Raw genomic sequence first — 55961 nt, forward strand, 5'->3', positions numbered from 1 at the left:
TTGGGCCGGCAGATTTTCAACGCGCCCATATGACGTCATCGGGGATGGTGATGCCTGCTGTACGGGCAAGGTCGCCCGAGGGCACATCGCCACGAACGACGGTATCCACCGTGGACATTGCGTCGGACTCCTGCTGCCCGGAACTGGTTCCACGGACGACGTCGCCCTGATCAGTTCGCGGAACACCGACCGCCACGACCTCGACCAGGAGCCGCTGACATCCCTACCGACGGGTGTCCGACGCCAGCCCACACGATCTCGATCGCGTGGCCCAGCGGGGCGCGCTCCGCCCCGGGTCGCCGCGTTCGTCCGCACCGCGATCGAGGTGACCGCCGACGCCCGCATGCCGGAGGACGGCCTCGACGCCACGGCCTGACCAGGCACCGAGCGTTTCCGGAAACACCAGTCACTGCGCGAAATGGCCGTCGTATCCCAGTTCACGTGACAACACCGCCCCCACGCGGTCATGCGCTCGATCCAGGCCACCGCCGAACGCCGGTTTCGACGAATCGGTGATAACCGGCAGAATCGGCGTCGATTCAGACAGTCACCACGAAGGACAGATAACCCATGCCTCACCAGCGCACCCGACTGACCGGTTCGATCTTCGGCCTGTGCACGGCCGCAGCACTCCTCACCGGCTGTGGCGGTGGCCAGGCCCCCGCCCCCGGCCAGCAGAGCCCGCAGCCGCCGGCTTCCCAGGAGCACGGCCAGCACGCCGCGGCCAGGCAGACCTCGGCGACCTTCGAGCCCTACAAGGAGGGCGCCACGGCGATCACCTACGACCCCGCGCAGGTGCCGCCGGGGTCCCGCATCGACCTGTCCTCGGAGCGCGTCAACGGCCACACCAAGATCACCGTCAAGACCGAAGGCCTGCAGCCGAACCGCGACTACGGCGCCCACGTGCACACCAAGCCCTGCGGCCCCAAGGGCGACGACGCGGGCCCGCACTTCCAGGAGAAGGCCGACCCGGTCAAGCCGTCGGTCGACCCGGCCTACGCGAACCCGCAGAACGAGGTGTGGCTGGACTTCCACACCGACGCCCAGGGCAACGGCACGGCCAAAGCTGAGGGCAACTGGTCGTTCGACTCCCGGCAAGACGCGAAGTCCTTCGTGATCCACTCGATGCACACGCACACCGAGCCCGGCAAGGCGGGCACGGCGGGTGACCGCCTCGCCTGCACCAACGCCACGTTCTGACCAACCCCGAAGGGCGCCTCCGACCGCACGGACCCGGGGGCGCCCTTCATGCTGCGCGATTCTGATCACGCAGGCGGCCGCGAAGCTGTTGGCGGAACGCGGCTCGAGAACACCTCAGCAGCGGAGATCGCGAAAGCCGCCGGCCTCGGCTCGGGCAGCGTCTTCTGCTACTTCGCCGACAAGCGAGCGCTGTTCCGCTCGGTCTTCGAGCGCGACCTGCCGATCACCCGCGGGACGAGCCCCCAACGCCCCGCCGCGGCGTGGCAGCCCGCAACAACCGGAGGACTGCGAGAGCCCGTTCGCCTCGCTTCCCCGGAATCAGCACCGCGACGACCCCGGCGAGCAGGAAGACCAGCGCCGACGGCCCCCTGGTTCCGGCCACCGAGTCAGGAACAGACGATCTTGGACGACGACAGTCTGGCACCGGGAGACCAACCACGCCTATACGCCGTCCGGAGCACAGCAGCGGGAAAGTCCGCGATGCGGGGCAGCCGTTCGATCGCTCCGCCAGTCCCGCCGGATTCAGTTCTGTTGGCCGGTGCCATCAAAATTGAACTCGACCCTGTTCTCCGCAAGGTCGAGCATCCCGAGCAACGGCGCCTGCGCCCCGATCTTTCGCCCGGCGCTGTGCAGCGCCTCGCGGACGAAGGGGTACAGGGCGATGAAGGCAGCCCGATTGACAAACTCCTCAAGCGCGGCTGGCTCGATCTTCAGCGACTCGTCGAAGTCGTAGAAGATGGCGGCGTCGACCACATAGTTCGCATCCGGTGCCCCGACATCGAGTCGGCATCGCACCCCAAGATCAGTTTCCCGCAACTGGAGCTGCAAATCCCACTTCTGGGGTCCTTCCGTCGCTGCGCCCGTGTCGTCACCGCCGTCAGCGAACCCTGCGTTGAGCCGAGCGTGGATCTCGTAGAACTGCACCTCGCGGAGGCGAACCCGATCCAGGAGGTCACGAGCCGAGGCGACGTTCTTCATGCCCTCCCCCGGCAAGATTCGACACCACGGGTGCCCCGCCATTCACGAGGTCCCCCGGACGTTCGAGCACCAGTCAGCAGATGATCTTATGCGATGGGGGTCACAGTTCTTCGGCGCCCGGATCGGCGCCCGCAACGCAGGTCACGGCCGACCGGGACCCAGCGTCGGGGACAATGGGCGGCGATGACCGCGCTCGATTCGCCTCCCGCCTCGGCCTCCACGGCCGCGCCCTCGCTGAAGATCGGCCCCTACGCCGTCGATCCGCCGGTGGTGCTCGCGCCGATGGCCGGGATCACCAACGTCGCCTTCCGGCGGCTCTGCCGGGAGTACGGCGCCGGGTTGTACGTCTGCGAGATGATCACCAGCCGGGCCCTGGTCGAGCGGCACCCGAAGACGCTGGAGATGATCACTTTCGACGCGGACGAGCACCCGCGCTCGATGCAGCTCTACGGCGTCGACCCCGTGACCATGGGCAAGGCCGTGCAGATGATCGTCGACGAGAACCTCGCCGACCACGTCGACATGAACTTCGGCTGCCCGGTCCCCAAGGTGACCCGCAAGGGCGGCGGTTCCGCGCTGCCGTACAAGCGGCGGCTGTTCGCCGACATCGTCTCGGCCGCCGTCCGCGCCGCCGAGCCGGCGGGCATCCCGGTCACCGTGAAGTTCCGCATCGGCATCGACGACGACCACATCACCTACCTCGACGCGGGCCGCCTCGCCGAGGAGAACGGCGCCGCGGCGGTCGCGCTGCACGGCCGCACCGCCGCCCAGCGCTACTCGGGCACCGCGGACTGGTCCGCCATCACCCGGCTCAAGGAGCACGTCCGCACCATCCCAGTGCTCGGCAACGGCGACATCTTCAGCGCCGACGACGCGCTGCGGATGATGGCCGAGACGGGCTGCGACGGCGTCGTTGTGGGCCGCGGCTGCCTCGGCCGCCCGTGGCTGTTCCGCGACCTGCAGGCCGCCTTCGCCGGTGAGCCCATCCCCGCCGGACCGGCGCTGGGCGAGGTCGCCGCGGTGCTGCGGCGGCACGCGGAGCTGCTGGCCGACCACATGGGCGAGGAGAAGGGGCTGCGCGACCTGCGCAAACACATGGCGCAGTACCTGCGCGGCTTCCCCGTCGGCTCCGACCTGCGCCACCAGTTCGGCCTGGTGTCCAGCCTGGCCCAGCTCGACGACCTGCTGGCCCAACTCGACCCCGACGTGCCGTTCCCGGCGGACGGCGAGGGCCCGCGCGGACGCCAGGGCTCGGCCGGTCGGGTCGTGCTGCCGGAGGGCTGGCTGGACGACCCGGACGACGTCACGGTGCCCGCCGGCGCGGAGATCGACAGCAGCGGCGGCTGAGTGACCGCGAGACCGCAACCCGTTGCGACGGGCCGAATTCGCCACCGCCCGGCCGTCCTCATCGGCGTGTCGGCGGTGCTGTTCGCGGCCGGATGTGCCGCGTCGGCAACCGAATCCGAGCCACTGCGACTGTCCAAGCAGTACTTCGCGGATAACAACACCGCTGCTGCACAAGGACCTCAGGCGCAACAGGAGTTCTTCCGCCGCACGCAACATCCCGATTTCCTGGACGAGAACTGCGAACTCGGGGAGACGACCGTCGAAATCGATCCGGCAATGCCGACGCTACGGCCGGATCCGGAATTCGCCCCGGAGGGAATCCGGCCGCGCGGCGAGATCTGGGCCATCGGAGTGGAAGTGACCACCCGAACGGCGGGCAGCGTCACAGGACATCAGATCGGTTCGCTACACCTGGTGCTGCTGGACGGTCGAATGCACGGTTTCGCGCCTTGCCCGACCAGATAACTTGCCCGACCAGATAACTTGCCCGACCAGATAACTCGCCCCACCAGATAACTGGTTGCGCGATCAAGGGCTCGTAACGCGAAGTGCGGGGAAACCGATAAAGTTGCGATGCGGTGATAAAAAACACACACTGGTTTGCTCGTCCGTGCGGGTGGGTCCGATCCGTTTCGCTTCCACATCCACCCCTCCGCCCGGTACACATCCTAGGCAGCTGAAGATTCGAGCGGCGCTCGTCAATTCAGACCAGGCCAGGGTCAGCCGGTTGAGCGAATTAGGGCGGCGCGCGAGTCAGACCAACTCAAGCGATCCGTCCCACCCGACGACACCACGGACGGGAGGTGAGTGCGATGACCGGACTGCGCAACGGTTTCGCCGGGCCGGAGCCACTGAGTGACGACGACCCGCCAACCGTGCTGCCGCCCGGCCGGCGCACCCGCCAGGATCTGGCCAACGGGACCGGAATGGCGGAGCTGCACGAGTCGATCGCGGGCCTGCTGGCGTCGCAGGGCCAGTGGCGGCAGGCGTACCACCACCTGCGGTCGGCTTTGAACCTGATGTCCACAACGGACACCCCGCGGGTGCCGGAGCAGCTGCGGCACGAGGTCAACCGGCTGCGCCGCGAGCACGCCGAGGCCCGCGAACAGAGCCTGCGGGACACGCTGACCGCCAGCTACAACCGCCGCTACCTCGACGAACGACTGGCCGACCTGCTGGCCGAGCACGCCGGAACGAACGACGGGCTGGCCGTGGCGCTGGTCGACCTGGACTGGTTCAAGCAGGTCAACGACACCTACGGGCACCTGCTCGGCGATCGGGTGCTGCAGCGCGTCGTCGACCTGCTGCAGGAGGCGCTGCCGACCGGCGCGTTCTGCGCCCGCTACGGCGGGGAGGAGTTCGTCCTGGTCCTGCCGAACATCGAGCCGGCGGCCGCGGTTGCGGTGTGCGAGACGGCCCGTTCCCGGGTGGAGCGGTTCCCGTGGGCGCAGATGGCACCGGGGTTGCGGGTGACGATCAGCGCCGGGGTCGCGCACGAGCACACCACGGCCGGTTCCGCGCCGGCCTCGGCCGAGCAGCAGTTGATCAGCGCGGATGCGCTGCTCTACGCCGCGAAGCAATCGGGGCGCAACGCGGTCGCGCATCGAACGGGGTCCGACGTCCGATTGGCCGGAATCGCGGCCGGGCGGCGCGGCACGATCCCGCGGACGGTCGCCGGTTACTAATCGCGATCGTCCAGGAGCACTGGGTGTATTTGAGTTCGTTTATGCCGGTCAACCGGCTTAGCACAGATGGTCGTATTGGACGAGACATCAGGTAGGATCGTGCACTGATTGTGAAGAAATTGTCGCTCACTATCGTCAATTCGGGCGATCGGCCGTACTATCTCGGAGGCGCCGACCGATACGCGTCGGGGGGTATCGAGCGCGTCGGCTTACTCGTAGACCGTTGGCTTTCGCAGGTGGGAGGGAAAACGCGTGCCGCAAGACCCCCGGCATGGTGAATTCGGGCACCGGCGTTCCCGCCCGGACGAGGACGCCGCCGATAGCGGCACCTCCGCATCGACCGGTCGGCGTCGGCGCGCGTTGAGCGACGACGGCACCGGCGGCACCCGCGTCATCGACCTGCTCTCCAAGCACGGCAAGGCCCCAAGCAGCGGCACCAGCCGCCGACGCGCCGCCGAACCGGAACCCCCGCAGGCCCCTCAGGCACCGCAGCCGCCCCAGGCGTCGCGGGCGTCGCGGGCGTCGCGGGCGTCGAAACCCCGCCGCGCCGCCGAACCGCCCAAGCACCCCGCCAGCCCGGCCGCCCGGCCCGAGCCGCCAGCTTCGCCGTCCGGCTGGACCGCGCCGGAGGGCGCTCCGCGCCGCTCCCGCTCCGCGCCGCCGAACCACCCAAGCAGCCCGCCGGACTGGGCGCCGCCTGCGGCGGGCCCTCCCTCCGCTCAGGCGCCGAACGGCAAGTCGCGGCAGGGCCGCCGCCGCGCTCTCCCCGACGGACCCGCACTGCCCGCCGACGCCCCCGCTGGCCGCGCCCGACCGAATCCCGGTGCCGCCGCGGCCTTCGCCGGTGGAGCCGCCGCGCGCAACGGCGCCCCTACCGAGCCGCCCATGCGCAACGGCGCTCCCGCCGAGCCGCCCCGCAACGGCGTCCCAGGCGAGCCGCCCCGCAACGGCGCGCTCCTCGAACCTCCTGCCCGCAACGGCGCCGAACCGGCAGCTGCCGAGGCGACCAGGATCACGCAGGCACTGACCGGTGAGCCCGCCCTGGCGAAGCCGCCGCACCGCGCGCCGCGACCGCCAGCGGCGCGCCAGGTGCCACCGGCCGTCGAAGCGGACCTGGAATCCACCACCCAGCATCCCGCCATCCCCGCCGAGCCGCCGAAGGCCGAGCAGACCGCGATGGTCGCGCGGCCGAAGCAGCCCGAGCAGACCGCGATCGTCGCGCGGCCCAAGCGCAAGCCCGCCGACGACGAGAAGACCACCTTTGCCAGGCCGGTGGCTCCGCCGATCGCGGACGCCGAAGCGACCGCCATCGTCGCGCCCGCGGTCTCCGGCGACGCCTACGACGAGTTCGAGCAATTCGACGAGTTCGAGGACGACGCCGATGAGGCCGAGGACGACGTCGAGGAGCGCAAGAACGACATAAAGGAGATCGACGCCACCCTGGCGCGGTTCTCCGCCGTTCACGACGAGATCGCCGCCGAGGAGGCGGCCCGGCGCAAGAAGTACGCCTGGCTGCTGGGCAAGCGCCGGGAGCCGGAGCTCGGCACCGACATCCCGTTCGACTTCGTCGAGGGCCGGGACGGCCAGTCCCGGATGGAGTGGAAGAAGAAGCAGCGCAAGCGCCGCACGAACCTGATCGTGATGGCCGTGGCGATGGCCGCCTCGCTTACCGTGTTCCTGACCCTCGGCATCGCCTGGGGCGCGACCACGATCTGGGGCCCGCCGTCCGTCCAGGCGCTGGACCCGAACTCGGACGCCATCAAGGACGTTGCCAAGCAGACCGGTGACCAGAACTTCCTGCTGGTCGGCTCGGACACCCGGGCCGGAGCCAGCGCGGAAGACGGCGTCGGCAGCGAGCAGGACGAGCCGGGGGCTCGCGCGGACACCACGATCATCGCGCACATCCCGGCCGACCGGAGCCGCGTGGTCCTGGTGTCGTTCCCGCGCGACCTCAAGGTCGACATGCCCGCCTGCGAGCGCTGGGACTCGACCACCGGCAAGTACACGGGCGAGCGGGTTCCGGCACGCAAGGACGCGCGGCTGAACTCGGCCTACGCCGTCGGCGGCCCGCTGTGCACGACGAAGGTCATCCAGCAGATCTCCGGGTTGCGCGTGAACAGCTTCCTGGGCATCGACTTCCAAGGCTTCAAGTCGATGGTGGACGCGGTGCAGGGCGTCGAGATCTGCACCGAAAAGCCGATCATCGACACCACCCTCGGCACCGTGCTGCCCCAGGCGGGTCGGCAGACCCTCACCGGCGAGCAGGCGCTGAACTACGTGCGCGCCCGGCACGTCAAGGGCGACCCCACCTCGGACTACGGCCGGATGCAGCGCCAGCAGCTGTTCCTCTCGGCGCTGCTGCGCAAGGCGATGTCCAGCCAGGTGCTGCTCGACCCGGGCAAGCTGGGCGACTTCGTCAAGGCGGTCAGCGCGAACACCTTCGGAGAGAACATCGGCGTGGACCGGCTGATGGACCTCGGCCAGCAGATGCAGGGCCTGGACGCCAGCCGCGTCACCTTCATCACCGTGCCGACCACCGGCTACGCCGACGAGAACGGCATGGAGATCCTGCGGGAAGCCGACACCAAGGCGCTGTTCCAGGCGATCCTCGACGAAGCCCCGATCATGTCGGGCAGCGGCGGACCTGCGGCCCTCACCACGCCCAGCGGTGGGGGTGCCGCGGCGACGATGAACGACGTTCGGCGGCAGCCTGCGGACCCGAACCAGCCGCCTGCCGTCCCGGACGGTCTGTCCACGGTGAACGCGGGAACCGACATCTGCGGCTGACCGGCGAGGGGCCGAACCGGTTCAGGACGGCGGCCGAACCGGTTCATAAGTGGCCGTTCACCTCTGGTTCACCATGGGTCATTCTGTCCGATTCCGGCTCGAAGTACCCTGGACGGCATGCGTGAGGTCTACCAGGAACAGCTCGGCAAGCTCGCCGATGAACTCGCTTCGATGTCGACCATGGTCGGCACGGCCATTGAGCGCGCCACGAAGGCTCTCCTGGAGACCGACCTGGAGCTCGCAGAGCAGGTCATCGAGGAAGACGTTCAGGTCGACGAGGCGCGCGCCCGGGCGGAGGAGCACGCCTTCGGGCTGCTGGCCCTGCAGGCGCCGGTGGCCGGCGACCTGCGCACGGTGATCTCCACCATCCACGCCGCCGAGGACCTGGAGCGGATGGGCGACCTGGCGCTGCACGTGGCCAAGACCGCGCGCCGCCGCCACCCGAACGCGGTGCTGCCGCAGGACGTGCAGCCGTACTTCGCCGAGATGGGCAGGATCGCCGTGAAGCTGGCCGGGCGGGTCCGCACCGTGATCCGCACGCAGGACGTAGAGACCGCGCGCGGGCTCGAAGAAGACGACGACGAGATGGACGACCTGCACCGGCACCTGTTCACCGTGCTGATGAGCCCGGATTGGTCGTACGGGGTGGCGGCCGCGGTGGACGTGACGCTGCTGGGCCGGTTCTACGAGCGGTTCGCCGACCACGCGGTCTCGGTGGCCCGCCGGGTCGTGTTCACCGTGACCGGAAAGATGCCGACCGGCTGAGCCGTTCTCGCAGGTGACGGGCGGTTCGACCGGCGAAGTACTAATACTCGGTCTCAGTACTCGATGTTGCGATCATGGTGTGCGATCCTCGTTTGGGTGAGAAGGTTCCGAACCGCGTCCGGCCGGGTGTGCGGTGCGTAAGAGTCCTACCGTGCATCGACGGCGGCTGGGCAGCGAGTTGCGGCGGCTGCGCGAATCCGCGGGCCACACGCACCGCGAAGTCGCCGCCCACCTGGACTGCTCCCAGGGCAAGATCAGCCAGATCGAACTCGGCCGGGTGCCGGTGCGCACCTCCGACGTGCGGTTGATGGCCGAGTTCTACGGCGCCACCAGCGACCAGCTCTCGGCGCTGGTGGACCTCGCGCAGGATTCCAAGCAGCGCGGCTGGTGGCAGAAGTACCCGAGCACCGCGCAGCGGCCCGGCCTGCAGACCTACCTCGGCCTGGAGACCTCGGCGAAGGCGGTGAGCTGCTACGGCGCGGATCCGCTGCCGGAGCTGCTGCAGACCGCCGAGTACAGCCGGGCGCTGCTGACCGCGGGCGCGCAGGTCTACGACCCGGACGAGCTGCAGGAGCGACTGACGGTGATCTCTACCCGGCAGCAGCGGCTGCTCGGGGAGAACCCGCTGGAGCTGTGGGCGGTGCTCGACGAGTCCGCGCTGCGGCGCGCGGTCGGCGGCCAAGGGGTGATGCGCCAGCAGCTTGAGCACCTGGTGCTGCTGGGCTACCGGCGCAACGTGACCATCCAGGTGCTGCCGTTCCGCGGCGGCGGGCACCCGCTGATGGGCGACCGGATCGCGGTGTTCTCGTTCCCGGACGACGCCGACCCGCAGGTCGTGCACCTGGGCGACTCGGCGAACTCCCGGTTCCTGGACAAGGCCGAGGACACGGCGGACTACCTCAAGTCCTTCGAAAAGGTCTGCACCCAGGCCCTGAACCCCAAGGACTCCAGCGCCTTCATCTCCGCCATCGCCGACGAATCCTCGGCATAGGTCCGGCGAATCCCCGGCGTATGTCCGACGTAGGTCCGCCGTAGGCCGGCCGTAGGTCCGCAATTTCAATGGAAATCGAAGGTCCGATTTCCATTGAAATTGAAGTCCCCTGTGGACAACTCGGCGGAACCTGTGGATGGTTCGTCCGGAAACGGTGTGCGGGTGCGGACGCAGTCCACTGTGGTCTGGTCTGCGGGGAAGAAGGATTCGATGTGTCGCTTGCCGACACATCGATGGCCGGTTCCGCGACCGTGACATCCAGCGGGGTGCCGAAGACCGCCGTCATGCTGAAGAACGACAGCTCCCGGTCACCGTGGCGGAAGCGCAGCGGCACCAACGCGTACCCGGCCGCGAGCAGGAGGTTGTTGCGCTGCCGCAGCGGAACGTCCAGGTGTTCGCTGAGCCGCAGGATCTTCACGTGCCCGTCGGCGGAGGACCGGCAGAAACAGGTGCAGGGCCCCTTCCGGCCAACTCGGCGAAAGGGGCCCTGCACACGCTTCGAACGATCAGCCGAAGCGGCCGGAGATGTAGTCCTCCGTCGCCTTCTGGGTCGGGTTGGAGAAGATCTTGCCCGTCTCGTCGATCTCCACCAGCTGGCCCGGCTCGCCGACCGCGCGCAGGTTGAAGAACGCCGTCTGGTCGCTCACCCGCGCCGCCTGCTGCATGTTGTGGGTGACGATGACGATCGTGTAGTCCTGCTTCAGCTGCGAGATCAGGTCCTCGATCGCCAGCGTCGAGATCGGGTCCAGCGCCGAGCACGGCTCGTCCATCAACAGCACGTCCGGGCGCACCGCGATCGCCCGCGCGATGCACAGGCGCTGCTGCTGACCGCCGGAGAGGCCGCCGCCGGGCTTGCCGAGCCGGTCCTTGACCTCGTCCCACAGGTTCGCGCCGCGCAGCGCCCGCTCGGCGATGTCGTCGAGCTTCTTCTTGTTCTTCTCGCCCGCCAGCTTCAGCCCGGCCACCACGTTGTCCCGGATGGACATCGTCGGGAACGGGTTGGCCCGCTGGAAGACCATGCCGATGGTCTTGCGGACCTGCACCGGGTCCACGTCGCCGGCGTAGACGTCCTCGCCGTCGAGCAGCACCTTGCCCTCGACCCGCGAGCCCGGGATGACCTCGTGCATGCGGTTCAGCGAGCGCAACACTGTCGACTTGCCGCAACCGGACGGGCCGATGAACGCGGTGACGCTTCGGGCTGGGACCTGCAGGGTCACGTCCTGCACGGCGTGGAACTTGCCGTAGAACAGGTTCAGGTCCTTGATGTCGAGACGCTTGGCCATAGGTTCGGTCCCTACTTGGTCTTGATCGCGAACAGCTTGGACAGCAGCGACGCGACAAGGTTGATCAGCATGATGACGAGCACGAGGGTCAGCGCGGCGCCCCACATCCGGTAGTCACCGGCCACGGTTCCGGTGCTGCGCTCCATGTAGATCGCCAGCGGCAGCGACGCCATCTCGCCGCCGAAGAGGTTGAAGCTGATGGAGCTGGAGTAACCCACCAGGATCAGCAGCGGCGCGGTCTCGCCCAGCACGCGGGCGAGACCTAGCATCACGCCGGTGAGGATGCCGGACAGCGCGGTCGGCAGCACGATGCGCACGATGGTCTTCCACTTGGGGACCCCGAGCGCGTAGGACGCCTCGCGCAGCTCATCCGGCACGATCAGCAGCATCGTCTCGGTGACTCGCACGACCACCGGCAGCATCAGCAGCATCAGCGCCAACGCCACCGCGAAGCCGCTGCGGCTGAAGCCGAAGGTGGTGATCCACAGCGCGTAGATGAACAGGCCGGCCACGATCGACGGCAACCCGCTGAGGATGTCGACCATGAAGGTGGCGATCCGGGCGAACCGGGACTCCCGGCCGTACTCGATCAGGTAGACGCCGACCATGATGCCCAGCGGCACCGCGATGACCGCGCACACCAGTCCCTGCAGCAGGGTGCCTATCAGGGCGTGGTAGATGCCGCCGCCGAAGTCGTTGGGGAGCAGCCCGTTGAAGGAGTGCGTCCACCAGTCGACGCTGAGCAGCGGCTTGAGGCCCCGCTCCAGCAGCGTCCACAGCACCCACAGCAGCGGGACCACCGCGATCACGAACGCCGCGGCGAACAGCGTGGTGGCCAGGTTGTTCTTGAACTTCCGCCCGAAGCTGATCCGCTGGAACGCCGGTGGGGTGGCGAGCTGCTCCACGTCAGCGGTGTCGGTCCTCATGCTTTCCCCTTACCGCTGGTGCTCTCGATCCAGCGGGCGATCGCGTTCACCGCGAAGGTGATGACGAACAGCACCAGGCCGGCCGAGATGTAGGCGCCGACCTGCAGGTTGTTGTTGAACTCCCCGGAGCCGAGCGCGATCTTGGAGGCGAAGGTGGCACCGGCGTCGAAGACGCTGTAGTTCGGCGGGGCGGTGCTCATGCTCAGGATGATCGTCAGCGCGACGGTTTCGCCGAGCGCGCGCCCCAGACCGAGCATGGAACCGCCGATGAAGCCGTTGCGGCCGAACGGGAACACCGTCGTGCGCACCACTTCCCACTGGGTGGCGCCGAGCGCCAGGGCGCCCTCGATCTGCATGGTGGGGGTCCGCGAGAAGACTTCGCGGCTTACCCCGGTGATGGTCGGCAGGATCATCACGGCCAGCACGATGCCGGCGGTGAAGACGTTGGCGCCGGAGTCGGTTGGCGCGTTGCCGTTGGCGAAGACCGGGATCCAGCCGAGGTTCTCGTTCAGCCACACCGCGACCGGCTTGAGCACCGGCCCCAGCACCAGGTAGCCCCACAGGCCGTAGATCACCGACGGCACCGCGGCCAGCAGGTCGACGATGTAGGCGAACGGGCGGGCCAGGGTGCGCGACGCGTACTGGGTGAGGAACAGCGCGATGCCGCAGGCCACCGGCATCGCGATGACCAGTGCGACGACCGAGCTGGCCACCGTGATCCAGGCCAGGTCGATGATGCCGAAGCTCAGGTGGCTCGGGTTCGCGGTGTTCCACTCCCGGCTGAACAGGAAGTTCACCTGGTTGACCTGCAGCGCCGGGACGGCACGGATCAGCAGGAACACGCCGATGGCGGCGATGAGTGCGACCACGAAGGCGCCGGAGGCGGTCGCGACCGAGGAGAAGACCCGGTCGCCGATGCGGACCTTCTTGCCCGCGAAGGTATCGGGAGCGGAAATGGGAGCCTCCGGTCCGGAACTGGGCGCCGAAGCGCCCCGCGGGGCACCGGGTTCGGTATCCGCGGGGCGCAGATCGGCTCTCGTCGAGTCGGTCACTGCTGTTTGCAGCCTCTCACTTCGTCCGTTCGACTCTTGGTTCGCCCTGGTTAGGTGCGAACGGGGTTACTCACGAGATGGCGTTGACGGCAGTCAGGACCTTGCTCTTGAAGGACTCCGGCAGCGGGACGTAACCGGCCTTCTCCAGCTCCTGCGGGTTGGCGTTGGCGGCGACGGTCAGGAACGCCTTGACGGCCTTCGCGGTCTCCGCGTCGTAGCCCTTGGAGCAGACGATCTCGTAGGTGTTCAGGACGATCGGGTAGACGCCCGGGGCCTTGTTGCCGTAGATCGAGTCGAGGTTGACGCGCAGGTCGTTGCCCTCGCCCTTGATCTCGGCGTTCTCGATGGCCTTGCCGACGTTGGCGGTGGTCAGCTCGACCGGGCCGGCGCCGCTGTCGATCTTGGCGATGCCCAGGCCGAGGTTCTTCGGGAAGGACCACTCGACGTAGGTGATGCTGCCCTCGGTGGCCTTCACCGACTGCGCGACCTGGTCGCTGCCGTCGCGGCCCTGGCCGACGCCCGCCCCGCCCTGGAACTGCTTGCCCTTGCCGGTCCAGGCGCCGCCGGTGGCGGTGGTCAGGTACTTCTGGAAGTTCTCGGTGGTGCCCGACTCGTCGGAGCGGAAGAACGGCACGATGTCCTTGGCGGGCAGCTGCGCGTTCGGGTTCAGCGCCTTGATCGCCGGGTCGTCCCACTTCTTGATCTGGCCCTGGTAGATCTTGCCGATCACGTCGGCGTTGAGGGTCAGGTCGGTGACGCCGGGCAGGTTGTAGGAGATCGCGACCGGGCCGAAGACCATCGGCAGGTTCCAGGCCGGGTTGCCCTGGCAACGCTCGGCGGCCTTGGCGACCTCGCCCTTCTCTTCGCTCAGCGGCGAGTCCGAACCACCGAAGTCGATCTGGCCGGCGGTGAAGGCGGCGACGCCCTTGCCGGAGCCGGACTTCGTGTAGTTGAGCTGCTGGCCCTGGCACTTCAGGCCGTAGTCGCGGGCGAAGACGTCCATCGCGTTCTTCTGGGCCGAGGAGCCTTCCGCGGAGACCGGCTTGGTGCCGCAATCGACCTGGACACCGCCGAGGGCGGGGTTGCCGCCGCCCTGGGGGGCGTTCTGGTCGGAGCCGCAGCCGGCGAGCACGAGCGCGCCCGCGGCGAGAACGGCGAATGCAGCGCTGTGCCGCTTGATCTTCACTTCGTTCCTCCAGTTGGAAACCCTGCGGTTGCGCGGCCGAGCCCCGCGCGGGCCCGTGCTGTTGCCGCTCGACAGGGACGCTAAGGAGTCGGGGTGGACGATCGCCGCCATCGAAGTGAACGACAGGTGAACAAGGCACGCTAAGTAAGCAGGACCACATTCCGACAGGGGAAGACTGGCCCGGTTCCTAGATGATCTGGTGAGTCACGACTACATTTGGTCAGCGCCCAAATTGCACGTCCGTGTCCCATTTCTCGAATCCCAACCGCTGGTAGACCCTGATGGCGGGCGCGTTGTCACCCTCGACGTAAAGCATCACCTGGTGACAACCAGTGTCGCTGAGATGGCGCAACCCGGCCACCGTGAGTGATCGACCCAATCCTCCGCCCTGCGCATCGGGGTCGACGCCGACGACGTAGACCTCGCCCATGCCGCCCGGGTGGACCTTGGTCCAGTGGAAGCCCAGCAGCTCGTCGTCGCTGTTCACGGCGAGGAGGAACCCGGCGGGGTCGAACCACTCCTCGCGCTCCTTCGCGCGCAGGTCCTGCTCGGTCATGGCGCCCTGCTCCGGATGCCAGGAGAAGGCCCGGTGGTTGACCTCGACCACGGCGGCCTCGTCGCGGCCAGGCCGGAAGGTGCGGATCCACACGCCTTCGGCGGTCGCCACCTCGGGCAGCTCCGGCTCGGCGAGCTCCCGCCCCATCCGCCACAGCTCGCGGGGGCGGCTGAGGCCGTAGCGCTCGGCGAGTCGCACCGCGCCCGGGTGCTCGCCGTGCGACCAGATCCGCAGGCGGCCCAGGTCGGGGGCGGGTTCCGGGGAGAGCTCGGCGCGGTCCAGCAGCGCCTCGACCAGGCGGCCGCCGGCGCCCTTGCGGCGGTGGTCAGGGTGCACCGCCAGCTCGGCGACGAGCTGCCCGGCGGTTTTCTCGTGCTCGGTGTCCAGGTGCGCGTATCCGATGAGGATGCTGCCGGCGTCGCGCACCACGAAGTGCTCGGAACGCACGTCGGCCTGCACCGGCTCGATCTGGTGGACGACGTCCCGGTGCGCCTTCAGCCGCAAGATCACGTGCTCGCCGACCGGGGCCACCCCGTCGGCCTGCTCGGTCTTGTCGAGCAGGGCCATGACCTCGGCCGCTTCACTGCTGTCCAGTCCATTTCGCCAAGTCAGCTGCACGCCCTCGACGTTACCCACGAACCTTGCGGTCGATGCGATCGGAACGCTAAGACTTGTCCTCGAACTCCGTCCTTGGCACCGGCAGCGCCGGTTGCGCACGTGGGCTTCGACAGCGGACATCTTCAGGAGCAACGCGTGACTGAACTTCGCCGGCGGCTGACCACCGCCGACGCGGTGGTGATCGGCCTCTCCGCCATGATCGGAGCGGGCCTGTTCAGCGCCTTCGCCCCGGCCGCCGAGGCGGCCGGACCGGCGCTGATCATCGGCCTGGGCGTCGCAGCGATCATCGCCTTCTGCAACGCAAGCAGCTCTGCGGCGCTCGCGGCGAAATACCCGGCGGCGGGCGGCACCTACGTCTACGGCCGCGAACGCCTCGGTCCGTTCTGGGGCTACCTCGCGGGCTGGGGCTTCGTGCTCGGAAAAACGGCCTCGTGCGCGGCGATGGCCCTGACCGCCGCCGAGTACCTCGCCCCCGCCGCCCCCAAGCCCGTCGCAGCGGCGTTCGCCGCGGCTCTGGGCGCGGTGAACTACGTCGGCGTCACCCGCACCGCCAAGCTCGCTCGCGTCCTGCTCGCGCTGACGCTCGCGGCGCTCGCGTGCACGCTGCTCGCGGTGTGGCTCGGTGGCGCCTCGGCCGCCGCCTCGGCGTCCCCGCCGCCTGTGCCGCTGGGCGTCCTGCAGTCCGCCGGGCTGCTGTTCTTCGCGTTCGCGGGCTACGCCCGCATCGCGACGCTCGGCGAAGAAGTCCGCGACCCGCAGCGCACGATCCCCCGCGCGATCCCGATCGCGCTCGGGATCGTGGTGTGCCTCTACGTCGTGGTGGCCGTCTCGCTGCTGGTGGCGCTCGGCCCGGCGGGCCTCGCGGCGTCGTCGGCTCCGCTGGCCGATGCGGTTCGGGCCGGCGGGTTGTCGCAGCTGGCGCCGGTTGCGGTGTTCGGTGCCGGCGTTGCTGCGCTGGGCGCGTTGCTCGCGCTGCTCGCCGGCGTGGGCCGGACGGCGTTGGCGATGGCCCGGGAGCGCGATCTGCCGGCCCCGTTGGCGGCGGTGCATCCGCGCTTCGCGACTCCGCACCGCGCGGAGCTGGTGGTCATCGTGGCGGTCGTGGCGCTGGTGCTCGTCACGGATCTGCGGGGAGCGATCGGGTTCTCGTCGTTCGGGGTGCTGGTGTACTACGCGATCGCCAACGCCTCGGCGTTCACCCTGCCCCGCGACCAGCGCTGGTTCCCGCGCGCGCTGCCGGTGCTCGGGTTCGTCGGTTGCGTGGTCCTCGCGTTCGCGCTGCCCTGGACCGCGGTGCTCAGCGGCATCGCATGCTTCGCCATCGGCGCCGCCGTCTGGGCCTGGCGCCACCGCTCCAAACCTTGACGCCGCGATCATCGACGCCCGGCACCGTCACCCGGGGCCGGCGCAATTTCGCGAGAAATTGACCGTCACCCGGGTGAACGTCGATTTCTCGCGAAATCGCGCCCTGGGCTGTGACGATCCCGGATGAGTCCCGAATTCACCCGAATCGGGAGTCCGACCACACGAAGATCGTTCGCCAATTTTCCGGGCAAGATCGGAAAAACTCTCACTTCAGACGAAGATCAACAATTCGCCGGGAATCTCCCGAAAGGCGCAAAGGCACCTCCGGCCGGGGTGGCCGGAGGTGCCTCGCGGGTGGATCAGTACGCGTCGGCCGTCTCGTATTCGGCGGCCTCGAACTCCGCCCCCTCCAGCTCGGCCTGCTCCGCGGCCACCCGGCCTCCGTGGCGGTTCGGGCGGACGAACTTGTAGCCGACGTTGCGGACCGTGCCGATCATCGAGTCGTGCTCCGGGCCGAGCTTCGCGCGCAGCCGCCGCACGTGGACGTCGACGGTGCGGGTGCCGCCGAAGAAGTCGTAACCCCACACCTCCTGCAGCAGCTGGGCCCGGGTGAACACCCGGCCCGCGTGCTGAGCGAGGTACTTGAGCAGCTCGAACTCCTTGTAGGTGAGCTCCAGTGCCCGCCCCTTCAGCCGCGCGGTGTAGGTCGCTTCCTCGATCACCAGGTCACCGACGCGCAGCGAACCGTCGCCGCTGGTACCGGAGCTGTTGCGGCGCGAGACCAGCAGCCGCAGGCGGGCGTCGATCTCGGCCGGTCCGGTGGTCGGCAGCAGGATGTCGTCGACCCCCCACTCGGCGCTGATCGTGACCAGCCCGCCCTCGTTGACCAGCGCGACCACCGGCACGTCCCCGGCCGCCAGCAAGCGGCACAGGTCGCGCGCACCGGCCAGGTCGTTGCGGGCGTCGACGACGATCACGTCGTGCGCGCCGCCGGAGAGGAGCGCGCCGGGGTCGGCGGGCAGGGTGCGGACCCGGTGCGGCAGCAGGGCCAGCGAGGGCAACACCGCCTCGCAGTCTTCTTCGCTGGTCAGCAGCAGCAGCTCGGAGCTCATCTTCAACGGCCTCCGTTTCCCAAGGCTAGAAACACCGACGACCGGTGGGAGAGTGGCCATCCGCACGGAAGCGGATGACTCGGCGTCGTTGCCTGTGGATGACAAGGAGAATAACCGAAATGCGGCGGAAAAACCCAGGTCCAACCGGCGGCATCACATTTATGAACGGCAGGCGACCATTTGTTACGGGCATGTGTCACGTGCGCCGGGTCGCACTCGCCGCCGCCGACGGCACGCCGCTGCGCGGGCTGCTCTACCCCGGCCCCGGGCTCCCCGCAGACCTCGGTTTCGTCGTGGGTCACGGCTTCACCAACCACGTCCGCAAGCCTTACGTGCGGCGGGTGCTGGAGCGGCTGGCCGCTCACGCCCCGGTGCTCGCGGTCGACTTCCGCGGCCACGGCCGTTCCGGTGGCCGCACCACCGTCGGCCCGGCGGAGGCGTTGGACATCGCCGCGGCCGTCGAGCGCCTCCGCGAGCTCGGCTGCCGCAAGATCGTCACCGTCGGGTTCTCGCTGGGCGGCTCGGTGGTGCTCCGCCACGCGGCACTGTCCGCACCGCCGGACGCGGTGATCTCGGTGAGCAGCCCGGCGCGCTGGTGGGTCCGCGACACGCCCGCGATGCGCAGGGTGCACTGGCTGCTCGAGCAGCCGCACGGCAGGTGGAGCGCCCGGCTGCTCGGCGTCCGCCTCGCCCCGCCGTGGCCGGACGTGCCGGTCTCGCCGATCGAGCTGGTTCCGCGCATCCAGGTTCCACTACTGATCGTGCACGGTGACGAGGATCACTACTTCCCGGTGGCCGACGCAGTCGCGCTCAGCGAGGCAGGAGGGGGCGCGTTGTGGCTGGAACCGGGCATGCGACACGCCGAGAGCGCGACCAGCCCCGAACTGGTGGACCGCATCGCCGGGTGGGCTGCCGATACAGTGGGGCAACCCGATCGTGGTGGTCGCTAGCGCTCCACGGATAACCGCCGGCCATCCTGCCCTGCCCTGCCCTGCCCCGACCAGAACGGACCGCTCGGTGAAGAAGCTCGCCATCGCCCTCGTGATCACCGTCGGCCTCCTGGTGGGTGCCGACTTCGGGGCCGCAGCGATTGCCGAGTACCAGGTGTCGAAGAAAGTCGCCGAGCAGCTCAAGCTGCGCGAGAACCCCGACGTGCGGATCAACGGCTTCCCGTTCCTCACCCAGGCCATCGCCGGGAACTACCGCGACGTGCAGCTGGCGGCCAACGCCGTGCAGGTCGGGAAGCTCAACGAGGTCGGCATCGAAGCGGACCTGCACGGCGCCCGGGTGTCCACCGCCGACGTGCTGTCCGGGACGGCTGACCACTTCACCGTCGACCAGCTGGTCGCCCGGGTGAAGCTGAAGGCCTCCGACATCGCCCGGCTGATCGGCATCCAGGATCTGACGATCGAGCCAGCGCAGAAGGACGCGCTGGCCGACGACGATGGCAACGTCAGCAGCGCGGACGAGCAGCTCACCGCGGGCACCGACGACACCAAGGCCGTGGTTCAGCTGGACGGCACCGTGAACATCGCCGGCTCCGACAACAAGGTGCGGGTGATCGCGGTGTTGTCGCTGGTCAACGGCAAGATGCAGATCGAGCCGCGGAAGCTGGACCTGAACAACAGCGCGCTGGGCCGGATCGAGCTGCCGAAGCTGTTCGAGCAGTCGGTGCTCAAACAGTTCAGCACCGCCCTCGACCCCGGCGTGCTGCCGTTCGAGATCAACCCGACCGCGGTGCGCGTCGAGCGGGGCGCGCTGGTCGTCGAGGGGACCGCTGAAAACGTGACCGTCAGCTCCAGCGGGGTGAGCACCGGGTGAACGCGGGCACCTGGGCACTGCTGATCGCCGTCGTCGTCGCCTTGGTTTTCGGCGTGGTGTGGCAGGCCCGGGAGGGCAAGGTACGTGCGACGACCGGGGAGGGGAACGTGTTGGACAAGCTTCCCGAGGGCCTGCGCCAGCGGCTCGCCGACGCCCCGGACGACGACGCGAAGGTGACGCTGCTGCAGCTGTCGACGACCTTCTGCGCGCCGTGCCGGCACACCCGCATCCTGCTGGCCGACTTTGTCCGGCGCACCGACGGCGTGCGCCACGTGGAGGTCGACCTCACGGATCACCCGGAGTGGTCGACGCCGCTGCGGGTGCACCGCACCCCTACGACGCTCGTGCTGGACGGCGCGGGCCGGGAGCTGTTCCGCGTCGGCGGCGTCCCGCGCCGCGACGAACTCGCCACCGCCCTCCAACCGCACCTGGCATGAGGGTTCGGGGCGAACGGACCGTTCGCCCCGATAGAAGAAGCAAACAGGCCGTTCGCACCACCCCACACCGCACATCCCCACCCCAGCGACATGAAGCGAACGGACCGTTCACGCCGATAGAGGAGGTGAGCAGTCCGTTCGCGCCACCTGCACCCCGACCGGCGTCTCACTTAGTGAACAACCTTCCCGCCGATCGGTCTAGCCGGTAACCTCCGAGCCGTGCATGTACTGCTGACCCGGAGGCGCGCGGTGGATCTTTGCCGCGTGGGTAGCAGCCTGTGTTGCGGGCACTGACCGGGCGGTAGTACGTCTTGCACCTTGCGCGGCTCATGCCCCGGTCTGGGTGCGTCCGAACCCGCCTGACGGACTCGGCAGTCGAAGTCCACTAGTCAGGAGGCCCCATGTCTGCCGCAACACTCGACCCGCGCGGTGTCCGCTTCACCGCCGCGATGACCAGCGCGATCCTCGCGCTCGGGCTGGTCACCACCAGCTGGCGGGTGCTCGCCACGCAGCTGGTGTTGTTCGGGATGTGCGCATTCATCGGAATGCGGCTCAACCCGTGGGGTTTCGTGTACCGGCAGGCAGTGCAACCGCGCCTCGCGCCGATCGACCGGGCCGAGTGGGAAGATCCGGCACCGGTCCGGTTCTCCCAGGGCGTCGGTTTCGCCTTCGCCCTGGTGGCCACCGTCGGCTACGCCGCGGAGTGGACTGCCCTGGGCATCGTCGCGAACACGCTCGCCCTAGTCGCGGCGCTGCTCAACGCGGTGTTCGGATACTGCCTCGGCTGCCAGATGTACCTGTTGCTCCGGCGCGCCGCCCCTGTCGGAGCGTCCACGTCAGACACCTGCTGAACCACCGAAGATCAACGAAGGAGTCGCTCGATGAGCCGCGCAGAGGTCCTGGTTTCCACCGAGTGGGCCGAACAGAACCTGAACACCGCCGGCGTGGTGTTCGCCGAGGTGGACGAGGACACCACCGCCTACGACGGCGGGCACATCCCGGGCGCCATCAAGCTGGACTGGAAGAACGAGCTCCAGGACCACGTCCGCCGCGACTTCGTCAACCGCGAGGGCTTCGAGAAGCTGCTGTCCGCCAAGGGGATCAGCAACGACGACACGGTGATCCTGTACGGCGGCAACAACAACTGGTTCGCCGCGTACGCCTACTGGTACTTCAAGCTGTACGGGCACGGCGACGTCAAGCTGCTCGACGGCGGCCGCAAGAAGTGGGAGCTCGACGGCCGCGAGCTCACCAAGGACGAGCCGAACAAGGCTGCCACCACCTACCAGGCTCAGGAGCCGGACACCTCGATCCGGGCGTTCCGGGACGAGGTCGTGGACGCGATCGGCAACAAGAACCTGGTCGACGTCCGCTCGCCCGACGAGTTCGCGGGCAAGCTGCTGGCCCCGGCGCACCTGCCGCAGGAGTCGGCGCAGCGCGCCGGCCACATCCCGTCGGCGATCAACGTGCCGTGGAGCAAGGCCGCGAACGAGGACGGCACCTTCAAGTCCGACGACGAACTCGCGGAGATCTACGGGGAAGCCGGGCTCGACACGGCGAAGGAAACCATCGCCTACTGCCGTATCGGCGAGCGTTCCTCGCACACCTGGTTCGTGCTCCGCGAACTGCTGGGCAACACCAACGTCAAGAACTACGACGGATCGTGGACCGAGTACGGCTCGCTGGTCGGCGTCCCGATCGCGAACCCGGCCGAAGAGGCCAAGAACTGACGAACCCGGTAGCTGGCAGGGACCGTGAGCGGTTTTCGGTGCTCTAGCGCCCGAAAACGCTCACGGGAACCGAACCGCAGTTGCAGGGACCGAAGAACGAGATCGAGGAGCGTTGAGCATGAGCGGATGCGGAGCGCCGCAACAGTCGGGCACGGCGGTCGCCGAGGACACCGACCAGGTCGTCGTGACGGGCAAGGTACGTGCCGGACACCAGCCGGTCGGCGGGGCTTTCGTCCGCCTGCTGGACTCCTCCGGCGAGTTCACCGCGGAGGTCGTGTCCTCCCCGGAGGGTGGCTTCACCTTCTACGCCGCCCCCGGCGCCTGGACGGTCCGAGCCCTCCACCGCGACGGCAAGGGCCAGGCAGACGTCACCACTTCCGGCCCAGGCGTCCACGCGGTGGACATCGCGGTCGCCTGACCAAACTGGATTTTCCGAGGTGAAGGGCACCTCTGGGCGACTTGCTCGCTGAAAGGCGACTTGCTCGCTCAGAGGTGCCCTTCGCGCTTCCGCGTGATCGGGATCGCTTCGGTCAGCTGGTGGTCTTGGCGCGAAGGAGAGCGAAGGCCCGCTCGTCGCGGTCCTGGGAGCGCGGGTCGGAATCCTCCCGGCAGCCGACCGTCGTGAAGTCCACGACTTCCCAGCCGGTGCGGTCGAACAGCCGCCGCAGGCCCGTCTCGCTGAAGATCCAGAAGTTCGTCGCGTCGTTGTTGGCCTCAGCCGGGTCCAGCAGGTACGCCACCGGCTGCTGCTGGATCCGGGTGCCGTCCGGCGCGACCTGCGCGATCCGGGTCGACACGAAGCACAGGTCGGCGTGCTTGGCCAGCTGCTCCAGCACGAAGAACGGGTTCTTCAGGTGGTAGAGCAGCCCGAGGAAGAACACCGCGCCGTAGCGCTCGGCGGGCATCCGGAACTGCGAGTCCAGGTCGATCTCGTGCACCTGCACGCCGGAGCCCAGTTCCTCGACGAGCCGCCGGGCGCCGCGCAGCCCGTTGAAGTTCGTCGGGCCGTTGTCGATCACGTCCACCTGGCAGCCCAGCTCGGCCTCCAGGAAGAACCCGAAGTCGCCGTCGGCCGCGCCGATGTCCGCGACGCGGGTGCCCGCGATCCGGTCGAACACCGACCGCTGCTCGCCGGTCAGCAGCGCGTCCAGGTGGAAGATGTTCGCCATCGTGTCGTACGGGTACCAACCGAAGTCGGCCGGCGCGATCTTGCCCTTGCGCGCCAGCAGGTCCTCGCGGAAGGTCAGCGCGCGCTCGCGCAACGTCTCGAAGTCCATGTGATTCCCGTCCCTGCTATCGGTTCGGCGCAGTTCGGCGCGGTACCCGCCGCAGATCATGCCCGACGCCACACTCCGCGCGGGCGTCGCGGTGGTTATCCTTTCCGCGTGGAACTTATCGACTTCCTGCACTACGGCCTCGTCACCCTCGTCGGGCTCGCCGCGGTCGCCACCGTCTGGTTCGCCGGCTACGTGGTGTACCGCCTGTACAGCGACTGATCCGGCGCGACCGGTAACCTCGACGCGATGACTGCTACGCCGAACGAACCACAGCGCGGCAGCGGCGATGCCGCAGTCGCCGCGGCTGCGGAGCGCGCCAAGCACACCCGGCACCGCAACGTGCCGGAGTTCAACGATCTGCCTGGGCCCGGCGACACCGCCAACCTGCGAATGGGCCCGTCGCTGAATGACGCCTGCCTCGCGCTGCTGCCGCTGGTCGGCGTGTGGCGCGGCGAGGGCGAGGCATCGCACCCTTCGCTCGACAAGCCGTACCGCTTCATCCAGCAGGTCACCCTCGCGCACGACGGCCGCCCGTTCCTGACCTACGAGAGCCGCGCGTGGTGCCTGGACGGCGAGGGCGGCAAGGTCGTCGCGCCCGCGTTCCGCGAGGTCGGCTTCTGGCGCCCGCAGGCGGACGACACGATCGAACTGCTGATCTTGCACGAGACCGGCGTCGCCGAGATGTTCTTCGGCAAGCCGCAGAGCCAGACCACCTGGCAGTTCGGCACCGACGCGGTGCTGCGCACGCCGACCAGCGAGGACGTCGCCGCGGCCAGCCGGCTGTACGGCGTCGTCGAGGGCTCGCTGGCCTACGTTGAAGAGCGCGCCACCTCGGAGCACGAGCTGCAGCCGCGCCTTTCCGCGAAGCTCGACCGCATCGTCGGCTGAGCCAGGCGCAGATCCGCCGTTCCTGTCAGACCCCCCGGTTAGATTTCGACGCAATCGAGCTACGAAACCTGAGGTGGGCGAAGCATGACCAGCACCCTGACCGACGAGCGCGCCGACATCCTGGAACTCCTGCAAGCGCACCGCGGCTTCCTGCGGCACACGGTGAAGGACCTGACCGACGAGCAGGCCCGCCTGCGGCCAACCGAGAGCGACCTGTGCCTCGGTGGGCTGATCAAGCACGTGACCGCGGTCGAGCTGAACTGGGCCGACTTCATCCGCAACGGCCGCGCGTTCGACGCCTACGACGAGGCGGCGTTCGCCAAGCAGGCGGCGACCTTCCACCCGACCGACGAGGAAACGCTGGACGTGCTGCTGGCGGAGTACGAGAAGGTGGCGGCGCGGACCGACGAGATCGTCGCGTCTTTGCCGGACCTGGACCTCTCCCACCAGCTGCCGGACGCCCCGTGGCAGGAGGAGAAGGGCAAGCGCTGGACGGTGCGGCGGGTGCTGCTGCACATCGCGGCGGAGACCGCGCAGCACGCGGGCCACGCCGACATCATCCGCGAGACCATCGACGGCCAGAAGACGATGGGCTGACCAGGGAAGTCAGGTTAGGGTCGGCGTCCGGGGTCCGGATAGGGGTCCGGGGCCCGGGTCGGGGGCCCGGGTCGGGGGCCCGGGTCGGGGGCCCGGGTCGGGGGCCGGGGCCCGGGTCGGGGGCCGAGGTCCGGGTCGGGGGCCGAGGTCCGGGTCGGGGGCCGAGGTCCGGGTCGGGGGCCGAGGTCCGGGTCGGGGGCCGAGGTCCGGGTCGGGGGCCGAGGTCCGGGTCGGGGGCCGAGGTCCGGGTCGGGGGCCGAGGTCCGGGTCGGGGGCCGAGGTCCGGGTCGGGGGCCGAGGTCCGGGTCGGGGGCCGAGGTCCGGGTCGGGGGCCGAGGTCCGGGTCGGGGGCCGAGGTCCGGGTCGGGGGCCGAGGTCCGGGTCGGGGGCCGAGGTCCGGGTCGGGGGCCGAGGTCCGGGTCGGGGGCCGAGGTCCGGGTCGGGGGCCGAGGTCCGGGTCGGGGGCCGAGGTCCGGGTCGGGGGCCGAGGTCCGGGTCGGGGGCCGAGGTCCGGGTCGGGGGCCGAGGTCCGGGTCGGGGGCCGAGGTCCGGGTCGGGGGCCGAGGTCCGGGTCGGGGGCCGAGGTCCGGGTCGGGGGCCGAGGTCCGGGTCGGGGGCCGAGGTCCGGGTCGGGGGCCGAGGTCCGGGTCGGGGGCCGAGGTCCGGGTCGGGGGCCGAGGTCCGGGTCGGGGGCCGAGGTCCGGGTCGGGGGCCGAGGTCCGAGGTCCGGGGTCCGCGATTTCAATGGAAATTGCGGAAGTTGTCCACAGCCTCCGGCGTGTCGAGGGTCGACACGCCGATCGGCCGCAATTTCCATTGAAATTGAAGGTCCGATTTCCATTGAAATTGCGGCCGGAGGCGGTAACGGTAACGGGTGATCAGTAGTTGGACTCGTAGAGGCGGTTGATCTCGGCGTGCAGGTCGGCGTCCGACTTGATCTCGGTGCCGTCGATGGTGTGCACCTGGCTGACCAACCGGACGCTCGAAGCCAGCCACACGCCGTCGCTCTCGAACAGCGCCGACGTCGGGAACTTCGCGACCTCGGTCTTCCAGCCCGCCTTCTCCGCGGCCCGGAACAGCGCCCCCTGGGTGGTGCCTTTGAGGATGCCCGAGCTGGGCGGCGTGGTCAGCAGCGTGCGCCCCTGCGCGATCACGACCGTCGAGGTCGGCCCCTCCAGCACCGAACCGTCGGTGGCGGTGAAGATCACCTCGTCGGCACCGCGCGCCTCGGCCTCCCGCATCGCGGCCATGTTCACCGCGTACGACAGGGTCTTCGCGGACAGCAGCAGCCAGGGTGCCCGCTCCATCAGGTCCGGGGCGTAGCCGCGCTCCAGCGTCACGGCCGAAACGCCCTCGTCGCGCTTGCGCAGGGTGTCGGCGCCGATCTGCATGCCCATCGCGAAGCCGTTCGGCGTGCCGTCGCCGCCGTCGACGCCGCGGGTGCACACGAGTTTCAGCGCCATCTGCGGGGCGGTGTCCCACGGCCAGTTGTCGATGACCGCCCGTGCGGCCCGCTCCCATGCGTCGCGCTCGGGCAACCGCATCTGCATCAGGCCGGCGGATTGCTCCAGCCGATCGAGGTGCGGCCCGAGTTCCCGCGGCTTCCGGTCGGCGACCAGGATCGTCTCGAAGATGCCATCTCCCCGCATCACACCGAGGTCGTCGGCGCGGAACAGCGGCGCCCGCGGATCAACGATCGTCCCGTCCAAGAGTGCCAGTACGCGCATGCCGGAAGCCTAGAACCTCGACCCCCGCAACCGCTGGTGGGCCGCGCATGACCGGCGCGTTCTCGCACGGAGTTACGATCGGAGTACCGACCTTCAAGCGCGCCGAGCACAGGAGCGGGCATTGACCGACCAGGGATCGCTGCGCAGCACCTTGCACCAACGGGGCATGCGGATGACACCGCAGCGCCAACTGGTGCTGGACGCGGTGCGCGAGCTGGAGCATGCGACGCCCGAGCAGGTCTGCCGCAAGGTGCAGGGCACCGCATCGACGGTCAACATCACGACGGTCTACCGCGCCCTCGACCTGCTCGAAGAGCTGGGCCTGGTGCGGCACACGCACCTGGGGCACGGCGCGCCGACCTACTCGGTCGAGGAGCACGAGCACGTCCACCTGGCGTGCCACCGCTGCGGCACGATCGACGAGGTCTCGACCGAACTGCTGGACGACCTGTCCCGCGAGCTGCTCGCGCGGTTCGGGTTCGCCCTGGACGCCACCCACCTGGCCCTGTCCGGCCTGTGCCGGAACTGCTGCCGCAACGCCGACGCCGTCGAGGAGCGCCGATGAGTTCACCCCTGTTGGATCTGCCGGGTGCGGTACCCGCACCGGAGGATGCAGTGGATGCGGGCGTGCCCTGGCACTTCGGCGACCCGTTCGCCGAGCAGCGGTCGGCGACCCGCTCGGCGGTGCTGGTGGACCGCTCACACCGGGAGGTCATCGCGGTGACCGGCGAGGAGCGCCTGAGCTGGTTGCACCTGGTGCTCTCGCAGCACATGACGGAGCTGCCGGACGGGCAGGGCACCGAGGCGCTCGTGCTGGACAGCCAGGGCCGCGTCGACTGCCACATGCTACTCGCGCACCACGAGGGCGTCGTCTACCTGGACACCGACGCGGGCGCGCAAGCCACCAGCGCGCTGCCGACGATGGGCGTGGACGGCAGGCAGTCGCTGCTGGAGTACCTCGACGCCATGCGATTCTGGTCCAAAGTGGAGACTCGGGACGCCACCTCGGAGTTCGCGGTGCTGACCGCGGTCGGCCCGGACGCGGGCGGCATCCTCGCCCGGTTCGCGCCGGTGCCGTCGAAGCCGTACGAGGTGAAGGCCCTGCCCGGCGGTGGATTCAGCCGGTTCGTACCGTTCCGCGCGCTGCCCACCATCGACCTCGTGGTGCCGCGGGCGTCGTTGGTGGAGTGGTGGACGAAGCTGACCGACGCGGGCATCCGCCCCTCTGGCACCCTCGCGTTCGAGGCGCTGCGGGTGGAGGCGCTGCGGCCCCGAGTCGGGTTGGAGACCGACGAGCGTGCGATCCCGCACGAACTCGGCTGGGTGCACGTGGCGGCGCACGTGGCCAAGGGCTGCTACCGCGGCCAGGAAACCGTCGCCAAGGTGCACAACGTGGGCAAGCCGCCGCGGCGCATGGTGCTGCTGCACCTGGACGGCTCGGCGGAGATCCTGCCGGAGACCGGCGATCCGGTTTGGCTCGGCGAGCGCAAGGTCGGCCGGGTGGGCAGCGTGGTGCAGCACCACGAGCTCGGGCCGGTGGCGCTCGCGCTGCTCAAGCGGTCGGCACCGGTGGACGGCGAGCTGGTCGCCGGCGACCCGGAGCAGGACCGCGCGGTGGCCGCGGCGGTGGACCCGGACTCGGTGCCGCCCGACACCGGCGAGCCGCCGGGACGGGTCGCGGCCCAGGGCCTGCGCGGCCGGTAGTCGACGAGGCGCGGGCATGCCGGTGTAGGCGTGCGCATCCGCCCCGTTCGCCGCGCGTGCCCCACTACTCCGGGAATACGAGCGGTTTCGCACCGTTGTTTAAAAACAACATCACCCGAACTGTTGGCGAGCTGTACCTGAGTGCCGGAGGATGGCCACGTGATCGAAGTCCGCCCGGGTGGACGGCGCCGCATCGACAGGGTCCTGTCCCCGGACTACACCAGTGGCATCGAAGACCGCACGCTCGGCGAGGTGCGGGAGTTGCGCGACGAGGCGGCGCAGGAGGAAACGGACCTCTCGTACCTGCGCCGCGTGCTGCACGCGCGGATCGACATCGTGCGAGCCGAGCAGCGGCGGCGCCGGGAGCGCGGGTCCGCGTCGGTCGTCGAGCAGCTGGTGAACATCCTGGCGGACAACGCCGTCGGTCCGGCGACCGGTTCCGGCCGGTACCAGACGACCGAGCCGTCACGGGCCGAGGCGCACCGCAGGCACGTCGAGGCGCTGGTCTCCGACGTCGATCTGTCGGACGTGATGTCGCTATCGGAGGCCAAGCTCGACCAGGCCCTCGCCGCCTACACCGGGGAAGAGGACTCGGTGTCGCAGCGCCGCCACGAGGTCCAGGACGTGGTGGACCGGCTGAACGCGGAGATCGCCCGCCGCTACCGCGAGGGCGCCGCATCGGTGGACGACCGCCTCGCGGAGGAACGCGACCGGCGGTGACCGGTTCCGCCCCGCTCGCCCGAATCATCCGAAGTGGACTCGGGTAGTGTCCGGCGCGGCACGTCGCCGCTCCACGCGCCCGCGCAATCGCCGCTGAAACCCGCGCAGGCGATCGGAAAGCTGCGAACCAACCTGGATGGAAACCGCCAACGCCCTATCTCGCCCGGCACAGGCCCCACACAGCGGCGAGGGCGTAGCGCGTCCCGTCGCGGCGCGGGCCGACCGCAGAGGCGCCGCGGTGCCCACTTCCATCCTCAGTGGACAATTTCATCGCGATCCCCGCGACCACCTCCCCTGCTCGAACGCCGGCGCCTTGCCTCGCACGCGCAGCTGCCAGAAGCCAGGCACCCGCGACTTCTCCATCGCATCAAATGCTTCCCAACAGCGAAATCTTCAGCGTATGCTCAAATATCGGTACCGATCTCCCATATTTTGAGACAGACGATATGATTGTGCAGCCGGGTATCTACACCCACGGACACCACGAGAGCGTGCTGCGATCGCACCGCTGGCGGACCGCCGAGAACTCCACCGCGTTCCCCGGTCCGCAGCCGATGTTGACGAACGCGGTGCCAGTCAGAGCCCGTGAGCGGTTTCGGGTGCTATAGCACCCGAAACCGCTCACGGGAACCGAACCAGCATCCGCCCAGGTCCGGGGCCAACGAGGCAACCCGGCTTCCGCTTCCCGCAGGACGAGGCCGGAGAGCCTCCGTTCAGTTGTGGCGTTCTCGGGCGGCGAATTCCGACCAGAAGTCGCGCAGGGTCTCGTAGCGGGTCGCGACCTCTTCCGCATCGTCGGCTTCCATGGCATCGACGATCGCGTGCACGTCCTCGGCCGAGGTGTCCGCGTCCAGGTCGCTGGACGTCATCAGCTGCACCAGGCCGCCGTAGTCCAGCTCCACCGCCGAATGCGGGTGGAAGCGCTCCAGCCAGCGGCCGGACTCCCGCAGGATCCGCGTCGGCCCTTCCTCGCCGATGGACTTGCGGCCGATCGCGTGCGCCCGGGCAACCCGGCGCCGCGCGTCGGCCATCGCCATCCGCCAGCACACCCGGCGCCGGCCCGGCTCGGTGAACACGCACCGCTCCTCCGGGTCGACCAGCACGAACCAGGGCAGCGGGACGGTCCAGGTGGAAGACAGAACGTGCACCGCGCCGCCCGCTAGCTCGCTGACCACCGCGCTCGCCCGCACCTTGGCCTTCTCCACCGGCACCTGCAGGGCCGCGGTCCGCAGCGGGATCTCCGCGTCCCCCAGGAAGCCGACAAGCGCAGCGGCGGCCCGCCCGCGCAGGTCCAGCGGGCACACCAGTGGGCCCGGCCCGACCGTGGCCGCCGGAGCGCTGGGCACGTCCGCCGGGTCGAGCACCAGCACGTCACCAACGCCCGTGACGGTGCCGTCGGCGGTCTCGCCGGGCAGCAGCCGGGGCGGCGCGGCGAGCTGGCTGCGCAACCAGACGTCCTGCTCTCGCAATCCGGCGTCGAACGGGTCGACCGGCCCGCGCTCGACGGCCGCTGCCAGTTCCTCGCGCAGCGGGGGGTCGAAGGACGACAAGGGCTCGTACACCCTCAGGTAGGCGACGAACGGCTCTGGCACAGCCAGCATGGTGTCATGCGGCCCGCGGGCATCTGCGGCTGCCTCGCCGAGCACCGAAAACCGCTGCCAGACGGGCCTTCGGCGGGGGAGAGTTCGACGTCACCCAAGACACGGCCACTCAGTCATGGCACCACGTCGCGTCCAACCGCCTCGACACGGTACGGTAGTTACAGGAAAAGTTGTCGAGATCATGCGGGGCCGACATTCCCCTGTCCGCCCCGCAACCCTGTGCGAGGGGGTCGAGCCATGGGGCGCGGCCGGGCTAAGGCCAAGCAGACGAAGGTGGCCCGCGAGCTTAAATACAGTTCCCCCGCCATGGACATCGAGGCGTTGCAGCGCGAGCTGTCCGTCTCGGAGTCCGGCGAGTGGTCCAGTGAGGACCGCGATGACTCGCGCGACGACGGGTACGACGACTACGACTACGACCGACGTTGAAGCACATCTCCACGAGGACGGCGGATGAACGCTGTTCGCTCGATGGTGAGGTGCGTCGGAGTCGTTTGTCTGACCCGATGTGCATGAGCGGGTGGGGTTGACGAGTTCGCAAGTCCCACATAGGAGGAGCACCGTGAGTGGCGTTGCCGGTGGACCGGCGACGCCACTCGCGTCTGTCTGCTGCCTCCGAAACGGCGCTGACCGAAGAAGAGTCCGGCGCGATCGCGCTGGACTCGCCGATAGCCGACGGGCAGCTGCGGCCCTGCGGGGTTGAAGAGTGGGATTGAGGAACGCTGGCGCGCGCGGGCCGCCTCTCGGCGGGTGGCACTGCAGGGCTCCAGCCGGACGGTATTCCCAGCAGGCGGTAGTTGGAGCCCGGGGGCACACGCGCACGCCAGCTATTGGTTCAACGACCGGGAACCCGTCAGGATTCCCGGTCGCGATCACAGATTTCACGTGCGCGGTTCGATCTTCGCCTTCGCCGCGGGGCAGCCGCTCGGCCCCACCCGCAACCGGCACCGCCGCGTGTTCTCGGGCCGTGCCTGCCCGACGGCTTCCCGGCGAGGCCGGTCCCCGACGTGGTGAATTGGCATTCATGACGTCGGGGATCCCGCAGCGAGACGGCGCCTGAGGTTGCAGCTACCCGCAGCGCCGCGCAAGACGAGTCTGCAACGCAGAGATCAGAAGCGCGGGTGGTTGCCGCGGAGGACCACACGGTCGTCCTCGCCGGCGCCTTCGACGGAAGGCTGCTTGGCGATCTCGCCGAGCACCCAGGCCGGCACGTGGCGAGCCGTGAGCACCGCGAGGGCGCGGTCCACGTCTTCGGCGGTCACCACGGCGACCATGCCGATGCCCATGTTGAAGGTGCGCTCCATCTCGTCGGCTTCGACCCGGCCGCGCTGGGCAATCAGCCCGAACACCGGCGCCGGCGCCCAGCTGCCCCGGTCCAGCACCGCCGTCAGCCCCGACGGGATCACCCGCGCCAGGTTCTGGGCCAGGCCACCGCCGGTGACGTGCGCGAACGTCCGCACGCCCGCCTCGGCGGCCAGCGCCAGGCAGTCCTTGGCGTAGACGCGGGTCGGCTCCAGCAGCTCCTCACCGAGGGTGCGGCCGAACTCCTCGACGTGGCCCTCCAGCGGCATCCGGGCGATGTCCAGCAGCACGTGCCGGGCCAGCGAGTAACCGTTGGAGTGCAGGCCGGAGGAGCCCATCGCGATCACCACATCGCCCGGGCGGACCTTGTCCGGGCCGAGCATCGCGTCCGCCTCGACGACCCCGACGCCGGTGGCCGAAATGTCGTACTCACCGGGCGCCATCATGCCTGGGTGCTCGGCGGTCTCCCCGCCGAGCAGCGCGCAGCCGGCCTGCACGCAGCCCTCCGAGATGCCCTTGACCAGGTCGGCGATCCGGTCCGGCACGACCTTGCCGACCGCGACGTAGTCCTGCAGGAACAGCGGCTCGGCGCCGCAGACCACCAGGTCGTCGACCACCATCGCGACCAGGTCGATGCCGACGGTGTCGTGCACGTCCAGCGCCTGCGCGACGGCGAGCTTGGTGCCGACCCCGTCCGTCGAGGACGCCAGCACCGGCGCCTTCCAGCGGTCGAGCTTGAGCTGAAACAGCCCTGCGAACCCGCCCAGGGAGCCGATCACCTCGGGCCGGGTCGCTCGCTGCGCCCACGGGCGCATCTTCTCGACCGCCTCGTCACCGGCCTCGATGCTCACGCCCGCTGCGGCGTAAGTGGCTTTCGGACTCTCGGTCTGGGCAGACCTTGCGAGCAGGTCTTCGGACACGACTGGCTCCACATCTTGGTGCGAGTTTGCGATTCGCCGGACGCGCATGTGTAGCACGTTCAACGCTACGCGCCGACGGCGAACCTCGGGGCAACAACGGTGCGGTCGTCAGGGCCGCTGCAGCGCGTCGGCCGCGCCGTAGCTGCTCGGCAGCACCGGTTCGGCCGGTCCCGCGACACCGCGTTCTGCCTGGTTGAGGCCCTCCAGCAGGTACTTGCCGATGCGGGCGTCCGCCGGCAGCGGGATCGGGTAGTCGCCGTCGAAGCAGGCCGCGCACAGCCTGGTGCGGGGCTGCTCGGTCGCGGCGACCAGGCTGTCCAGCGACACGTGGCCGAGGCTGTCCGCGCCGATCGAGCGGCGCACCCCGTCCATGTCCAGGCCGTTGGCGACCAGCTCGGCGCGGGAGGCGAAGTCGATGCCGTAGAAGCACGGCCACTTCACCGGCGGCGAGGCGATCCGGACGTGCACCTCGATCGCGCCTGCCTCGCGAAGCATCCGGACCAGGGCGCGCTGGGTGTTGCCGCGGACGATCGAGTCGTCCACCACGACCAGGCGCTTGCCGCGGATCACCTCGCGCAGCGGGTTCAGCTTCAGCCGGATGCCGAGCTGGCGGATTGTCTGCGAAGGCTGGATGAAGGTCCGGCCGACGTAGGAGTTCTTGACCAGGCCGTTGCCGTACGGGATGCCGGAGGCCTGGGCGTAGCCGATCGCGGCGGGCGTGCCCGATTCGGGAACGGGGATCACCAGGTCGGCGTCCACCGGGTGTTCCTTGGCCAGTCGGCGGCCGATCTCCACGCGGGTGCCGTGCACCGAGCGGCCCGAGATCGTCGTGTCCGGGCGGGCCAGGTAGACGTACTCGAAGATGCAGCCCTTCGGCTTCGGGCTGGCGAAGTGCTGGGAGCGCAGTCCGTCGCCGTCGATGGCCAGCAGCTCGCCGGGCTCGACCTCGCGGACGAACGACGCACCGACGATGTCCAGCGCGGCCGTCTCGCTGGCCACCACCCAGCCGCGTTCTAGCCGACCGAGCACCAGCGGGCGCACGCCGTGCGGGTCGCGCACCGCGTAGAGGGTCTGCTCGTCGCAGAAGACCATCGAGAAAGCGCCGCGCACCGTGGGGAACAGTTCCATCGCGGCCTGTTCGAGGCCCTTGTCGGCGGCGTGCGCCGCCAGCAGGCCGGTCACCAGGTCGGAGTCGCTGGTGGCGCGCTCGCAGCCGTTGGCAGGCGAAGACGCGTTGGCCGTGGTGTCGGCACCCTCCGCGGCGAGGCGGTCCAGCAGTTCCGCCGTGTTGACCAGGTTGCCGTTGTGGCCCAGGGCCACCACGCTGCCGGTGGCCGTGGTGCGGAACGTCGGCTGGGCGTTCTCCCAACTGCCGCCGCCGGTGGTCGAGTACCGGGCGTGCCCGACGGCGACGTGGCCGCGCAGCGACGCCAGGGTCTGCTCGGTGAACACCTGGCTGACCAGGCCTAAATCCTTGTAGACGAGCACCTGCGAGCCGTCGCCGACAGCGATGCCGGCGGCTTCCTGGCCGCGGTGCTGGAGGGCGAAGATGCCGTAGAAGCTCAGTTTCGCGACTTCCTCGCCGGGAGCCCAAACACCGAAGACGCCGCATTCCTCGCGGGGGATGTCGCGTTCGAGAGCAGGGCCGGAGAGGTCTGTAGGGGTACTTGCGTTAGCCGGTTGGGGCCGGTCGGTGACCACCGAGAACTCCCTGAAGGACGGAGCCGGAGTTACACCTCAGTGTAAGGCTCCCGTGTCCAAGATTTTTCTTCCGGTCAATTGAGCCTGGTCACAGCAGGCTCTCCAGGCCCGTGTCAGCGGAGGTGTGCGGCATGCGGCTCCGCCTTGCCTTTGCCGCCACCCGCCTGGACGCCCGGCTGCGAGATCTCCTGGACGATCCGGACGCCGACCGGGTGTGTTGAATTCGTTTGAACAGGCCGCCGGTAACACCGCCGCCGAGCTCTGCGACTTACAGGAGACCTAGCCCGCAGTACGCACGAAAGACCAGGTGAGCCCGTGTCCGAAGGGCTTCACTTCCGCCGCGTGCCTGGTCTCCGCGCGGTGGACCTCACCCTGAGCACCCGCACCGTGGACCTCGGCGGCGAACTGCTCGCCTACCCCGGGATGCTGATCACCCGCACCGTGAACGGCCGCCCGGTCGCCGAGGAGTGGCTACCCGTAGGCGACGACCCGACCGAGGCCGACGACGAACACGTCATACAGCGGCTTCACGCGGCCCTGTGCTGGCAGCACGGCACCGCCAACAACGCGACACGCCCCGGTGCCTGAGCGGCGCCGGGGCGCACACAGCCGTTCTCAGCGGCCGGAGTCGGGCGGCAGGGCGACGCTCTGCCGGTCCGGGGTGATGGTCCACTCCCACGCCGACAACGGCGGCTCGCCGCGTTCGACCCACCACCGGTAGGCCGCCTCGGCGGCATCCCACAACCGGCGCGGCCCGACTTGGCGGACCCGGAACCGCTCCCCCTCGGGGACCACGCTGGCCCACGACCCCGACGACGGATCGACCAGCCACGCCACCCCCGGCCGGTACTCGCTGGCCTTCCACACGTCGTAGCGGCAGCCCGGCAGCGCTACCGCGATCGGCCACCGGTGATCATCGGCCAGCAGCGGCACCCACGGGGCCAAGTCGGTCCACGACCGGTCCGCCGAGTCGTCATCCCACCGCATAGTCCCGAAATCGGCTGAACTCACGCGATGCGATCGCATGTCCATAAAGGACACTTTCAGCCATTCCACCGCGTGTCCGCGCGCCGTGCCGTCCTCGACGACGACGAACCGCACCAGTGGCCCGGTCGCCATGTCCGCCCGCATCGGGGCGACGATCATCCCGCCCGGGACAGTGCGCTCAACCCACGAGTACGGCAACTGTCCAAGATGGACACCAGCGGTGACGGGTTGGGCTGCTTGTCAGATGGTGTGGACACGTGCACCAGGATCTCCGATCCCGCCCTCGGTCAGGAACCCCGCACTCACACGAGGTGTCTCACATCAGTCTGGCAAAGAGGGGTCGGCGTGCGAGACACCAAGGACCGCGACGGCGGCACGCTCCTGTTCACCCCCGAGCAGTGGACATCGTTCAGTCGTGAGTGTGAAACCGTGCTGGAGCCCGGTTTCACACTCACGACCACCTGGTCACGCCCGGATGCGGAGGCGCGCCTAGCTCGAAGCTAGGCGATGGCGGCCGACGTATTCCTCGGTCGGCCACTCGATTGGTTCCGGTGGTTGGCGGGCAGGCGGCTCGGGATGCGGGGTTGCGACCGATATCGCATCGACGAGTTGCCACACCATAACCGCCCCGGGACCAGCATGGGCATGCTGACCATTCCCGCTGCGCAACGGCAGTAGTGCGGCCACCACGAACACCGCCGCGACAACGCCCAGAACAACCAGCAGGCTGCCCGGCTCATCCACCACGGCAAGGACGCTTGTCATCACTGCGCGCCTGCCTCTCGTGCCGCCGCATCGCGGCGAGCCCTGGCCTCGTCCCAACAAGCAGCGCAGGTCGGGGAGAGCCAGTCGATCGCGGTCGTCTTGACGACGGTCACCGTCGTGCCGCACAGGGTTTCCCGCTCCTGGCCGGGATACGGGAGTTCGACCGGCGACAACCCATGCCGAACACCGTCGACCGGCCGCCAGTACGCAACCAACCCCGCTGACTGAAACATGTCATGCATCGCTTCTCCTGACTGCCGAAGGGGAAGGCGGGTGGCCCCGGGTCGGGGAAAGGGGAGGTGCCGGGGCCACCTCCACGCGGTGACACACTGTGCTGCTAACGTCACCGACAGCAGCAACGCTAGAGGCTCCTGGGATATTTACCTAGCTCAATCATGCTGAAGAGTGATCGACACATGGGAGGCCAGACGTGGCGCCAAGCTCATCGACCGTCGCAAACTGGGCACTTGGCCTGCGGCTACGCGAAAAGCGGGAGGATGCCGGCCTCACCGGCGGCGAGGCTGCGAAGAAGATCGGTATCGCCGGTGCGTATCTGTCCGAAGTGGAGCACGGCAAGAAGAACCTATCCACGGACCGGCTCGATGCACTGATCAACGTGTACGGGTTCGCGGACGGCGAAGCCGAGGAACTGCGCAGGTTCCGTGAGCAAGCAACCGAACGAGGCTGGTGGACCAAGTACTCGACGCTGTTCACCAACCCGGACTTGATCCGCTTCTTCGGGCTGGAACACGGCGCGGAGCGCATCCATTCCTACGCGTGCAACATCGTTGCGGGAATGCTCCAGACAGACGAGTACGCGCGGGCAATCATCGAGTCCGGCAGCCCCAATCTTCGCCTTGCCGAGACGGACAGGCGGCTGCGCTGCCGCCTGTTCCGGCAGCGCCGTCTGACAGATGACGATCCGGTGCAGTTCTGCTCGATCATGAGCGAAGCAGTGATCAGGCAGCAGATCGGTGGGAAGCGCATCCTTAAAGGACAACTTGAGCACTTGGCGACACTCATCGACGAACGCCCCGAGACGATCGAGGTGCGAATCGTCCCGTTCGAAGCTGCCGCGTATGACGCCTTGGGCGGCTCAGCCTTCCTCCTGCTGGGATACCCCGATGAGCAACTGCCCAGCGTGCTCTGGCAGGAATCGATCACCTCAACCCTGCTCACCTCGGATGCCGTAACGATTCGCGAGTACTCCATCACACTCGCTGGCGCGACATCGGTCTCACTCAGTCGCGAAGAGTCGTTTGAGCTGATCAGAAAGGCTTCCAGCAAGCTGTAAACCCGGACTACAATCGCGCTCATGAGCAGCACCCAAGCGGCCGGACTACATAGAGCTGGGAACTGGCGGAAGTCAAGCCGCAGCGCAGATAACGCCCACTGTGTGGAGGTCGCGGTAGCGGCCGGTGCGGTCGGCGTGCGAGACACCAAGGACCGCGACGGCGGCACGCTCCTGTTCACCCCCGAGCAGTGGACATCGTTCACCACACGCCTGAAGCAGGGCTGAGAGGTCGTGAGTGTGAAACCGTGCTGGAGCCCGGTTTCACACTCACGACCACCTGGTCACGCCCCGGCAGGGAGACGCTCGGAAGACCTCGTGGGCGCGGGTCATGTCCTTCGCCCGGTCAACGCCGGTACAAGGCAGGATCTAGCGGCCGAGGTCGGCCTTGATGGTTCGATCACTAATACCCACTTCACGGAATCAATCATCTCGGTAGGAGTGGGGCTTGGTGCCGTGGCGGGACGGGAAGTCCGGCGGACGGCGTTCGGCGAAGGCGCTGAGACCTTCGCGGGCGTCGGGTGAGGTGAAGGCCTTCTGGCCGTAGAGGGCTTCGCTGTGAAAGGCCTGGTCCTGCGGGAGGTCGCCGAGGCGAAGGACGGCCTCCTTGATCGTCGCGAGCGCGGTACCGCTCTTGCCGACCAGCCGGTGAGCGCGGTCGAGCGCGGCATCGAGCAGCTGCGGCGCGGGGACGACATCGTTGAGCAGGCCGTACCGCAGAGCTTGGGTAGCCGGGATCCGGTCACCGTGAAGCATCAGCTCCATCGCCCAGACGTACGGGATCTGCCGCGTCAGCCTGGTGAGCGTGCCGCCGGCCGGCACGACGCCGACGCCGCTTTCGGGCAGCCCGAACTCGGCGGTGTCGGCACTAATGCGGATGTCGGTGGACAGCATGATCTCGAACCCACCGCCGAGGCACAGGCCGTTGATGGCGGCGATCACCGGCTTGAACAGCGTGGTGTGCTTCTGGTGGGCGGCATCCCATGCCGAGATGTCGAAACGGCCTTCGGACAGGGCGGGGATGGACTCGGTGAGGTCGGCGCCGACGCAGAAGGCGCGGTCCCCGCTGCCGGTGAGGATCGCGACGGCGAGTGAGTCGTCGTCGCGGACCTCATCGAAGGCCGCACCGAGTTCTTCGTACATCGCGAGTGTGAGCGCGTTGAGCTTGTCCGGACGGTTAAACCGGATGATCGCGACCGCGCCATCGCGGTCGAGGGCGATGCCGCTGATATCAGATCACCCCCTTCTCGCGCAGTTCGGCGATGCGCTCGTCGTCGAGATCGGCGAGTGCCCGCAGGACCGTGCCGGCGTGCTCACCGACCTTCGGCGCGAGCCCACGTGGCTGAGTGGGCGTGCCGGCAAGCTTGATGGGCGAGCCGAACATGCGCAGCTGCCCGAACTCGGGGTACTCGACGTCGACGATCATGTCGCGCGCGGCGATCTGCGGGTCCTCGACGACCTCACCGATGTTCTTGATCGCGCTCAACGGCACGGCGTCACCGACAATCTCCTCCAACTCGGTCTTTGTCTTGTCCTCGAACCACTTCTGCAGCAGCGTCCGGACCCGTCGTTCGTAGACCTCGGGTACGAATCGCTTCGCCATGGTGTCGATTTCGGGGTCGTCGGCGAGTTCGGGCTGTCCGAACAGGTGGCAAGACAGGCGCCAGAACTTGTCGGTATAGCCGCCGAAGAAGACGAACCCGTCCTTGCACGGGTAGAGCTCGTAGGGCTTGACGAAGGGATGTTCGTTGCCCAGCGGTCCGGAGACCTTGCCTTCGACGGTGTAGGACACGACAGCGTTCTCCGTGAGGCTGAGCACCGAGTCCTGTTGGGACACGTCGACCAGCTGTCCCTCGCCTGTCTTTTCGGCGTGCCGCAGTGCGGCCAGGGTGCCGATGACGGCGTACAGCGTCGCGGACAGGTCGCCAATGATGGTGCCGACGCGGGCGGGTGGCCGGTCCTGGAATCCGTTCATCGACCACAGGCCGCCGGTGGCCTGCGCGCTGTTGTCGTAGGCCGGCCGGCGCCGGTACGGTCCGGTCTGGCCGTAGCCGGAGATCGCCGTGTACACCAGGCGCGGGTTCTCGCCACGCAGCACGTCGTAGCCGACGCCGAGCTTGTCCATCGTGCCCGGCCGGAAGTTCTCGACCAGGACGTCGGCGCGCCGCACCAGCTTCTTGAGCAGGTCCTTACCGTCCTCAGTGGATAGATCGAGGGTGAGGCCGAACTTGTTCCGGTTGTACTGCGCGAAGAACGCGCTGAATTCCTCGTCCGGTCCGCCCGGCTCACCGGGCGAGGTCAGCTTCGGCGGGAAGTCCCGGGTGTAGTCCGGTTCCTTCGGGTTCTCGATCTTGATCACGGTCGCGCCGAGGTCGGCCAGCAGCATCGAGCAGAATGGGCCCGCCACGACCCGCGTGGTGTCCAGGACCACGATGCCGCGCAGCGCGCCCCGCGACAGCCCGCCAGGCAGCATGCCCACGATCGTGTCGTCATTGATGGTCATGTTCGCCCCTGATCCGTAGGTGACTCGTCAGCTCGCGGCCGCAGCCACCCGAACGCGGGCCTCCAGGAGGGTGCCGCACGAGGGACTGTAGAACTCGTCGATCAGCACGCGGCGGCCCTCGGTGCGCGGGCGGACGCGGACTCCGTACTCGGCCAACCGCTCGGCGGCGACGTAGGTGACCTTCCGCGCCTCGCCGCGCCAGTCTTCGCCGGTGCCCAGGCGGGCGCCGCTGGCGGGCACGTACCAGCCGTCGGCGTCGCGGCGTGGCGCGGAGGACCCGGCCGGCAACTTCGGCAGGACCTGGGCGGGGGTGCCGCCGAGGCGTTCCTGGCGCATCGCGGTGCGGGCTCGCCGGGTGGCGGCCTCGTCGACGGTGCCATCGGCGACGATCACGCCGTAGGTGCGCTGCGCGGTCTCGCCGGTCACGTAGCCGTCGCGGACGTCGGCGGCGACGAGCTGCGGGGCGCGCAGCAGCGGGTCGCCGTAGCCGCCTCCGCCGGCGATCCACTGCACGAACACGTCTCCGGCGCGGATCCTGACCGACTGCTGGTTGATCGCCAGCAACTCCCGGTCCGCCGCGCTCAGCGTGTCCGGGGCGGGCACCAGGCCATCGGCGAGCAGCCGGGCGACATCGGTCTGGCGCCAGACCTCGTGGCCGCTGCCGCCGCCGGGCAAGCCGCCGCCGAAACCGTCGGCGACGACCTGGGCGTTCGGGGCGAACACCGTCTGCGTGACCTCCCCGGCGCCGTGCAGCGTCCACGCGAAGCGCAGGCCCAGCCCGCCGCGGTGGGCGCCGTGCCCGGCGCTTTCGGTGTTGAGCTGCTTCCACAGGTAAAGCACCGGGTACAGCATCTCGTTCATCTCGACGTCGGGCAGCATGTTGTTGACCTGCGTCATCATCCCCGCGCAGTCGAGCCCGTCGCGGTCCGGCTGGGCGCCGGCCCCCATGCCACCGCCGTCCATGTTGAACAGCACGAAGTACTCGCCGTCATCGGTGGTGCCCGCGGAGATCCCGCCGGTCCACGAGTCGCCCCACACGCCCTGGGTCCGGTCGCGGATGGTGTCGTCGTCGCTGCCACGGCAGGCGTCGTTCATCAGCTTCGTGACGACGCGGCTGACCCGGGCTCCGGTGGTGAGGTGCCCGTTGCTGATCGGTGCCGGGGGCCGGGGATTCACGATCGACCCGGACTCGGCGACGATGTCGAACGCGGTCATGACGCCTTCGTTGAACGGGACGTCCCAGGCGAGGATCGGCACGATGGCGGTCGCCACGCTGCCGACCAGCGCACCGTAGCTGCAGTTGACGAAACCGTCGGTCTGCTCGCTGGAGCCGGTGAAGTCGAAGGTGATCTGGTCGTCGCGTTTGGTCATGGTGCACGCGACGCGGTACAGCTCGTCGACGTGTCCGTTGTGTTCGGTCCACTCCTCGGCGGTGTAGGTGCCGTCGGGGATGCGGGCAATCCGGTCGCGCACGACCTGCTCGGCCAGCTCGAACGACAGCCTCGTGTAGTCGCGGAACTGCTCGATCCCGAACTCCTCGATCGTGCTCAGCAGACGCCGGATGCCGGTGTTGTTGCTCGCCACCAGGCTGCGCACGTCGTTCCAGAACAGCGCGGGCACGCGGACGTTGTTGAGCAGGATCCGGCGCACCCACTCGACGGGCTCGCCCCGCTCGAAGATCTTGACGCCGGGCGGCAGCCGCAGCGCCTCGGCGTAGCAGTCGTGGGCGCCGGGCGCGAACCCGCCGGGCGTCATGCCACCGACGTCGACCAGGTGCGCTTGCGACTGAGCCCAGCCGATCAGCTCGTCGCCGTGGAAGATCGGCGAGATCACGTTGGTGTCCGGCGGGTGGCTCGCGCCCGCGGTGTGCGGGTCGTTGCAGATGAACGCGTCACCGGGCGCGAGCGGCTCCCCCTCGATCGCCTTGACCAGGTTCTGCACAGCGACGCTGCCGGAGCCGATGTGGAACTGGACATAGTCCGAGTAGGCGTAGATGCGGCCGGTGGGGTCGAACAGCGCGGTGTTGAAGTCACCGGCCTCGGTGATCACCGGGGAGCCCGACGAGCGGATCATCGCGATGCCCATCTCCTCCACGATGGAGTCCAGGCGCATGCGGATCACTTCGAGGGTAACGGGGTCGAACCCGGCGGGCAGCGTGCGCGGGGTGCTGGTCATGGTCGTCTCCTTTGACGGGCGGGGGTCAGCGGTCGGCGAGGCGCAGCAGGAAGTCGCCGCTGTCGGTGAGTTCGACGGTGGCGCCAGTGGGCACGTAGACCGTGGTGTCGGGCTCCTCCAGCAGGCACGGACCGGTCGCCCGGCCGAGCGCACCGAACCCGCGGTGCACGTCGATCTCGACGCGCTCGCCGGTGAGCGGCTCGATCACGTCGCGGCGAGTGAGCTCGTGGCGCTCCTCGCCGGTGCCGGCGGCCTGCTCCACCGTCTGCACGTCGCTGCGGCCGATGGCCCGGACCCGCGAGTTGACCAGCAGGATCTCGGCCTCGGTCCAGGCCGTGCCGGCGCCGAACTCTTCCTCGTAGTCGGCGATGAACTGGGCGCGCAGCGCGTCCTTGTCCGCCTCGCCGAAGGTGCCCGCCGCCAGGCGGGTGGTGACCTCGAAGATCTGGCCCACGAACTTCATGTCCGCCTCGCGGTGCAGCTCGCGCCGGCCCGCAGGGATCCCCTCGGCCTCGAACCATGCTTGTGCGCGTTCCTCGAGGGCGGCGAACTCCTTGTCGAGCGCCGCCGCGGGCTGGTCCATCGTCCACGGGCTCGTCTGCACCGCGGAGAACACCGAGTCGGCGTGCATGAGGCCGTGCGCTGAGAAAACCGCGGCGTCGCGCGGGATCACGACCTCGCGGACCCCGGCCTCGGCGGCGATGCTGGCCGCGAACAGCCCGCACGCGCCGCCGAAGCCGACGAGGGTGAATTCGCGCGGGTCGTGGCCGCGGTTCACGGTGATCTTGCGCAGCGCGTTGGACATCTGCGACGTCGCCAGCCGGTACATGCCTTCGGCCGCCGCGTCCTCGGTGATGCCCAGCGGCTCGGCCACGTGCTTGCGCAAGGCGGCCCGCGCCTGGTCCTCGTAGAGGGGGACGGCGCCGCCGAGGTAGTAGTCCGGGTTGATCAGCCCGAGCACGAGCGCGGCGTCGGTGACTGCGGGCCGGGTGCCGCCCTTTCCGTAACATGCCGGTCCCGGCACGGAGCCCGCGCTGTGCGGGCCGACGCGCAGCAGGTTCCGTCCGTCCACCCAGGCGAGGCTGCCGCCGCCGGCGCCGATGGTCTCGATGTCCACGGCGGTCAGGCTGGTCGGCAGGCCGCCGATCTCGGCGCGGGGCAGCAGCCGGAACTCGTCGTCGATGATGGCGGCCGCGTCGAGGCTCGTGCCGCCCATGTCCGCGGTCAGCACCCGCCGGCGGCCGAGCTGCTTGGCCAGCAGCCGCGCGCCGGTAACGCCGCCGACCGGACCGGAGTTGAACATCGAGATCGGGGCCTTGCCGGTCTCCTCCACCGACAGGAACCCGCCGTGCACCTGCATGATCTGCACCCGAGCCCGCAGCCCCCTGCTCCACAGCTCGTCGGCGAGGTGGTCGAAGTGCGACGCCACGATCGGCTTCACTGCGGCGTCCAGTGCGGTGGTGACCATGCGCTCGTACTCGCGGTAGACCGGCGTCAGCCTGCTGGAGAGCGTGTACGGGATGTCCGGGTGATGCCTGTCGAGGTATTCGCCGATCGCATTTTCGTGGGCGGCATTGCGGAACGACCACAGCAGGCAGACCGCGATGGCCTCGGCGCCGGTCGCCAGCACCGCGTCCACGGCCGTGGCGATCGCGTCCTCGGTGAGCGGGACGAGTACGGTGCCGTGCGCGTCGACCCGCTCGGCGACCTCGACGATGCGGCGACGCTCCACGATGTCTGGCGGCGCCGACATCTTGTGCGGGTCGCGCTCGTCTGTGCGAGCCGACCGGGCGATGCGCAGGGTGTCGCGGAAGCCCTGAGTGGTCAGCAGCCCTACGGCGGCGTACTTCTGCTCATCCACGGCGTTCGTGACGATGGTGTTGCCCAGGACGAATCGGTCGACCGCGGCGAAGAACTCGGCCTCGGTCATGCCCGCGCGCTCCCGCAGCACGCCCAGCGCGCCGAGGATCCCTGTGGTCACGTCCTTGGTCGAGAACGCCTTGCCACGTATCGCGTGCCCGTCGACGACCGCCACGGCGTCGGTGAACGTGCCACCGACGTCGATGCCCACGTGAAGCGTCATGCTCGCTGTCTCCTTTGACTGCGTCGGTGCGGCTCGTTCCGGGCTGACGGATGGTATGCACGAAAGGTTCGTTTCGGGGAGACACCGTCTAACCCGCGGTGTGGACAGTACGAGCGCGAACCCGCCCTAGACTATGTATCGTTCGCCCAGGATTCCCCTGGAATTCCTGGGCGATCGGCACACCGGATCGAGGTGAACTCCTTGACGGAAACGCTCCCAGGCGACGTTATCGTCAGTCTGCTGCAGGCAGCTTCGGCTGAACAGGAAGTCGATGTGGACGGCCTGCTCACCGACGTGCCCCTGTCCGAACAGGACACCACCCGGATCCGCTACGAAATCCGCCGCCTGCGCGCCACCTCGGAGCGCTGGCGGCGCCGCGGTCAGGAACTCGCGGCGCTGTTCTCCTCCGCGCGCGAGCTTGCCCAGCTTCGCGATGTCGATGAACTGCTCGGCCGGCTCGTCGAACGAGCGCACGACCTCGTCGGCACGGACGTCACCTACCTGTCCGAGTTCGATGCGAAGAGCCGGGAACTCCGCGTGCGAACCACCCTCGGGACGGTCGCACCGTCGTTCCTCGGCTTGCGAGTGCCACCCGGCGCGGGCCTGGCCAGCCAGGTGGTCGAAGGACGCCGTCCCTACTGGACGTCCAAGTACGCCGCGATGACCGAGGCCCCGCACGACTCCGCGATCGACGCCGCCGTGGCCGCGGAAGGCCTCGTGTCCCTGCTCGGCGTCCCGCTACTGGCCGGCGACGAGGTGATCGGGGTGCTGTTCGCCGCCAACCGCGTCGAGCACGCTTTCTCCCCTGAGGAGATCTCCCTGCTGTCAGCCTTTGCCGACCACGCCGCCATCGTCCTGCAGACCGCTCGCCTGCTCGCCCGCACCCAGGACTCGGCCGACGACGCCCGCCGCGCCTATGGCGAGCTCGCCCGCCACGTCGAAGCGATGGAACGGGCCAGCGAGGTGCACAGCGACCTCACCAACCTCGTGCTTCAAGGCGGTCAAGCACCAGACGTCGCGACCGCGCTCGGTCGCGCCTTGCGCTGCCACGTCACGCTTCGCGACCTCGAACACCTCGACGGCCCCGTCGCCGACGCGGTCGACCACAGCCGCCGCAGTGGTCGGTGCACGCCCGCGAGCGACGGCACGTACGCCGTCGCCGTCCTCGCCGGGCCGACCCTGCTGGGCGCGCTGCTGCTAGAACAGGGCGAGGTCGAGTTCGGCCCCGTCGAGCTGCGCACCGCCGAACGCGCCGCTCAGATCACCGCGCTGCTCAATCTCAAGCAAGACGCCATGATCGAGGCCGAGCAGCGCGTCCGCGACGACTTGCTGGCCGACATGCTCTCCGACGACCCCGACCGCCGAGCCGACATCGCCACCCGCGCCCACGCACGGGGCATCCGGCTCGACGAGCTGCGGTCGGTGGTCGTGATCTCGGTGCCGGCCGAACTGCGCCGCGAGGCCGTCCGCGCCCTGCGCCGGACCGGTGGCCCGGTCGGCGAACATGCCGACCGAGTCGTGGCCATCACCTCCTATCCCGACCCAGCCACCGCGAGCACACTCATCCACACCATGGTGCGCCGCACCGTACGGGCACCAGTTCTGGCGGTCGGCGCAGGCATCGCCGACGCCACCGTCGACCTACGCACCCAGGTCGACGCGGCCTCGGCGTGCGTGCGGATCCTGCCCGCACTCGGGCTGAACGACACCGCCGTCACCACCGACGAGTACCTCCCGTACACGGCCCTGTTCGGCCCCGGGGAAGCGCGCGTGACGACGTACGTGCGGCGCGTCATCGGGCCCGTCCTGGACTGGGACGCCAAACACGCGGGCAAGCTCCTGCCCACCCTCGCCGCCTACCTCGGCAACCGGATGAGCCCGATCGCCACCGCCCGTGCGCTCCACCTGCACAAGAACACCGTCCTCCAACGCCTGGAACGCACGACCGAGCTACTCGGTGAGGACTGGCAGGAGCCCGATCGGCTCTTCCGGATCACCGTCGCGGTCCGCCTCGCCACCCTGGCCAAAAGCCCATAGTCCTACCGTCAGCAGTGGATGATCGGCCCATTCCCGGCCGATGCGCGGCGAACTAGCGTCCTCCTCCGTACCGCAGCGACACCGAGGTGGGAGGGGCGCCATGCCGCGCACCAGTCGTATCCAGGGTCTCCGGGACCTATCCGTCGAGGCCCGGCGCAAGTTCGTCGCCGAAGCCGCCGGCATCGACCCCGCGTCGATCGCCGCCTTCGACCCCGCGCACGGCCTCGGCACCGAACTGGCAGCCCACATGATCGAGAACGTGACCGGGATCCTGGGCATCCCGCTGGGTGTCGCGACGAACTTCGTGATCAACGGCACCGACGTGTTGGTGCCAATGGCGACCGAGGAAGCCTCCGTCGTCGCGGCGGCGAGCAACGCCGCCAAGATCGCGCGCGTGCACGGCGGGTTCACCACCTCCTCGACCCCACCCGTCATGCAGGCCCAGGTCCAGATCGTCGGCGTCGCTGACCCCGAAGCCGGGCGAGTACGGCTGCTCGAAGCCCGCGACGAGCTGATCGCACTCGCCAACGACCAGGACCCCAAGCTCGTCGAGTTCGGGGGCGGCGTCCGGGACATCGCTGTCCGGCTGGTCCCCTCGCGCGCCGGCACCTACGTGGTCGCGCACCTTCAGGTCGACGTTCGCGACGCCATGGGCGCCAACGCGGTCAACACGATGGCTGAGGCCGTCTCCACCCGGGCGGCCGAGATCGCGCGCGGGAGCAGCTTGCTGCGGATCCTCACCAACAAGGCCGATCTCCGGCTCTCCCGTGCCCGCGCGGTGTTCGACGCGGACGCGCTCGGCGGCGCCGAGGTCGTCGACAACATCATTCACGCCGCCGCCCTCGCCGAAGCCGACCCCTACCGGGCCGCCACCCACAACAAGGGGATCATGAACGGCATCACCGCCGTCGTGCTCGCCACCGGCAACGACACCCGCGCCGTCGAAGCCGGCGCCCACTCCCACGCCGTCTCGCCCGCCGGGCTCTACACCTCGTTGTCCCGCTTCGAAAAAGACGCCGACGGCAATGTCGCCGGCACGCTCGAGCTGCCCATGCCCGTCGGTCTCGTCGGTGGCGCCACCAAGGTCCACCCGGCCGCGCAGGCCGCGATCACCCTGCTCGGCGTCCGCACCGCCGCCGAACTCGCGGAGATCATCACGGCCGTCGGCCTCGCCCAGAACCTCGCCGCAATCCGGGCGCTGGCCACCGAAGGGATCCAGCGCGGCCACATGTCACTGCACGCCCGCAACATCGCATCCGGCGTCGGCGCGACCGCCGAGGAGGTCCCGGCCGTCGTCGCCCGGCTCATCGCGGACCAGAAGGTCCGTGCCGACCACGCCGAGCAGGTCCTCGCCGAGCTCCGGGCCGGACGATGATCGACTACGGGACCGAACGGCTCCCTGGCCTCCCCGAAGCCGTCACCATCTGCGAGGTCGGCCCCCGCGACGGGCTCCAGAACGAGTCCACGCCGGTGCCCGCCGACGTGAAGGTCGAGTTCATCGAACGCCTTGCCGACGCCGGGCACACCGTCATCGAGACGACGAGCATGGTCCATCCCAAGTGGGTGCCACAGCTCGCCGACGCCGAAGAGGTCCTCCGTCGCCTCGACCGCCGCCCCACGGTCCGCTACCCCGTACTCGTGCCCAACCAGCGAGGCCTGCAGCGGGCGCTCGACCTCGGCGTCACCGACATCGCCGTGTTCGCCTCGGCAACCGAAAGCTTCGCCAAGGCCAACCTCAACCGCACGGTCGCCGAGTCGCTCGAGATGTTCGCCCCCGTCATCACTCAGGCCCGCGAAACCGGGCTGCCGGTGCGCGGCTACCTGTCCATGTGCTGGGGCGACCCTTGGGAAGGCGCGGTTCCTGCGGCACAAGTCGTCGACGTCGCGACCAAACTGATTTCCCTCGGCTGCACCGAACTAAGCCTCGGCGACACCATTGGCGTCGCCACCCCCGGCCGCGTCGTCGCGCTGCTCAACGCCCTCACCGCCGCCAGAGTCCCGGTCGGCTCGATCGCCGTTCACTTCCACGACACCTACGGCCAGGGGCTCGCCAACACCCTCGCCGCCCTCCAGCATGGAGTGACCACAGTGGACACTTCGGCAGGCGGCCTGGGCGGCTGCCCCTACGCCGACAGCGCCACCGGCAACCTCGCCACCGAAGACATCCTCTGGCAGCTCGAAGGTCTCGGCATCCGCACCGGCCTCAACCTCACCAAGCTGGCCGAAACGAGTAGCTGGCTGGCCGGTCACCTCGGCCGCGAAAGCCCCTCTTCGGTCGTGCGCGCGCTACGGAAAAGCTAAGACCAGCCGTCCCTCCGGCCTCGCGCGTTACGCAACCGCTACGACGACGGCGCAAAACCGTGGGCTCGGCGGCCTGGCCTCGACACTGAGCGAACGGGGCGGTTCGATTCGGGCGGGCAGGCGTCGAGCTGACCGTTCAGGCCGCCGCCGCGGCGGAATCCTGCGCCTGCACAAGGGCTCGGCGGCTTTCGTGCGCAGCGGCCAGGCTGGCTCGGCAGGTCCGGATGATCTGCCGGGTCGCCGCGGTCTCGAGGGCCTGGCGGCACCGCGTGCAAACCACGGTCACCGATCCGGTCACCTCGTCGACCGCGACGGACGCCTCGGCCTCGCAGTGGCGGCACCAGCGGTGCCCAGTTACGGGGATGACGTGCATCGGCGAAGCGATGCATTCGTGTGCCCAGCGACGGTGAACGTGGCAGGTGATGCGCTCGTGAGCCGAAATCTCCTCGCGCTCCTCCACCGCATCCTCGATGATCAAGGTGTGTGCAAGGCGCCGGTCACGGAGGTCTGCGTAGCGCTCGCCGTACCGCAGTACCTCCGCGGCGCTCGGCTGGGAGGGACGCAACGAACGTCGGGGCTGCGGCGAATCCGGCTCGATTCGGTCGGGATGGGACAGGGGGAGCATGGCCTTTCCTTGAACGGATCTACTTTCGTCGGCTTGACACCAGTGTCTTTAGCCCCGACTACGCAGACATCGGTGGCACTACGTAGCCCACTGCGTATCTATCTGTGTACGTCCTGCGGCGATCAGCTGGCCGTGTCGGACCGCCGACCTTGCTCGGTTCCGGGTCGCGCGCCGCAGTCCCATCGCACGGTTCAGGCCCCGCAGGCAGTGTAGGCGCTGACGCAGCAGAAACAGCGCCACCGAGCGGGGCAACCTGGCGAACGCCGCCCCTGTCCGCCGTCTCATCCCGGAACCGGTCGTGGACGCGAGGCGCCGGAACGCTCACGGGTTGCCGACTCGGACCAGCGGCAACCACTGCGAAACGTCCGAGCGGGAACCGGATGCGGTGAGCTCGCCGCGTTCGAGGGCCTCGGCCCAGCCGAGGCGGCCGGTCGCCAGCAGCAGCCAGGTCCGGGGGTTGGTCTCGACGACGTTGGGCGGGGTGCCGCGGGTGTGCCGAGGGCCGGCGACGCACTGGACCGCCGCGAACGGCGGCACCCGCACCTCGACGCTGTTGCCCGGGGCGACCTGCTCCAAGGTGCGCAGGCTCAACCGCACTGCGGCGGCTAGCTCGGCACGCGCGGGCTGCGGCGCTTCGCCGTCCAGCCAAGGCCGCAGGGCTGCGACGGCCTCGCGCATCTCCCCGGGATCAACGGCACGGCGACTGGGCATGCCAGAAGCCTACGAACACAACCCAACCCCCAACCCCCAACCCCAAGCACGGGACACCGGGCACCAGGCACCAGGCACCAGGCACCAGGCACCAGACACCAGACACCAGACACGGTGCTCTAGGTATCTCTCGGACCAGTGGACACGCAATTTCAATGGAAATCAGAGGTCCGATTTCCATTGAAATTGCGGAAGTTGTCCACAGCCATCGGCGTGTCGGTGTGCGACACGCCGACGATCCGCAACTTCCATTGAAATTGCACACCGGTACCCGGGTGTTCAGAGCCAGCCGAGCTTGACGGCTTGCATGCCCGCCTGGAAGCGGGTTTCCGCTCCTAACCGGGAGATCAGCTCGCGGACCCTGCGGTGCGCGGTTCGGGCGCTGAAGCCCATCAACCGGCCGATCGTGTCGTCCGTGGCACCGGAGGCGAGCAGCGACAGGATCCACCGCTCCTCCTCGGTCGGCTGCAGCTCGTTGCCCACCAGGTCCTGGTCCGCGGTGAACGGCGCGGCGAAGCGCCACAGGTCCTCGAAGATCCTCGCGATCGCGGCCAGCATCGCCGAGCTGCGCACCACCACGGCACTTTCCACCGAGGTCTCGCTCACGGTCAGTGGCAGCAGCGCGATCTCGCTGTCAACCATGATCAGCTTGGTCGGCGCCACGTGGATCACCCGCGCCTGCTCGCCCATCGCAACCAGTTTGGTGGTGATGTCCAGCTGCGGCGGCCGCGCCAGCGCGGACCGGTCGTAGAGCACCTGATACTGGACACCTTCGGCGAGCTTGCGGGACTCCAGCAAGTCCAGCGGCCCGGTCGTCACGTACGGCGGCTTCGCCACGCCCTGGACCAGCTGGGTCGCAGTGCGCTGCAGCTCGTACGCGGCCCAACCGACCCGCCTCGCCCCGTGCACGACCTGCAGCACGCCGCCGTTGCCGGACTGCGCCCGGGCGGCGCGAGCCACCGACGCGACCTGCGCCTGCACGGCCCGCTCGGTCAGCGGCTCCGTAGCGGCGGTGTCCCTGGCCCGCTCGTCGACCGCAGTCGGCGACTGCGTCAGCTCTTCGGTGTATCCGGGAAGCACGGCACACCCCCTCCTCGATGTGCCCTGGCGGCACCGATTCGGCTGGCACCGCGATGGACACTGACACCCCCGTCGTTTTGCAACGTATCTACCGGGAACTACCGCTGGAACCGACTTTTGCACGATCCAGCGGATTGACCCTTTGATTGCCACCGTTCGGCGGCATCCCGGCGTCCCCCGAGTGCAGCAATCAGAAGCACAACGGGCCCTCCCCGGGGATTCCGGGAGGGCCCGCGTGCCGCACTGCGCTAGCGGATCAGAGGTCGCCGATCTGCAGCAGGTCGGCGATGGTGCCCTCCGGAGCGCTCTGGATCACGCCTTTGGAGGCCTGACCCTGCAGCCCGGTGATCACGTCCGCCGGCTTGGCGTCCGGGTTGGCCTGCAGGTACAGCGCACCGACGCCGGCCACGTGCGGGCTGGCCATCGAGGTGCCACTCAACGTCTCGGTGCCGCCACCGGGGACGGTCGACACGATGTCCACGCCGGGGGCGTAGCCCTCGACGGTGGCGCCGAAGTTAGTGAACTCGGCCGAGGTGTCGGTGTTGTCCGACGCGGCGGTGGTGAACACGCCCTCCGCGCTGGCCGGGGAGACGTTCTCGGCGTCCTGGCTTTCATTACCGGCTGCCACCGCGAGGAAGACGCCGCTGTCGACCAGCTTGGTCGCGGCCTCGTCCAGCGCCGGGTCCTTCGGTCCGCCCAGCGACATGTTCGCCACCGAAGCGCCCTGGTGGTTCTCCGCGACCCACTCGATGCCCGAGATGACCTGCTCGGTCGTGCCGCTGCCCTGGTCGTCGAGGACTCGGACGCCGACCAGCTTCACGCCCTTGGCGATGCCGTAGGTGTCGCTTCCGATGGTGCCGGCGACGTGGGTGCCGTGGCCTTGCTTGTCCGTGCCGTCGCCACCCGTGGCGTCGAAACCGATCTTGGCGCGCCCACCGAAATCGGGGTGGGACGGGTCGATGCCGGTGTCGATGATGTAGGCGGTGACGCCCTCACCGGTGCCCTTGGGGGCGTAGCTGTCGTCCAGCGGCAGGTCCGGCTGATCGATCCGGTCCAGGCCCCACGAGCCGACCGCCTTCTTCTTCGAAGGCTCGACCGCGATGTGGTAGCTCTGCGAGACGTTCTCGACCTTGCCGCTAGCGCGGACCGCGTCGAGCTGCGCCGGGGTCAGCTTCGCCGAGAACCCGTTGAGCACCTTGTCGTAGACGTTGCGGGCCTGCACGCCGAGCTCTTCGGCGACGCCCTGCGGCGCGATGCCTTCCTTCAGGTTGACGATGTAGACGTCCGAGTCGGCGTCCCGCACCGCTGCCTGCGAGTGCAGGGTCAGCGGCGCCAACTCGATGCGCGGCTGCGCGCCTGCCGGTGCACCGGCGAACACGAGCGCCGCCGCGGCAACCCCTGCCCCGGTGCCGTAAAGCAGCTTCCTCATGTGTCCCCTCCTCCGTCAATTCGCTCGGGTGGGGCCGAGCGAAAGATGGTTCACAACGGAACGTAACCAGGGAAAACACACATTCGGGTGGCGTTGGCGAATTGTCGCCACACAATCGGGCGGTGGGGTGAACGAATTCCCAGCTCTGGGTTTCTTATCGGGAATGAGCAGGCAAAACCGCGCCCGCCGGGGTTTCCCGACGGGCGTGGTGCTTCGTCCTGCTAGTCCCGGTTTGCGTGTTTCAGGTCGCGGCCACCCAGCGTCGCAATCGGAGCCGAACGGCTTCCACGTACTCGGGCGCGACTTCCGAAACCTCGTCGATCGACGCGGCGCCATCGGGGGCGACGCCGTAGGTCATCCCGTAGTACAGGTACAGCGCGCTCTCCTGCTCGAACGGGAGATCGCCCTGGAGCAGGCTGACCCGGGGGGCCTGCCGGACCGCATCCTTGCCGACCGCGACGGTGAGCGTGTCGCCGTCGAAGGCCGCGCCCTCCAGCGGCACGAAGCTCTCGTTCGTGCCGAACAGTCCAGTTTGGACGGTGATCCAGGCGGGCTGCTCGGTGTCGTCGTCGATGAACAACTGGCCGACGATGCCGATCCGGGATCCTTCCGGGTCGAAGACCTCGCACCCGAACATCCGCAACGCTTCCCGCTGGCCGATCATCGCCGCCTCCTCCCCTGGCCCTCCCCTGGCCCTCCTGGTCAGTCTGCCCCTGGACCCGTCCGACCGGCACCTCGGAACGGCTGGTTCGGGACCGTTCATTCGCGCGTTCCCCGGTGCTGGCACCCTCGGACGCGCGCCCGGCATCCACGCTGGCGCCCAGATCAACAGGTACGGAGTTCCCGATGTCCCAGCCCGTCGACCGTCCCGCCCCGCCGATCAGCGCGGAAATGCGGGAGCACGCCAAGCAGAACCCCGACAGCTGGCTTTACATCGCCGACCCCGGCTACACCGCCGACGGCGAGGAGGTGCCGCCGGAAGGCATCGTCGGCGCCTACCGCATCGACTCCGACGGCGAGATCGACGAGCGCTTCCAGTTCAACGACGCGTACCAGCCGTCCGAACTCGCAGCGAACCAGCAGGAACCGACCAACGAGCTGGAGCACGTGCTGGCCCGGATCGCGGCCGGCCAGCTCGCGGAGTCCGAGCTGCCAGCGGCGGTGCTCGCCGCCGAGGTGCTGCTCTACGCGCCGACTGCGGACGACCCGATGATCTACACCGCGGAGATGTCCGACGGCAGCCAGCTGGTCCCGGCCTGCACCTCGGCCTCCCGGGTTCCGGCGGACTGGCCGGGATTCCGCCGAGTGCCAGGGCGAGAGCTGCCGGAACTGCTCAACGGCCTCGACCTGGGCCTGAACCTGAACGACGCGATCCAAGCGGTCATCCCGCACGCAGTTCTCGCCCAAGTCGCAGCACAACACGGCTGATCGCGGATCCCAGATTCAGTTCAAACTGGGATCCGGTCACCCCGGGAGGTGGCGGTTCCAATTGAAACCGCGGGTACCGGGGGGGGAACCCGATGACTGGCCGGGGCCGGGCCTTGTGCCTAGCCTCGGCCTGGAGCGGTCCTGGAACCCGGAACTCGGCGCGCGTTCACCCAGTACTACGGCTCGTCTGTGGTTCCGCCACCCGCATCGCCAAGCAAGGCGAGCCTGGAACACCTCAATCCAGGTGTTCGGCGATGAAAGTTGTTATTTTCTCGGGTGATCCGGGGCGGGCGAAGAGATAGCCCTGGCCGGTCTCGCAGCCGATGTCCGCCATCCGGCGGGCCTGCGCCTGGGTCTCCACGCCTTCTGCCGTGACGGTCAGGCCTAAGGCGTGCGCGAGGTCCACCAGCGTGCCGACGATGCGCGCGTCGACGGGGTCGGCCCGCTCCGCGTCGCGCAGGCCCTCCATGAACGAGCCCGCGATCTTGAGCTCGTGCACCGGGAGATGCCGCAGGTAGGCCAGGTTCGAGTACCCGGTGCCAAAGTCGTCGATGGCGATCCGCACGCCCATCCGGGACAGCGCGCGCAGGGCATCCAACGGCTCGTCGGCGGTGCCCATGATCGCGCTCTCGGTGAGCTCCAGCTGCAGCCGGGACGGCTCCAGCCCGGTCTCGGCCAGGATCTCCGCGACGTCGGCCACCAGGTTCGGGTCCCGCGACTGCCGCACCGCCAGGTTGACGCTGACGAACGGCGCCGCCGCCCCGAAGTCGTCCTGCCACTGCTTCGCCTGCCGGCACGCCTCCCGCAGCACCCAGCGCCCGAGCGCCACGATCAGCCCGGTCTCCTCGGCCAGCCCGATGAACCGGTCCGGCCCCAACCGTCCCAGTTCCGGATGCGCCCAGCGGACCAGCGCCTCGACACCGACCACGCTGAAGTCCCGCAGCCCGATCAGCGGCTGGTAGTCCACGTAGAACTCTTCGCGCTCCAGCGCGGCGGGCATCTTCGCCGACAGGTGGAACTGCGCGACCTCGGTGGCGTTGCGGTCCGGGTCGAACAGCGCCCACCGGCTCTTGCCCTCGGACTTCGCCCAGTACAGCGTCACGTCGGCGTCGCGCATCAGCTCGGCCGCGGTCTGCCCGGACACCGGACGCTCGACGATGCCGATGCTGGCCGACACGGAGAGCTCGTGGCCACCGATGCGGATCGGCTCGTCCAGCGCGTCCAGCACGGTGTCGGCGATCTCGATGGCCTGCTCGGTGCCGAGCGAGTTCTGGATCAGTATCACGAACTCGTCGCCGCCCATGCGCGCGACCAGCCGGTCGGCTCCGTGCACCGCGGTGGCGAGCCGGTCGGCGACCGCCTGCAGCAGGTCGTCGCCGACGTGGTGACCGAGGCTGTCGTTGATGACCTTGAAGCCGTCGAGGTCCATGTAGCACAGCGCGACCCGCTCGCCGGACTCGTGCGCGCGCAGCACCCCGGTGAGCCGTTCCAGGAAAAGCGCCCGGTTGGGCAGTCCGGTCAGCGGATCGTGCATCGCCTGGTGACGCAGGCGTTCCTGCAGCATCCGCTGGTCGGTGACGTCTTCGATCAGCGCCACCTGGTACAGCGGCAGGCCGTCCTCGCCGCGGACCAGGGACACGATCAGCTCGGTCCACACTGTGCCGCCGTCGGGGCGCTTGAACTGCTTCTCCGCCCGGAACTGGTCGCGTTCGCCGCGCACCAGCTCCTCGTACATCCGCCAGGTGCTGTCGGGGTCGTCCGGGTGCATCATGTCCTGCACCATCATCCGGCGGAGTTCCTCCGTGGTCCGCCCCATGATCCGCGTCAGCGAGTCGTTCACCTCGAGTATCCGGCCGTTCATGTCGCCGATGCCGATGCCGATCGCGGCCTCGGCGAAGATCGCGCGGAACCTGGCCTCGCTGGTGCGCAGCGCCTGCTCGACCGCGTCGCGCGCGTCCAGCACGGCCTGCCGGATCGCCTCCTGTTCGTCCAGGGTCCGCTTGCGGGCGGCCTGGAGGAAGCCGGAGCACAGCTCGCCCTGCAGCGCCGCCACGCGCCCGCGCCAGCCGGGACTGCTGCCCAGCCGCAGGATGTCCAGGATCTCGTCGCCGATCAGGTCGACGGTGCGGGCCAGCGACTCCGCGCTGGTGAAGTGCACCGCGACCAGGTCCACCCCGACCGACCGCGCGGCGGACGGGTCGAACGGATCGCTGAGCAGCGCGTCGACCAGGCGATCTGTGTAGCCGTACAGCCGGCCTTCGACCTCGACGCTGGTCATCGGCACGTAGCTGGTGCCCATCAGGGCCTGCGCCCAGACAGCCGCGAAGCGTCGT

Annotated in this window: 55 protein-coding genes and 1 pseudogene (1 of these 56 only partly in view); 31 read left to right on the plus strand and 25 right to left on the minus strand. The window is 69.2% G+C overall.

Annotation, left to right across the window (positions count from 1 at the left end):
- Nucleotides 1-570: 570 nt before the first annotated feature.
- Complete coding sequence (locus ACRXBZ_RS17860) at nt 571-1200, plus strand: superoxide dismutase family protein (RefSeq protein WP_433880052.1); 630 nt, start codon at nt 571-573, stop codon at nt 1198-1200.
- A gap of 48 nt (nt 1201-1248) precedes the next feature.
- Nucleotides 1249-1356, plus strand: a pseudogene (locus ACRXBZ_RS17865) (hypothetical protein); the annotation flags it as partial.
- Between the two features lie 366 nt (nt 1357-1722).
- Here ACRXBZ_RS17865 and ACRXBZ_RS17870 read toward each other — a convergent pair.
- Nucleotides 1723-2124, minus strand: a complete 402-nt coding sequence (locus tag ACRXBZ_RS17870; protein ID WP_433884151.1) for a hypothetical protein — start codon at nt 2122-2124, stop codon at nt 1723-1725.
- 237 nt (nt 2125-2361) lie between these two features.
- On the opposite strand from ACRXBZ_RS17870, the gene dusB reads away from it, so the two are divergent.
- The 6 genes from dusB to ACRXBZ_RS17900 all read left to right on the plus strand — a co-directional run bounded on the left by dusB (nt 2362) and on the right by ACRXBZ_RS17900 (nt 9753).
- Entirely contained in the window at nt 2362-3525 is a 1164-nt protein-coding gene (dusB, locus tag ACRXBZ_RS17875) for a tRNA dihydrouridine synthase DusB (protein WP_433880053.1), read from the plus strand.
- Nucleotides 3526-3990 carry a hypothetical protein gene (locus ACRXBZ_RS17880; RefSeq protein WP_433880054.1) on the plus strand — a complete coding sequence of 155 codons (465 nt, stop codon included), beginning with the start codon at nt 3526-3528 and terminating at the stop codon, nt 3988-3990.
- A 347-nt stretch (nt 3991-4337) separates the two neighbouring features.
- Nucleotides 4338-5210 (plus strand): GGDEF domain-containing protein, encoded by an 873-nt coding sequence (locus ACRXBZ_RS17885; protein WP_433880055.1) that lies wholly within the window; start codon nt 4338-4340, stop codon nt 5208-5210.
- 252 nt (nt 5211-5462) lie between these two features.
- Nucleotides 5463-7997, plus strand: coding sequence for an LCP family protein (locus ACRXBZ_RS17890; RefSeq protein ID WP_433880056.1), 2535 nt, complete (start codon nt 5463-5465; stop codon nt 7995-7997).
- A gap of 117 nt (nt 7998-8114) precedes the next feature.
- On the plus strand, nt 8115-8762 hold the full coding sequence (gene phoU / locus ACRXBZ_RS17895; protein WP_433880057.1) for a phosphate signaling complex protein PhoU: 648 nt from the start codon (nt 8115-8117) through the stop codon (nt 8760-8762).
- 133 nt (nt 8763-8895) lie between these two features.
- Nucleotides 8896-9753: a helix-turn-helix domain-containing protein gene (locus ACRXBZ_RS17900; protein WP_433880058.1), complete on the plus strand. Its 858-nt coding sequence runs from the start codon at nt 8896-8898 to the stop codon at nt 9751-9753.
- Nucleotides 9754-10259: 506 nt separating this feature from the next.
- On the opposite strand, the gene pstB is transcribed toward ACRXBZ_RS17900, so the two are convergent.
- From pstB to mshD, 5 genes are all read right to left on the minus strand, one after another.
- A complete protein-coding gene (gene pstB, locus ACRXBZ_RS17905) occupies nt 10260-11036 on the minus strand; it encodes a phosphate ABC transporter ATP-binding protein PstB (protein WP_168585711.1) in 777 nt (258 codons plus the stop codon).
- 11 nt (nt 11037-11047) lie between these two features.
- A complete protein-coding gene (gene pstA / locus ACRXBZ_RS17910) occupies nt 11048-11962 on the minus strand; it encodes a phosphate ABC transporter permease PstA (RefSeq protein WP_433880059.1) in 915 nt (304 codons plus the stop codon).
- Nucleotides 11959-12918 carry a phosphate ABC transporter permease subunit PstC gene (gene pstC, locus ACRXBZ_RS17915; RefSeq protein ID WP_246869150.1) on the minus strand — a complete coding sequence of 320 codons (960 nt, stop codon included), beginning with the start codon at nt 12916-12918 and terminating at the stop codon, nt 11959-11961. The genes pstA and pstC overlap by 4 nt, the downstream gene beginning before the upstream one ends.
- Nucleotides 12919-13084: 166 nt before the next feature.
- On the minus strand, nt 13085-14200 hold the full coding sequence (gene pstS / locus ACRXBZ_RS17920) for a phosphate ABC transporter substrate-binding protein PstS (protein ID WP_433880060.1): 1116 nt from the start codon (nt 14198-14200) through the stop codon (nt 13085-13087).
- A 220-nt stretch (nt 14201-14420) separates the two neighbouring features.
- A complete protein-coding gene (mshD, locus tag ACRXBZ_RS17925; RefSeq protein WP_433883908.1) occupies nt 14421-15368 on the minus strand; it encodes a mycothiol synthase in 948 nt (315 codons plus the stop codon).
- A gap of 141 nt (nt 15369-15509) precedes the next feature.
- Between mshD and ACRXBZ_RS17930 the strand changes: the two genes are divergently transcribed.
- Nucleotides 15510-16739 (plus strand): APC family permease, encoded by a 1230-nt coding sequence (locus ACRXBZ_RS17930; protein ID WP_433880061.1) that lies wholly within the window; start codon nt 15510-15512, stop codon nt 16737-16739.
- 299 nt (nt 16740-17038) lie between these two features.
- Here the strand turns inward: ACRXBZ_RS17930 and ACRXBZ_RS17935 are convergent, their stop codons facing one another.
- Nucleotides 17039-17791: a winged helix-turn-helix transcriptional regulator gene (locus tag ACRXBZ_RS17935; protein ID WP_168585717.1), complete on the minus strand. Its 753-nt coding sequence runs from the start codon at nt 17789-17791 to the stop codon at nt 17039-17041.
- A 191-nt stretch (nt 17792-17982) separates the two neighbouring features.
- Between ACRXBZ_RS17935 and ACRXBZ_RS17940 the strand changes: the two genes are divergently transcribed.
- From ACRXBZ_RS17940 to ACRXBZ_RS17970, 7 genes are all read left to right on the plus strand, one after another.
- Nucleotides 17983-18741 carry an alpha/beta hydrolase gene (locus tag ACRXBZ_RS17940; RefSeq protein ID WP_168585718.1) on the plus strand — a complete coding sequence of 253 codons (759 nt, stop codon included), beginning with the start codon at nt 17983-17985 and terminating at the stop codon, nt 18739-18741.
- A gap of 67 nt (nt 18742-18808) precedes the next feature.
- Nucleotides 18809-19612, plus strand: a complete 804-nt coding sequence (locus ACRXBZ_RS17945) for an LmeA family phospholipid-binding protein (protein ID WP_433880062.1) — start codon at nt 18809-18811, stop codon at nt 19610-19612.
- Nucleotides 19609-20049 carry a TlpA family protein disulfide reductase gene (locus ACRXBZ_RS17950; RefSeq protein WP_433880063.1) on the plus strand — a complete coding sequence of 147 codons (441 nt, stop codon included), beginning with the start codon at nt 19609-19611 and terminating at the stop codon, nt 20047-20049. The genes ACRXBZ_RS17945 and ACRXBZ_RS17950 overlap by 4 nt, the downstream gene beginning before the upstream one ends.
- Before the next feature lie 219 nt (nt 20050-20268).
- A complete protein-coding gene (locus tag ACRXBZ_RS17955) occupies nt 20269-20343 on the plus strand; it encodes a putative leader peptide (RefSeq protein ID WP_350945149.1) in 75 nt (24 codons plus the stop codon).
- 107 nt (nt 20344-20450) lie between these two features.
- A complete protein-coding gene (locus tag ACRXBZ_RS17960) occupies nt 20451-20900 on the plus strand; it encodes a DUF4395 domain-containing protein (protein ID WP_433880064.1) in 450 nt (149 codons plus the stop codon).
- A 30-nt stretch (nt 20901-20930) separates the two neighbouring features.
- Nucleotides 20931-21779 (plus strand): sulfurtransferase, encoded by an 849-nt coding sequence (locus ACRXBZ_RS17965; protein ID WP_433880065.1) that lies wholly within the window; start codon nt 20931-20933, stop codon nt 21777-21779.
- Nucleotides 21780-21897: 118 nt separating this feature from the next.
- The gene (locus tag ACRXBZ_RS17970) at nt 21898-22197 is read left to right on the plus strand and encodes a DUF1416 domain-containing protein (protein ID WP_433880066.1); all 300 of its coding nucleotides are present in this window, start codon (nt 21898-21900) and stop codon (nt 22195-22197) included.
- Nucleotides 22198-22309: 112 nt separating this feature from the next.
- Here ACRXBZ_RS17970 and ACRXBZ_RS17975 read toward each other — a convergent pair whose 3' ends face one another.
- A complete protein-coding gene (locus ACRXBZ_RS17975) occupies nt 22310-23116 on the minus strand; it encodes a methyltransferase domain-containing protein (protein ID WP_433880067.1) in 807 nt (268 codons plus the stop codon).
- Nucleotides 23117-23302: 186 nt separating this feature from the next.
- On the opposite strand from ACRXBZ_RS17975, the gene ACRXBZ_RS17980 reads away from it, so the two are divergent.
- Nucleotides 23303-23944, plus strand: a complete 642-nt coding sequence (locus ACRXBZ_RS17980; protein WP_433880068.1) for a heme-binding beta-barrel domain-containing protein — start codon at nt 23303-23305, stop codon at nt 23942-23944.
- An 84-nt stretch (nt 23945-24028) separates the two neighbouring features.
- Entirely contained in the window at nt 24029-24541 is a 513-nt protein-coding gene (locus ACRXBZ_RS17985; protein WP_433880069.1) for a DinB family protein, read from the plus strand.
- Nucleotides 24542-25419: 878 nt separating this feature from the next.
- Here ACRXBZ_RS17985 and ACRXBZ_RS17990 read toward each other — a convergent pair.
- Nucleotides 25420-26268, minus strand: a complete 849-nt coding sequence (locus ACRXBZ_RS17990; RefSeq protein WP_433880070.1) for an aminodeoxychorismate lyase — start codon at nt 26266-26268, stop codon at nt 25420-25422.
- Between the two features lie 121 nt (nt 26269-26389).
- Here ACRXBZ_RS17990 and ACRXBZ_RS17995 point away from each other — a divergent pair, with 121 nt between their 5' ends.
- The 3 genes from ACRXBZ_RS17995 to ACRXBZ_RS18005 all read left to right on the plus strand — a co-directional run bounded on the left by ACRXBZ_RS17995 (nt 26390) and on the right by ACRXBZ_RS18005 (nt 28692).
- Entirely contained in the window at nt 26390-26833 is a 444-nt protein-coding gene (locus ACRXBZ_RS17995; protein WP_433880071.1) for a Fur family transcriptional regulator, read from the plus strand.
- Nucleotides 26830-27972, plus strand: coding sequence for a CAF17-like 4Fe-4S cluster assembly/insertion protein YgfZ (gene ygfZ, locus ACRXBZ_RS18000; RefSeq protein ID WP_168585728.1), 1143 nt, complete (start codon nt 26830-26832; stop codon nt 27970-27972). The genes ACRXBZ_RS17995 and ygfZ overlap by 4 nt, the downstream gene beginning before the upstream one ends.
- 159 nt (nt 27973-28131) lie before the next feature.
- A complete protein-coding gene (locus ACRXBZ_RS18005) occupies nt 28132-28692 on the plus strand; it encodes an RsiG family protein (RefSeq protein WP_433880072.1) in 561 nt (186 codons plus the stop codon).
- Between the two features lie 713 nt (nt 28693-29405).
- Here ACRXBZ_RS18005 and ACRXBZ_RS18010 read toward each other — a convergent pair.
- Nucleotides 29406-30293: a DUF8083 family protein gene (locus ACRXBZ_RS18010; protein WP_433880073.1), complete on the minus strand. Its 888-nt coding sequence runs from the start codon at nt 30291-30293 to the stop codon at nt 29406-29408.
- 237 nt (nt 30294-30530) lie between these two features.
- On the opposite strand from ACRXBZ_RS18010, the gene ACRXBZ_RS18015 reads away from it, so the two are divergent.
- Entirely contained in the window at nt 30531-30719 is a 189-nt protein-coding gene (locus ACRXBZ_RS18015) for a DUF3073 domain-containing protein (protein ID WP_010312648.1), read from the plus strand.
- A gap of 137 nt (nt 30720-30856) precedes the next feature.
- Nucleotides 30857-31006 carry a hypothetical protein gene (locus ACRXBZ_RS18020; protein ID WP_433880074.1) on the plus strand — a complete coding sequence of 50 codons (150 nt, stop codon included), beginning with the start codon at nt 30857-30859 and terminating at the stop codon, nt 31004-31006.
- Nucleotides 31007-31399: 393 nt separating this feature from the next.
- Here the strand turns inward: ACRXBZ_RS18020 and purM are convergent, their stop codons facing one another.
- Nucleotides 31400-32512: a phosphoribosylformylglycinamidine cyclo-ligase gene (gene purM, locus ACRXBZ_RS18025; RefSeq protein ID WP_433880075.1), complete on the minus strand. Its 1113-nt coding sequence runs from the start codon at nt 32510-32512 to the stop codon at nt 31400-31402.
- 108 nt (nt 32513-32620) lie between these two features.
- Entirely contained in the window at nt 32621-34138 is a 1518-nt protein-coding gene (gene purF, locus ACRXBZ_RS18030) for an amidophosphoribosyltransferase (protein WP_433883909.1), read from the minus strand.
- Between the two features lie 390 nt (nt 34139-34528).
- On the opposite strand from purF, the gene ACRXBZ_RS18035 reads away from it, so the two are divergent.
- Nucleotides 34529-34801, plus strand: a complete 273-nt coding sequence (locus tag ACRXBZ_RS18035) for a hypothetical protein (RefSeq protein WP_433880076.1) — start codon at nt 34529-34531, stop codon at nt 34799-34801.
- A gap of 27 nt (nt 34802-34828) precedes the next feature.
- Here ACRXBZ_RS18035 and ACRXBZ_RS18040 read toward each other — a convergent pair whose 3' ends face one another.
- Complete coding sequence (locus ACRXBZ_RS18040) at nt 34829-35359, minus strand: methyltransferase domain-containing protein (protein WP_433880077.1); 531 nt, start codon at nt 35357-35359, stop codon at nt 34829-34831.
- A 48-nt stretch (nt 35360-35407) separates the two neighbouring features.
- Here ACRXBZ_RS18040 and ACRXBZ_RS18045 point away from each other — a divergent pair, with 48 nt between their 5' ends.
- A complete protein-coding gene (locus ACRXBZ_RS18045) occupies nt 35408-35704 on the plus strand; it encodes a DUF397 domain-containing protein (RefSeq protein WP_433880078.1) in 297 nt (98 codons plus the stop codon).
- On the opposite strand, the gene ACRXBZ_RS18050 is transcribed toward ACRXBZ_RS18045, so the two are convergent.
- Nucleotides 35690-35965, minus strand: coding sequence for a hypothetical protein (locus ACRXBZ_RS18050; RefSeq protein WP_433880079.1), 276 nt, complete (start codon nt 35963-35965; stop codon nt 35690-35692). The genes ACRXBZ_RS18045 and ACRXBZ_RS18050 overlap by 15 nt on opposite strands.
- Nucleotides 35965-36207: an HC3 family zinc finger protein gene (locus ACRXBZ_RS18055; protein WP_433880080.1), complete on the minus strand. Its 243-nt coding sequence runs from the start codon at nt 36205-36207 to the stop codon at nt 35965-35967. The genes ACRXBZ_RS18050 and ACRXBZ_RS18055 overlap by 1 nt, the downstream gene beginning before the upstream one ends.
- A gap of 188 nt (nt 36208-36395) precedes the next feature.
- Here ACRXBZ_RS18055 and ACRXBZ_RS18060 point away from each other — a divergent pair, with 188 nt between their 5' ends.
- Nucleotides 36396-37259 (plus strand): helix-turn-helix domain-containing protein, encoded by an 864-nt coding sequence (locus ACRXBZ_RS18060; protein ID WP_433880081.1) that lies wholly within the window; start codon nt 36396-36398, stop codon nt 37257-37259.
- Nucleotides 37260-37280: 21 nt separating this feature from the next.
- On the plus strand, nt 37281-37484 hold the full coding sequence (locus ACRXBZ_RS18065) for a DUF397 domain-containing protein (protein WP_433880082.1): 204 nt from the start codon (nt 37281-37283) through the stop codon (nt 37482-37484).
- A 195-nt stretch (nt 37485-37679) separates the two neighbouring features.
- Here the strand turns inward: ACRXBZ_RS18065 and ACRXBZ_RS18070 are convergent, their stop codons facing one another.
- Genes ACRXBZ_RS18070 through ACRXBZ_RS18085 form a run of 4 tightly spaced genes read right to left on the minus strand, consistent with a single transcriptional unit; the run spans nt 37680 to nt 44017 of the window.
- Nucleotides 37680-38486, minus strand: coding sequence for an enoyl-CoA hydratase/isomerase family protein (locus ACRXBZ_RS18070; RefSeq protein WP_168589948.1), 807 nt, complete (start codon nt 38484-38486; stop codon nt 37680-37682).
- Between the two features lies 1 nt (nt 38487).
- Nucleotides 38488-39759 carry a CaiB/BaiF CoA transferase family protein gene (locus ACRXBZ_RS18075; protein ID WP_433880083.1) on the minus strand — a complete coding sequence of 424 codons (1272 nt, stop codon included), beginning with the start codon at nt 39757-39759 and terminating at the stop codon, nt 38488-38490.
- Nucleotides 39760-39786: 27 nt separating this feature from the next.
- On the minus strand, nt 39787-41934 hold the full coding sequence (locus ACRXBZ_RS18080) for a hydantoinase B/oxoprolinase family protein (RefSeq protein ID WP_433880084.1): 2148 nt from the start codon (nt 41932-41934) through the stop codon (nt 39787-39789).
- A gap of 25 nt (nt 41935-41959) precedes the next feature.
- On the minus strand, nt 41960-44017 hold the full coding sequence (locus ACRXBZ_RS18085; RefSeq protein ID WP_433880085.1) for a hydantoinase/oxoprolinase family protein: 2058 nt from the start codon (nt 44015-44017) through the stop codon (nt 41960-41962).
- 201 nt (nt 44018-44218) lie between these two features.
- On the opposite strand from ACRXBZ_RS18085, the gene ACRXBZ_RS18090 reads away from it, so the two are divergent.
- The 3 genes from ACRXBZ_RS18090 to ACRXBZ_RS18100 all read left to right on the plus strand — a co-directional run bounded on the left by ACRXBZ_RS18090 (nt 44219) and on the right by ACRXBZ_RS18100 (nt 48355).
- The gene (locus ACRXBZ_RS18090; RefSeq protein ID WP_433880086.1) at nt 44219-46054 is read left to right on the plus strand and encodes a helix-turn-helix domain-containing protein; all 1836 of its coding nucleotides are present in this window, start codon (nt 44219-44221) and stop codon (nt 46052-46054) included.
- Between the two features lie 100 nt (nt 46055-46154).
- Complete coding sequence (locus tag ACRXBZ_RS18095; protein ID WP_433880087.1) at nt 46155-47429, plus strand: hydroxymethylglutaryl-CoA reductase, degradative; 1275 nt, start codon at nt 46155-46157, stop codon at nt 47427-47429.
- Nucleotides 47426-48355 (plus strand): hydroxymethylglutaryl-CoA lyase, encoded by a 930-nt coding sequence (locus ACRXBZ_RS18100; RefSeq protein WP_433880088.1) that lies wholly within the window; start codon nt 47426-47428, stop codon nt 48353-48355. The genes ACRXBZ_RS18095 and ACRXBZ_RS18100 overlap by 4 nt, the downstream gene beginning before the upstream one ends.
- A 136-nt stretch (nt 48356-48491) precedes the next feature.
- On the opposite strand, the gene ACRXBZ_RS18105 is transcribed toward ACRXBZ_RS18100, so the two are convergent.
- From ACRXBZ_RS18105 to ACRXBZ_RS18125, 5 genes are all read right to left on the minus strand, one after another.
- Entirely contained in the window at nt 48492-48980 is a 489-nt protein-coding gene (locus ACRXBZ_RS18105; RefSeq protein WP_433880089.1) for a hypothetical protein, read from the minus strand.
- 321 nt (nt 48981-49301) lie between these two features.
- Complete coding sequence (locus ACRXBZ_RS18110) at nt 49302-49691, minus strand: sterol carrier family protein (protein ID WP_433880090.1); 390 nt, start codon at nt 49689-49691, stop codon at nt 49302-49304.
- A gap of 279 nt (nt 49692-49970) precedes the next feature.
- Nucleotides 49971-50771, minus strand: a complete 801-nt coding sequence (locus ACRXBZ_RS18115) for a DNA-binding response regulator (RefSeq protein ID WP_433880091.1) — start codon at nt 50769-50771, stop codon at nt 49971-49973.
- Nucleotides 50772-51027: 256 nt separating this feature from the next.
- Nucleotides 51028-52200 carry a S8 family peptidase gene (locus ACRXBZ_RS18120; RefSeq protein ID WP_433880092.1) on the minus strand — a complete coding sequence of 391 codons (1173 nt, stop codon included), beginning with the start codon at nt 52198-52200 and terminating at the stop codon, nt 51028-51030.
- A 241-nt stretch (nt 52201-52441) separates the two neighbouring features.
- The gene (locus ACRXBZ_RS18125; RefSeq protein WP_168585747.1) at nt 52442-52864 is read right to left on the minus strand and encodes a PRC-barrel domain-containing protein; all 423 of its coding nucleotides are present in this window, start codon (nt 52862-52864) and stop codon (nt 52442-52444) included.
- Between the two features lie 182 nt (nt 52865-53046).
- On the opposite strand from ACRXBZ_RS18125, the gene ACRXBZ_RS18130 reads away from it, so the two are divergent.
- Nucleotides 53047-53628 carry a type VII secretion system-associated protein gene (locus ACRXBZ_RS18130; RefSeq protein ID WP_433880093.1) on the plus strand — a complete coding sequence of 194 codons (582 nt, stop codon included), beginning with the start codon at nt 53047-53049 and terminating at the stop codon, nt 53626-53628.
- A 235-nt stretch (nt 53629-53863) separates the two neighbouring features.
- Here ACRXBZ_RS18130 and ACRXBZ_RS18135 read toward each other — a convergent pair whose 3' ends face one another.
- Nucleotides 53864-55961, minus strand: partial view of a putative bifunctional diguanylate cyclase/phosphodiesterase gene (locus tag ACRXBZ_RS18135; protein ID WP_433880094.1) — the 3' portion only. Its footprint extends 68 nt past the window's final position; the window shows 2098 of its 2166 coding nt (coding positions 69-2166); the start codon falls outside the window, past its right edge — the gene reads right to left on this strand; the stop codon is at nt 53864-53866.

Source organism: Saccharopolyspora hattusasensis (genome assembly GCF_050972075.1).
GTDB lineage: Bacteria > Actinomycetota > Actinomycetes > Mycobacteriales > Pseudonocardiaceae > Saccharopolyspora > Saccharopolyspora hattusasensis.

What these genes read in the sequence shown, in the direction of transcription:
- ACRXBZ_RS18120 (WP_433880092.1), bottom strand. Translation starts at nt 52,200, where the DNA reads ATGAGGAAGCTGCTTTACGGCACCGGGGCAGGGGTTGCCGCGGCGGCG.
- ACRXBZ_RS17935 (WP_168585717.1), bottom strand. Translation starts at nt 17,791, where the DNA reads ATGAGCTCCGAGCTGCTGCTGCTGACCAGCGAAGAAGACTGCGAGGCG.
- ACRXBZ_RS17990 (WP_433880070.1), bottom strand. Translation starts at nt 26,268, where the DNA reads ATGCGCGTACTGGCACTCTTGGACGGGACGATCGTTGATCCGCGGGCG.
- ACRXBZ_RS18055 (WP_433880080.1), bottom strand. Translation starts at nt 36,207, where the DNA reads ATGCATGACATGTTTCAGTCAGCGGGGTTGGTTGCGTACTGGCGGCCG.
- ACRXBZ_RS18080 (WP_433880084.1), bottom strand. Translation starts at nt 41,934, where the DNA reads ATGACCAGCACCCCGCGCACGCTGCCCGCCGGGTTCGACCCCGTTACC.
- ACRXBZ_RS17980 (WP_433880068.1), top strand. Translation starts at nt 23,303, where the DNA reads ATGACTGCTACGCCGAACGAACCACAGCGCGGCAGCGGCGATGCCGCA.
- ygfZ (WP_168585728.1), top strand. Translation starts at nt 26,830, where the DNA reads ATGAGTTCACCCCTGTTGGATCTGCCGGGTGCGGTACCCGCACCGGAG.
- pstB (WP_168585711.1), bottom strand. Translation starts at nt 11,036, where the DNA reads ATGGCCAAGCGTCTCGACATCAAGGACCTGAACCTGTTCTACGGCAAG.
- ACRXBZ_RS17960 (WP_433880064.1), top strand. Translation starts at nt 20,451, where the DNA reads ATGTCTGCCGCAACACTCGACCCGCGCGGTGTCCGCTTCACCGCCGCG.
- ACRXBZ_RS17975 (WP_433880067.1), bottom strand. Translation starts at nt 23,116, where the DNA reads ATGATCTGCGGCGGGTACCGCGCCGAACTGCGCCGAACCGATAGCAGG.
- ACRXBZ_RS18095 (WP_433880087.1), top strand. Translation starts at nt 46,155, where the DNA reads ATGCCGCGCACCAGTCGTATCCAGGGTCTCCGGGACCTATCCGTCGAG.
- ACRXBZ_RS17940 (WP_168585718.1), top strand. Translation starts at nt 17,983, where the DNA reads ATGTGTCACGTGCGCCGGGTCGCACTCGCCGCCGCCGACGGCACGCCG.
- ACRXBZ_RS17885 (WP_433880055.1), top strand. Translation starts at nt 4,338, where the DNA reads ATGACCGGACTGCGCAACGGTTTCGCCGGGCCGGAGCCACTGAGTGAC.
- ACRXBZ_RS18050 (WP_433880079.1), bottom strand. Translation starts at nt 35,965, where the DNA reads ATGACAAGCGTCCTTGCCGTGGTGGATGAGCCGGGCAGCCTGCTGGTT.
- ACRXBZ_RS17970 (WP_433880066.1), top strand. Translation starts at nt 21,898, where the DNA reads ATGAGCGGATGCGGAGCGCCGCAACAGTCGGGCACGGCGGTCGCCGAG.
- ACRXBZ_RS18085 (WP_433880085.1), bottom strand. Translation starts at nt 44,017, where the DNA reads ATGACGCTTCACGTGGGCATCGACGTCGGTGGCACGTTCACCGACGCC.
- ACRXBZ_RS18040 (WP_433880077.1), bottom strand. Translation starts at nt 35,359, where the DNA reads ATGATCGTCGCCCCGATGCGGGCGGACATGGCGACCGGGCCACTGGTG.
- ACRXBZ_RS18015 (WP_010312648.1), top strand. Translation starts at nt 30,531, where the DNA reads ATGGGGCGCGGCCGGGCTAAGGCCAAGCAGACGAAGGTGGCCCGCGAG.
- ACRXBZ_RS18045 (WP_433880078.1), top strand. Translation starts at nt 35,408, where the DNA reads ATGGACACCAGCGGTGACGGGTTGGGCTGCTTGTCAGATGGTGTGGAC.
- ACRXBZ_RS18110 (WP_433880090.1), bottom strand. Translation starts at nt 49,691, where the DNA reads ATGCCCAGTCGCCGTGCCGTTGATCCCGGGGAGATGCGCGAGGCCGTC.
- ACRXBZ_RS18105 (WP_433880089.1), bottom strand. Translation starts at nt 48,980, where the DNA reads ATGCTCCCCCTGTCCCATCCCGACCGAATCGAGCCGGATTCGCCGCAG.
- ACRXBZ_RS18100 (WP_433880088.1), top strand. Translation starts at nt 47,426, where the DNA reads ATGATCGACTACGGGACCGAACGGCTCCCTGGCCTCCCCGAAGCCGTC.
- ACRXBZ_RS17860 (WP_433880052.1), top strand. Translation starts at nt 571, where the DNA reads ATGCCTCACCAGCGCACCCGACTGACCGGTTCGATCTTCGGCCTGTGC.
- ACRXBZ_RS17985 (WP_433880069.1), top strand. Translation starts at nt 24,029, where the DNA reads ATGACCAGCACCCTGACCGACGAGCGCGCCGACATCCTGGAACTCCTG.
- ACRXBZ_RS18065 (WP_433880082.1), top strand. Translation starts at nt 37,281, where the DNA reads ATGAGCAGCACCCAAGCGGCCGGACTACATAGAGCTGGGAACTGGCGG.
- phoU (WP_433880057.1), top strand. Translation starts at nt 8,115, where the DNA reads ATGCGTGAGGTCTACCAGGAACAGCTCGGCAAGCTCGCCGATGAACTC.
- pstA (WP_433880059.1), bottom strand. Translation starts at nt 11,962, where the DNA reads ATGAGGACCGACACCGCTGACGTGGAGCAGCTCGCCACCCCACCGGCG.
- ACRXBZ_RS18075 (WP_433880083.1), bottom strand. Translation starts at nt 39,759, where the DNA reads ATGACCATCAATGACGACACGATCGTGGGCATGCTGCCTGGCGGGCTG.
- ACRXBZ_RS18130 (WP_433880093.1), top strand. Translation starts at nt 53,047, where the DNA reads ATGTCCCAGCCCGTCGACCGTCCCGCCCCGCCGATCAGCGCGGAAATG.
- ACRXBZ_RS17965 (WP_433880065.1), top strand. Translation starts at nt 20,931, where the DNA reads ATGAGCCGCGCAGAGGTCCTGGTTTCCACCGAGTGGGCCGAACAGAAC.
- ACRXBZ_RS18010 (WP_433880073.1), bottom strand. Translation starts at nt 30,293, where the DNA reads ATGCTGGCTGTGCCAGAGCCGTTCGTCGCCTACCTGAGGGTGTACGAG.
- dusB (WP_433880053.1), top strand. Translation starts at nt 2,362, where the DNA reads ATGACCGCGCTCGATTCGCCTCCCGCCTCGGCCTCCACGGCCGCGCCC.
- ACRXBZ_RS18125 (WP_168585747.1), bottom strand. Translation starts at nt 52,864, where the DNA reads ATGATCGGCCAGCGGGAAGCGTTGCGGATGTTCGGGTGCGAGGTCTTC.